The 56,217-nt window shown below is 59.2% G+C and carries 53 protein-coding genes and 5 pseudogenes (2 of these 58 running past the window's edge); 32 read left to right on the top strand and 26 right to left on the bottom strand.

From position 1 onward, the window contains the following. The 5 genes in view from AADW22_RS18000 to AADW22_RS17980 are tightly spaced (at most 60 nt apart) and all read left to right on the top strand, a layout consistent with a single transcriptional unit that may run on beyond the window. Window positions 1-969: the 3' portion of an acetyl-CoA acetyltransferase gene (locus tag AADW22_RS18000; protein WP_407474863.1), read on the top strand. The gene continues 204 nt to the left of window position 1, outside the view; 969 of the gene's 1,173 nt are visible here — the last part of the coding sequence; the start codon falls outside the window, past its left edge; the stop codon is at window positions 967-969. Between the two features lie 6 nt (window positions 970-975). Continuing rightward, entirely contained in the window at window positions 976-2,523 is a 1,548-nt protein-coding gene (locus AADW22_RS17995; RefSeq protein WP_407474862.1) for a class I adenylate-forming enzyme family protein, read from the top strand. 60 nt (window positions 2,524-2,583) lie between these two features. Beyond that, complete coding sequence (locus tag AADW22_RS17990) at window positions 2,584-3,669, top strand: C4-dicarboxylate TRAP transporter substrate-binding protein (protein ID WP_407474861.1); 1,086 nt, start codon at window positions 2,584-2,586, stop codon at window positions 3,667-3,669. 39 nt (window positions 3,670-3,708) lie between these two features. Then, window positions 3,709-4,230 carry a TRAP transporter small permease gene (locus AADW22_RS17985; protein WP_407474860.1) on the top strand — a complete coding sequence of 174 codons (522 nt, stop codon included), beginning with the start codon at window positions 3,709-3,711 and terminating at the stop codon, window positions 4,228-4,230. A 15-nt stretch (window positions 4,231-4,245) separates the two neighbouring features. Next, a complete protein-coding gene (locus AADW22_RS17980; RefSeq protein ID WP_407474859.1) occupies window positions 4,246-5,559 on the top strand; it encodes a TRAP transporter large permease in 1,314 nt (437 codons plus the stop codon). Window positions 5,560-5,603: 44 nt separating this feature from the next. On the opposite strand, the gene AADW22_RS17975 is transcribed toward AADW22_RS17980, so the two are convergent. Continuing rightward, window positions 5,604-7,220: a BCCT family transporter gene (locus tag AADW22_RS17975; protein WP_407474858.1), complete on the bottom strand. Its 1,617-nt coding sequence runs from the start codon at window positions 7,218-7,220 to the stop codon at window positions 5,604-5,606. A gap of 156 nt (window positions 7,221-7,376) precedes the next feature. On the opposite strand from AADW22_RS17975, the gene AADW22_RS17970 reads away from it, so the two are divergent. Continuing rightward, window positions 7,377-8,054, top strand: coding sequence for an SOS response-associated peptidase (locus tag AADW22_RS17970; protein WP_407474857.1), 678 nt, complete (start codon window positions 7,377-7,379; stop codon window positions 8,052-8,054). A gap of 6 nt (window positions 8,055-8,060) precedes the next feature. On the opposite strand, the gene AADW22_RS17965 is transcribed toward AADW22_RS17970, so the two are convergent. The 5 genes and pseudogenes from AADW22_RS17965 to AADW22_RS17945 all read right to left on the bottom strand — a co-directional run. Then, the gene (locus AADW22_RS17965) at window positions 8,061-8,852 is read right to left on the bottom strand and encodes a hypothetical protein (protein WP_407474856.1); all 792 of its coding nucleotides are present in this window, start codon (window positions 8,850-8,852) and stop codon (window positions 8,061-8,063) included. A 115-nt stretch (window positions 8,853-8,967) separates the two neighbouring features. Next, window positions 8,968-9,396: a hypothetical protein gene (locus tag AADW22_RS17960; RefSeq protein WP_407474855.1), complete on the bottom strand. Its 429-nt coding sequence runs from the start codon at window positions 9,394-9,396 to the stop codon at window positions 8,968-8,970. 125 nt (window positions 9,397-9,521) lie between these two features. Next, window positions 9,522-10,634, bottom strand: coding sequence for a DNA cytosine methyltransferase (locus AADW22_RS17955; protein ID WP_407474854.1), 1,113 nt, complete (start codon window positions 10,632-10,634; stop codon window positions 9,522-9,524). A 24-nt stretch (window positions 10,635-10,658) separates the two neighbouring features. Next, window positions 10,659-11,812 (bottom strand): annotated as a pseudogene (locus AADW22_RS17950) (IS3 family transposase). A gap of 76 nt (window positions 11,813-11,888) precedes the next feature. Further along, window positions 11,889-12,379 (bottom strand): annotated as a pseudogene (locus AADW22_RS17945) (IS5 family transposase); the annotation flags it as partial. Window positions 12,380-12,619: 240 nt separating this feature from the next. On the opposite strand from AADW22_RS17945, the gene AADW22_RS17940 reads away from it, so the two are divergent. The 7 genes from AADW22_RS17940 to AADW22_RS17910 all read left to right on the top strand — a co-directional run bounded on the left by AADW22_RS17940 (window position 12,620) and on the right by AADW22_RS17910 (window position 19,355). After that, on the top strand, window positions 12,620-13,498 hold the full coding sequence (locus AADW22_RS17940; RefSeq protein ID WP_184584276.1) for a LysR family transcriptional regulator: 879 nt from the start codon (window positions 12,620-12,622) through the stop codon (window positions 13,496-13,498). 184 nt (window positions 13,499-13,682) lie between these two features. Continuing rightward, window positions 13,683-14,351 (top strand): DUF4286 family protein, encoded by a 669-nt coding sequence (locus AADW22_RS17935; protein ID WP_037942140.1) that lies wholly within the window; start codon window positions 13,683-13,685, stop codon window positions 14,349-14,351. Between the two features lie 69 nt (window positions 14,352-14,420). Then, window positions 14,421-15,380, top strand: a complete 960-nt coding sequence (locus tag AADW22_RS17930; RefSeq protein WP_407474853.1) for a TRAP transporter substrate-binding protein — start codon at window positions 14,421-14,423, stop codon at window positions 15,378-15,380. A gap of 96 nt (window positions 15,381-15,476) precedes the next feature. Beyond that, window positions 15,477-15,986, top strand: coding sequence for a TRAP transporter small permease (locus AADW22_RS17925; RefSeq protein ID WP_051843852.1), 510 nt, complete (start codon window positions 15,477-15,479; stop codon window positions 15,984-15,986). A gap of 2 nt (window positions 15,987-15,988) precedes the next feature. Continuing rightward, window positions 15,989-17,287: a TRAP transporter large permease gene (locus AADW22_RS17920; protein ID WP_407474852.1), complete on the top strand. Its 1,299-nt coding sequence runs from the start codon at window positions 15,989-15,991 to the stop codon at window positions 17,285-17,287. Between the two features lie 11 nt (window positions 17,288-17,298). After that, window positions 17,299-18,504: an amidase family protein gene (locus AADW22_RS17915; protein WP_407474851.1), complete on the top strand. Its 1,206-nt coding sequence runs from the start codon at window positions 17,299-17,301 to the stop codon at window positions 18,502-18,504. Next, window positions 18,501-19,355 (top strand): hypothetical protein, encoded by an 855-nt coding sequence (locus tag AADW22_RS17910; RefSeq protein WP_407474850.1) that lies wholly within the window; start codon window positions 18,501-18,503, stop codon window positions 19,353-19,355. Before AADW22_RS17915 ends, AADW22_RS17910 begins: the two co-directional genes overlap by 4 nt. 228 nt (window positions 19,356-19,583) lie before the next feature. Here AADW22_RS17910 and AADW22_RS17905 read toward each other — a convergent pair whose 3' ends face one another. Together AADW22_RS17905 and AADW22_RS17900 are read right to left on the bottom strand one after the other, a co-directional pair. After that, window positions 19,584-21,554 carry a pyridoxamine 5'-phosphate oxidase family protein gene (locus AADW22_RS17905; RefSeq protein WP_407474849.1) on the bottom strand — a complete coding sequence of 657 codons (1,971 nt, stop codon included), beginning with the start codon at window positions 21,552-21,554 and terminating at the stop codon, window positions 19,584-19,586. A gap of 167 nt (window positions 21,555-21,721) precedes the next feature. Continuing rightward, window positions 21,722-22,345 carry a glutathione S-transferase family protein gene (locus AADW22_RS17900; RefSeq protein WP_288960747.1) on the bottom strand — a complete coding sequence of 208 codons (624 nt, stop codon included), beginning with the start codon at window positions 22,343-22,345 and terminating at the stop codon, window positions 21,722-21,724. Between the two features lie 108 nt (window positions 22,346-22,453). Here AADW22_RS17900 and AADW22_RS17895 point away from each other — a divergent pair, with 108 nt between their 5' ends. Next, complete coding sequence (locus tag AADW22_RS17895) at window positions 22,454-23,359, top strand: LysR family transcriptional regulator (protein WP_407474848.1); 906 nt, start codon at window positions 22,454-22,456, stop codon at window positions 23,357-23,359. Window positions 23,360-23,365: 6 nt separating this feature from the next. Here AADW22_RS17895 and AADW22_RS17890 read toward each other — a convergent pair whose 3' ends face one another. Continuing rightward, window positions 23,366-24,253 carry a LysR family transcriptional regulator gene (locus tag AADW22_RS17890; protein ID WP_407474847.1) on the bottom strand — a complete coding sequence of 296 codons (888 nt, stop codon included), beginning with the start codon at window positions 24,251-24,253 and terminating at the stop codon, window positions 23,366-23,368. Between the two features lie 145 nt (window positions 24,254-24,398). Here AADW22_RS17890 and AADW22_RS17885 point away from each other — a divergent pair, with 145 nt between their 5' ends. The 3 genes from AADW22_RS17885 to AADW22_RS17875 all read left to right on the top strand — a co-directional run bounded on the left by AADW22_RS17885 (window position 24,399) and on the right by AADW22_RS17875 (window position 25,705). Further along, a complete protein-coding gene (locus AADW22_RS17885) occupies window positions 24,399-24,785 on the top strand; it encodes a YybH family protein (protein ID WP_407474846.1) in 387 nt (128 codons plus the stop codon). A 73-nt stretch (window positions 24,786-24,858) separates the two neighbouring features. After that, window positions 24,859-25,293 (top strand): hypothetical protein, encoded by a 435-nt coding sequence (locus AADW22_RS17880; RefSeq protein WP_288960745.1) that lies wholly within the window; start codon window positions 24,859-24,861, stop codon window positions 25,291-25,293. 37 nt (window positions 25,294-25,330) lie between these two features. Continuing rightward, window positions 25,331-25,705, top strand: a complete 375-nt coding sequence (locus tag AADW22_RS17875; RefSeq protein ID WP_407474926.1) for a YybH family protein — start codon at window positions 25,331-25,333, stop codon at window positions 25,703-25,705. 309 nt (window positions 25,706-26,014) lie between these two features. Here AADW22_RS17875 and AADW22_RS17870 read toward each other — a convergent pair. Then, window positions 26,015-26,532: pseudogene (locus AADW22_RS17870) on the bottom strand (type II toxin-antitoxin system YhaV family toxin). After that, window positions 26,529-26,855 carry a type II toxin-antitoxin system PrlF family antitoxin gene (locus tag AADW22_RS17865; RefSeq protein WP_340245560.1) on the bottom strand — a complete coding sequence of 109 codons (327 nt, stop codon included), beginning with the start codon at window positions 26,853-26,855 and terminating at the stop codon, window positions 26,529-26,531. The pseudogene AADW22_RS17870 and the gene AADW22_RS17865 overlap by 4 nt, the downstream one beginning before the upstream one ends. Window positions 26,856-26,879: 24 nt before the next feature. Here AADW22_RS17865 and AADW22_RS17860 point away from each other — a divergent pair. The 4 genes and pseudogenes from AADW22_RS17860 to AADW22_RS17845 all read left to right on the top strand — a co-directional run. Then, window positions 26,880-27,210 (top strand): annotated as a pseudogene (locus AADW22_RS17860) (TRAP transporter large permease subunit); the annotation flags it as partial. Beyond that, on the top strand, window positions 27,200-27,463 hold the full coding sequence (locus tag AADW22_RS17855; RefSeq protein WP_407474845.1) for a hypothetical protein: 264 nt from the start codon (window positions 27,200-27,202) through the stop codon (window positions 27,461-27,463). The pseudogene AADW22_RS17860 and the gene AADW22_RS17855, both read left to right, overlap by 11 nt. 63 nt (window positions 27,464-27,526) lie before the next feature. Then, window positions 27,527-28,159 (top strand): annotated as a pseudogene (locus AADW22_RS17850) (transposase). Then, window positions 28,101-29,012, top strand: a complete 912-nt coding sequence (locus AADW22_RS17845) for a DUF4198 domain-containing protein (RefSeq protein WP_407474844.1) — start codon at window positions 28,101-28,103, stop codon at window positions 29,010-29,012. Before AADW22_RS17850 ends, AADW22_RS17845 begins: the two are co-directional and overlap by 59 nt. Window positions 29,013-29,045: 33 nt before the next feature. On the opposite strand, the gene gspD is transcribed toward AADW22_RS17845, so the two are convergent. From gspD to gspG, 5 genes are read right to left on the bottom strand one after another with little or no spacing between them, the layout of a single operon-like run. After that, window positions 29,046-30,941: a type II secretion system secretin GspD gene (gene gspD, locus AADW22_RS17840; RefSeq protein ID WP_005848548.1), complete on the bottom strand. Its 1,896-nt coding sequence runs from the start codon at window positions 30,939-30,941 to the stop codon at window positions 29,046-29,048. Window positions 30,942-30,988: 47 nt separating this feature from the next. After that, window positions 30,989-31,864 (bottom strand): type II secretion system protein N, encoded by an 876-nt coding sequence (locus AADW22_RS17835; protein WP_407474843.1) that lies wholly within the window; start codon window positions 31,862-31,864, stop codon window positions 30,989-30,991. Next, window positions 31,861-32,223: a type II secretion system minor pseudopilin GspI gene (gene gspI, locus AADW22_RS17830; protein ID WP_289081699.1), complete on the bottom strand. Its 363-nt coding sequence runs from the start codon at window positions 32,221-32,223 to the stop codon at window positions 31,861-31,863. The genes AADW22_RS17835 and gspI overlap by 4 nt, the downstream gene beginning before the upstream one ends. Further along, window positions 32,220-32,702: a prepilin-type N-terminal cleavage/methylation domain-containing protein gene (locus AADW22_RS17825; protein ID WP_180829660.1), complete on the bottom strand. Its 483-nt coding sequence runs from the start codon at window positions 32,700-32,702 to the stop codon at window positions 32,220-32,222. The genes gspI and AADW22_RS17825 overlap by 4 nt, the downstream gene beginning before the upstream one ends. Then, on the bottom strand, window positions 32,699-33,184 hold the full coding sequence (gspG, locus tag AADW22_RS17820) for a type II secretion system major pseudopilin GspG (RefSeq protein WP_340263369.1): 486 nt from the start codon (window positions 33,182-33,184) through the stop codon (window positions 32,699-32,701). Before gspG ends, AADW22_RS17825 begins: the two co-directional genes overlap by 4 nt. Window positions 33,185-33,365: 181 nt before the next feature. On the opposite strand from gspG, the gene gspL reads away from it, so the two are divergent. The 4 genes from gspL to gspF are packed head-to-tail and all read left to right on the top strand — an operon-like array spanning window position 33,366 to window position 37,610. Next, complete coding sequence (gene gspL / locus AADW22_RS17815) at window positions 33,366-34,412, top strand: type II secretion system protein GspL (protein ID WP_407474842.1); 1,047 nt, start codon at window positions 33,366-33,368, stop codon at window positions 34,410-34,412. Further along, window positions 34,409-34,864 carry a type II secretion system protein GspM gene (gspM, locus tag AADW22_RS17810; protein WP_407474841.1) on the top strand — a complete coding sequence of 152 codons (456 nt, stop codon included), beginning with the start codon at window positions 34,409-34,411 and terminating at the stop codon, window positions 34,862-34,864. Before gspL ends, gspM begins: the two co-directional genes overlap by 4 nt. Further along, window positions 34,861-36,393, top strand: a complete 1,533-nt coding sequence (locus AADW22_RS17805; RefSeq protein WP_407474840.1) for a GspE/PulE family protein — start codon at window positions 34,861-34,863, stop codon at window positions 36,391-36,393. The genes gspM and AADW22_RS17805 overlap by 4 nt, the downstream gene beginning before the upstream one ends. Next, on the top strand, window positions 36,393-37,610 hold the full coding sequence (gspF, locus tag AADW22_RS17800) for a type II secretion system inner membrane protein GspF (protein WP_180829670.1): 1,218 nt from the start codon (window positions 36,393-36,395) through the stop codon (window positions 37,608-37,610). The genes AADW22_RS17805 and gspF overlap by 1 nt, the downstream gene beginning before the upstream one ends. Here gspF and AADW22_RS17795 read toward each other — a convergent pair. After that, complete coding sequence (locus AADW22_RS17795) at window positions 37,607-38,266, bottom strand: type II secretion system protein N (protein WP_139283829.1); 660 nt, start codon at window positions 38,264-38,266, stop codon at window positions 37,607-37,609. The genes gspF and AADW22_RS17795 overlap by 4 nt on opposite strands. Between AADW22_RS17795 and AADW22_RS17790 the strand changes: the two genes are divergently transcribed. Genes AADW22_RS17790 through AADW22_RS17780 form a run of 3 tightly spaced genes read left to right on the top strand, consistent with a single transcriptional unit; the run spans window position 38,260 to window position 40,807 of the window. After that, on the top strand, window positions 38,260-39,402 hold the full coding sequence (locus tag AADW22_RS17790) for a penicillin-binding protein activator (RefSeq protein ID WP_288960083.1): 1,143 nt from the start codon (window positions 38,260-38,262) through the stop codon (window positions 39,400-39,402). The two genes, AADW22_RS17795 and AADW22_RS17790, sit on opposite strands and share 7 nt — an antisense overlap. Next, on the top strand, window positions 39,399-39,926 hold the full coding sequence (locus AADW22_RS17785; protein ID WP_407474839.1) for a type II secretion system protein GspJ: 528 nt from the start codon (window positions 39,399-39,401) through the stop codon (window positions 39,924-39,926). The genes AADW22_RS17790 and AADW22_RS17785 overlap by 4 nt, the downstream gene beginning before the upstream one ends. Further along, complete coding sequence (locus AADW22_RS17780) at window positions 39,923-40,807, top strand: type II secretion system protein GspK (RefSeq protein WP_342580059.1); 885 nt, start codon at window positions 39,923-39,925, stop codon at window positions 40,805-40,807. Before AADW22_RS17785 ends, AADW22_RS17780 begins: the two co-directional genes overlap by 4 nt. A gap of 304 nt (window positions 40,808-41,111) precedes the next feature. Here the strand turns inward: AADW22_RS17780 and AADW22_RS17775 are convergent, their stop codons facing one another. Continuing rightward, on the bottom strand, window positions 41,112-42,737 hold the full coding sequence (locus AADW22_RS17775) for a DUF4331 family protein (protein ID WP_340241694.1): 1,626 nt from the start codon (window positions 42,735-42,737) through the stop codon (window positions 41,112-41,114). 208 nt (window positions 42,738-42,945) lie between these two features. Here AADW22_RS17775 and AADW22_RS17770 point away from each other — a divergent pair, with 208 nt between their 5' ends. Then, window positions 42,946-43,401 (top strand): A24 family peptidase, encoded by a 456-nt coding sequence (locus AADW22_RS17770; RefSeq protein ID WP_289081689.1) that lies wholly within the window; start codon window positions 42,946-42,948, stop codon window positions 43,399-43,401. An 83-nt stretch (window positions 43,402-43,484) separates the two neighbouring features. Here AADW22_RS17770 and AADW22_RS17765 read toward each other — a convergent pair whose 3' ends face one another. Both AADW22_RS17765 and AADW22_RS17760 read right to left on the bottom strand, forming a co-directional pair. Then, a complete protein-coding gene (locus tag AADW22_RS17765; RefSeq protein WP_407474838.1) occupies window positions 43,485-46,664 on the bottom strand; it encodes an efflux RND transporter permease subunit in 3,180 nt (1,059 codons plus the stop codon). Next, complete coding sequence (locus AADW22_RS17760) at window positions 46,661-47,869, bottom strand: efflux RND transporter periplasmic adaptor subunit (protein WP_407474837.1); 1,209 nt, start codon at window positions 47,867-47,869, stop codon at window positions 46,661-46,663. Before AADW22_RS17760 ends, AADW22_RS17765 begins: the two co-directional genes overlap by 4 nt. A 336-nt stretch (window positions 47,870-48,205) precedes the next feature. Here AADW22_RS17760 and AADW22_RS17755 point away from each other — a divergent pair, with 336 nt between their 5' ends. Beyond that, entirely contained in the window at window positions 48,206-48,925 is a 720-nt protein-coding gene (locus tag AADW22_RS17755) for a TetR/AcrR family transcriptional regulator (protein WP_407474836.1), read from the top strand. Between the two features lie 40 nt (window positions 48,926-48,965). Here the strand turns inward: AADW22_RS17755 and AADW22_RS17750 are convergent, their stop codons facing one another. From AADW22_RS17750 to AADW22_RS17725, 6 genes are all read right to left on the bottom strand, one after another. Further along, window positions 48,966-50,273, bottom strand: coding sequence for a TRAP transporter large permease subunit (locus tag AADW22_RS17750; RefSeq protein ID WP_009824156.1), 1,308 nt, complete (start codon window positions 50,271-50,273; stop codon window positions 48,966-48,968). Next, complete coding sequence (locus tag AADW22_RS17745) at window positions 50,273-50,779, bottom strand: TRAP transporter small permease (protein ID WP_005848588.1); 507 nt, start codon at window positions 50,777-50,779, stop codon at window positions 50,273-50,275. The genes AADW22_RS17750 and AADW22_RS17745 overlap by 1 nt, the downstream gene beginning before the upstream one ends. A gap of 56 nt (window positions 50,780-50,835) precedes the next feature. Then, window positions 50,836-51,846, bottom strand: coding sequence for a TRAP transporter substrate-binding protein DctP (gene dctP / locus AADW22_RS17740; RefSeq protein ID WP_306285836.1), 1,011 nt, complete (start codon window positions 51,844-51,846; stop codon window positions 50,836-50,838). Window positions 51,847-51,924: 78 nt separating this feature from the next. Further along, window positions 51,925-52,515, bottom strand: a complete 591-nt coding sequence (gene leuD, locus AADW22_RS17735) for a 3-isopropylmalate dehydratase small subunit (RefSeq protein WP_407474835.1) — start codon at window positions 52,513-52,515, stop codon at window positions 51,925-51,927. Continuing rightward, on the bottom strand, window positions 52,512-53,909 hold the full coding sequence (leuC, locus tag AADW22_RS17730) for a 3-isopropylmalate dehydratase large subunit (protein ID WP_407474834.1): 1,398 nt from the start codon (window positions 53,907-53,909) through the stop codon (window positions 52,512-52,514). The genes leuD and leuC overlap by 4 nt, the downstream gene beginning before the upstream one ends. Then, on the bottom strand, window positions 53,906-54,721 hold the full coding sequence (locus AADW22_RS17725) for a GntR family transcriptional regulator (protein WP_005848595.1): 816 nt from the start codon (window positions 54,719-54,721) through the stop codon (window positions 53,906-53,908). The genes leuC and AADW22_RS17725 overlap by 4 nt, the downstream gene beginning before the upstream one ends. Window positions 54,722-54,862: 141 nt before the next feature. Here AADW22_RS17725 and AADW22_RS17720 point away from each other — a divergent pair, with 141 nt between their 5' ends. Next, complete coding sequence (locus AADW22_RS17720; RefSeq protein WP_407474833.1) at window positions 54,863-55,429, top strand: tautomerase family protein; 567 nt, start codon at window positions 54,863-54,865, stop codon at window positions 55,427-55,429. Then, on the top strand, window positions 55,426-56,217 hold the 5' end (the start) of the coding sequence (locus AADW22_RS17715; protein WP_407474832.1) for a hydantoinase B/oxoprolinase family protein. The gene runs 903 nt beyond the window's last position; only the first 792 of its 1,695 coding nucleotides appear in the window; its start codon is at window positions 55,426-55,428; its stop codon lies off the right edge, out of view. The genes AADW22_RS17720 and AADW22_RS17715 overlap by 4 nt, the downstream gene beginning before the upstream one ends.

The raw sequence follows: 56,217 nt of genomic DNA, 5'->3' as shown, positions 1-56,217 counted from the left end.
GCCTATCCGCAGCTGCGGTTCAAACCGGGGATGCGGGCCGAAAACGCCTGTGCCTCAGGCTCGGCCGCGATCCATGCGGGGATGAACATGATCCGCGCAGGGCAAGCGCGCACGGTGCTTGTCGTTGGCGCGGAGAAGATGACCAGCCGCAGTACCAAAGAGGTCACTCAGGCGCTGGCCGGTGCGGGATACCAGAATGATTCGGCAGAGGCTTCGCTGAGCTTCCCACAGGTCTTCGGCGTGGCCGCACGCGACTATGATGCGCGCTATGGCAGCCCGCTGGACGCGATGGCGAAAATCGCGGTGAAAAACCACGCCAACGCCATGTCCAACCCGCTGGCGCATATGCATAAAGAGTTCACCTTCGAACATTGCAGCACCGTGTCCGAGATGAACCCCGAGATCGCGCCGCCGCTGCGGTTGACCGATTGCTCGCTGGTGACCGATGGGGCCGCGGCCCTGATCCTCACCACTGACGAAAACGCGACGACCTTCCCCAAATCCGTGGCCATGCGTGCGGCGGAGCATGTGAATGATTTCCTGCCCATGTCGCGCCGTGATTTTCTGGCGTTCGAAGGCCCCGAACGCGCCTTTGCGCAGGCGTTCAAAGCGGCCAATATCACACTTGAGGATATCGATTTTGCCGAAGTCCACGACTGCTTTACCATCGCGGAACTGCTGACCTACGAAGCGATGGGGCTGGCCCCCAAAGGTCAGGGCGCACGGGCGTTGGAGGATGGCACCGTCTATCGCGGCGGCGCGCTGCCGGTAAACCTGTCGGGCGGGTTGAAGGCCAAGGGCCACCCCGTCGGCGCGACAGGCGTTTCCATGCATGCGTTGGCCTTCCGTCAGCTGACCAACCAAGCCGGCGATCTGCAAGTCCCCGGTGCCGAACTGGGGCTGTTGTTCAACATGGGCGGCTCTGCTGTGGCCAACTATGTCTCGGTGCTCGAAGCGCGCAAGGTCTGATTACATATGAATATTTCTGAATGGCTGCTTCAGGCCGCACGGGTGTCGCCCGATGCGCCGGCGATCCGCTGCGGGTTGGATCTGCACGCGACCTATGGGCAGTTTGCGGCGCGTAGCGCGGCCATGGCGACTTATCTCAAGGACACTTTAGGCATCCGCAAAGGCGACCGCGTGGCGCTGTTCATGCAGAACTGCCCTGAGTATCTGGAGATCCTGCACGCGGTTTTGTGGATGGGCGCAATTGTCGTGCCGATCAATTACAAGCTGCACCCGCGCGAAGCGGCGTGGATCATCGGCGATGCCAAGGCCCGCGTTGTCGTGACCCAAACCGGCACGGTGTTCGCAAGCGGGACCGAGCTTGCCGAGACCTGCAATGAAATCGGCATCCACGATCCCGCGCTGACCGCTGCGGCACAATCGAGCGCGGAAATCACGCCCCCCGTCGACACAGGCAAAGACGATGTGGCCTGGCTCTTCTATACCTCTGGCACCACGGGGCGGCCCAAGGGGGTGATGACCACCCACGGCAACCTCATCGCGATGTCACTGGCCTATGCGATGGATGTGGACAGCCCCACCGCCCGCGATAATTCGCTTTATGCAGCACCTATGTCGCATGGGGCGGGGCTCTATCACTTCCCGATCATCCGCGCCGGGGGCTGCCATGTCATCCCGCAGTCCGGCGGGTTCGATCCGGCCGAGATCGCAAAGCTAGCGCAGGCGCTGGATAACCTCGTGTTTTTCGCCGCCCCCACGATGATCAAACGCCAGATCGCCCATGCCCGTGCTACGGGCTATGACGGCACGGGCATCAAGACCATCATCTACGGTGGCGGTCCCATGTATCTCGCCGATATCGAAGAGGGGCTCGCCGTCTTCGGTGCGCGTTTCGTCCAGATTTATGGTCAGGGCGAATGCCCCATGACCATTACCGTCCTGCCCCGTGACCTTGTGGCCGACACGGCCCACCCCAACGCCGATGCGCGGCGCGGGTCGGTCGGGTTTGCGCAGGCGGGCGTACAGGTGCGGGTCGTTGACAGCGATATGCGCCCCCTGCCCGCGGGTGAGGTTGGCGAGGTCGTCGTCTCTGGCGACGCGCTGATGAAAGGGTATTGGGGCAATGAAAAGGCCACCGCAGATACCGTCGTCGACGGCTGGCTGCGCACGGGCGACTTGGGGTCGATGGATGCCGACGGCTTCCTGACGCTCACCGACCGGTCGAAAGATGTGATCATCTCGGGCGGGACAAATATCTATCCACGGGAGGTGGAGGAGACGCTTCTGGCCCATGAAAACGTGTCCGAAGTGTCGGTGATCGGTGTGCCCAGTCCGGAATGGGGCGAGGATGTCGTGGCCTTTGTCGTTGCTACGGGCCATGGCCCCTGCGACGCGCCGCAGCTTGATGCCTGGTGCAAAAGCCGCATGGCCTCGTTCAAGAAGCCGAAGACATACCACTTTGTTCAGGATCTACCCAAGAACAGCTACGGGAAAGTCCTGAAAACCAGCCTGCGCGAACGTATTGCGCAAGAGCTGGAGGGAGAGCATCAGGCCTAAGCCGCGATGCAGAACAACGCGCGTCAGCCTTTGGCGCGCAGATCGGGAGAGAGAAGAAACATGAAACGCAGAACATTCCTTAAAACCGGTGCCGCCGCCGCATCGGGTGTCTTTACGCTGGCCGCCCCCTCGCTTGCGCTGGCCGCAACATCGCTCAAGTTCGACAGCTACGTGTCGGATTCCGCAGGCCCCTCATGGATCGACCGCTGGTATCTGGACGAGCTGGAAAAACGCACCGAAGGCGAAGTCACCATCCGCCGCTACTGGTCCGGATCGCTGAACAAGGTGGGCGAACATCTGGGTGCCGTGCGCGACGGTACGTCCGAGATGACCTTGATCTCGCCCGGCTACTACCAGTCCGAACTACCCGTGACCCGCGGGTTGGAATGGTATTTCCGCATGAACCGCGCCGACGCGCTGCAAAAGGTCTGCCGCGATGTTTACGATCAATTCGACCCGCTGCGCGCTGAATGGGAGGATCGTCACCGCTCGAAGGTGCTTTACTGGACCAACTGGAACTACGCGCCGCTGATCCTGCGCGACCCGATTACCTCGCTGGAAGATATCAAGGGCAAACGCATCCGCGCCTACGGTGTCTCTGCCGATGTGGTCGAAGCGCTTGGCGGTACGGCCGTCGCCATGGCCGCGCCCGAAGTGTATCAAGCGCTGGAGCGTGGCATTCTTGACGGTGTCTACGGGTTCGATTTTGTGACCGCGATCGCCTATAAACTGCACGAGATTGCGCCGCAGTTCTACGACATTGGCGACGGCCCCCACGCCCCAGCCGCGACGATCATGAACAAGCAGGTGTATGACGGGCTTCCCGGCGACGTGCGCAAGATCTCGGACGAGATTGTCGATGACATCTATGGCGGCCAGTTCAGCGCGATCTACGAAGACGTGCTTGCGACCTATGTCAAAACCGCTGAAGCCGAAGGCGTCACGCTGAGCACCGTTTCTGACGAGCAAAAGGCAATGGCCAAGGATTTGGTCCAGCCCGCGCAGGTAAACTCCTGGCTTGAGGATACCGCGAAACCCGCAGGTATCGATGGCGAAGAAATGCAGTCCTTGATCGATGCCGCGATCAAGAAGTACGACGCTGAAGCAACGCTGAAACGCCCTTACGAGATCAGCCAGGCATCGTAATCGGCTGGGGGCGATCGCATTTTAGCGAAGGATTAAATCATGCAAACGATCAACAGTTTACTGAAAATCGTGTCCGATGTGCTCGGTGCGGTCGCCATGTTGTTTCTCGCGTTCCTTGTGTTCGGCACAACGCTCGACGTTTTGGTGCGTGCCATTACGGGGAGCCCGATCACCGGCGTTTTTGAGTTCACCGAACTTGCGCTGGTCATGGTCGTCTTTCTGGGTGCGGGATGGGCGCAACGGGACGATGCGCATATCCGCGTCACCGTTCTGACGGAAAAGCTTTCCCCCGCCACCCGCGCCCGTGTTGTCGCGCTGGCCTGGGCGGTCGGGGCGCTGGCATTGCTGATGCTGGCGATCCCCGCCACGCATGAGGCGATCTATTCCGTCTCTATCCGGGAATTCCGCTGGGGCTACGTCAAGATCCCGATCTGGTGGACAAAGGCCAGCTTGGCCGCGGGCCTGTGGTTCGCCTTTATCCAGATGGCGATTCAATCCCTTCAACTTTTTCTCTTCGGGGAGCCTGCTAAGACACAGCAGGCGTCGCCCGATCTTCACTGACGTCAGGAAGCCCCGATGGATCCGTCCTTTGCCCCCTATATCGCCGTCGCGCTGATCATCCTGCTGATGGCATTCGGCGCGCCGGTATTTGCCGCGCTGGCGCTGTCCGGCGCCGTCGGTATCGTCTTGGTCGAAGATTTCGCGTTTCTGATGACGCGGCTCAAGTCGATCTCATACTCCACCACCGCCGTCTATACGCTCACGATCATCCCGCTGTTCATCCTGATGGGCAGTTTCGCGCATCATGCGCAGGTGGGTAAAAAGCTGTTCGACGTTGCCAGCCGCTGGGTCGGGCATCTGCCCGGTGGTTTGGCCATGGCCGCGATCCTGACCAGTGCCGGTTTTGCGGCCACGTCGGGGTCAAGCGTCGCCACTGCCGCCACCGTGGGCTCCGTCGCGATCCCCGAGATGAAGAAGGCGGGGTATCAGGGCAGCCTCTCGGCCGGCGCAGTCGCGGCTGGGGGCGTGCTGGGTGTGCTTATCCCGCCAAGTGTCTTGCTGATCTTCTATGCCGCGCTGACCGAAACCTCGGCAGGCAAAATGCTGGTCGCCGGGTTCCTGCCGGGGCTGCTGACCGCTATCATGTTCATGGTCGGCATCTACTTCATCGCCCGTCGCGGCGATATGCGCCACGCGGTCACCCCACGCGCCAGCTGGGGCGAGGCAGTGCGCGAAACGGGCAAAGCATGGCAGGTCATGGTGCTGTTCATCGTCGTGATGGGCGGCATCTATCTGGGCCTCGTCACCCCGACAGAGGCGGGCGCCGTCGGTGCCTTTGTCGCCTTGATCATGCTGCTGATGCACCGCCCCAGCTGGCCCGGTATGCTGGGCCGTATTGTGGCGAGCTTCCGGTCCACCATAGACACCACGGTCATGATCCTCTTTACCATGATCGGCGCCGCCGTCTTCAGCTACTTCCTGACGCTGATCCAAGTGCCCAACCAATTGGCCGAGGCAGTCGTCGGCTCTGGTCTGCCGCCGTATCTCATCGTGGCGATGTTGCTTCTGGTCTTTGTGCCGTTGGGGATGTTCCTTGATGCATTCTCGATGATGGTTATCACCATCCCGATCATGTTCCCGACGATCCAATCACTCGGCTTTGATCCGATCTGGTTCGGCATTCTCGCCGTCAAGATGTGCGAGATCGGCCTCATCACGCCGCCGGTCGGGCTGAACTGCTATGTCATCGCCGGTATTGATCGCGAAACACCCCTGCCCCAGATCTTCCGCGGCGCGCTGTGGTTTGTCCTGCTCGAGGTCATCACGATCATGATCCTCTTCGCCTTTCCGATCATCACCACCATCCTGCCGAACTGGATGGGATCTTAAGGCTTCAGCCGGCGCGCCCTCAACAGACGCGCCGGTTGCCTATCTCATGCCCGCGGTTCGCTGCGCAGGCCCTTATAAATCGTGTAGCACATCACCAGCATCAGAATACTAAATGGCACGCCGGTGGCCGTGACCCCTGCCTGCAGCGCCGACAACCCGCCGCCGATCAGCAGGACGATGGCGATCAGCCCTTCCACCACACACCAGAAAATCCGCTGCGGCACCGGCGCGTCGATCTTGCCCCCTGCGGTGATCGTATCCACCACCAGCGAGCCGGAATCCGAGGACGTTACAAAGAACACCAGCGCCAGCACGATCGCGATGGTCGATGCGGTCTTGGTGAACGGCAGCTCGTTCAACATGCCAAAGAGGCTGAGTTCGGGCGAATAGCTGTCGATCACATTGGCTTTCACCAGCGACGTCTCGGGGGAGGTCAGGATCTGGTCGATGGCGATGCCGCCAAAGACGCCCATCCAGACAAAGATGATCAGCGACGGGATCAGCAGAACGCAGACGATAAACTCCCGCACCGTGCGCCCTTTGGAGACTCGCGCGATGAACATGCCGACGAAAGGCGCCCAGGACACCCACCAGGCCCAATAGAACGCCGTCCACCCCTCGCGGTAGGCATCATCCCCGCGGCCAAAGGGGTTTGATAGCGGGATCAGCTCTTGCGTATAGGCGATCAGGCCGGTCCAGAAACCGCCAAGGCCGATCAGGGTCGGGCCTGCAAAAAGCACGAAGAGGAAGAACAGGATCGCGACGCCCATGTTGACCTCGGAGAGCACCTTCACCCCGCCGTCCAACCCGCGCCAGACCGACACAAGGGCGACAGCCGTCACCAGAATGATGATGATCACCTGAACATTCGTCGAAATCTGAAGCCCGAAGGCAAAGTTGAAGCCCGCATTGGCCTGCTGCGCCCCAAGACCCAGCGATGTGGCCAAGCCGAACAACGTGGCAAAGACCGCCAGAATATCGATGATATGGCCGGACCAGCCCCAAACCCGTTCGCCTAAAATCGGGTAGAAACAGGACCGGATCGAAAACGGCAGACCCTTGTTATAGGTGAACAGCGCCAAGGCCAGCGCCATGATCGCATATACCGCCCAACCGTGTAGCCCCCAGTGATAGAAGGTCGCCGCCAGCCCCATGGCACGGGCAGCCTCCACATTCTCCGCAATGATCGACCCGTCCGCGGCAATGGGTGACGGCACCCCAAGCGGGCCGGAAACGTTCATATGATAGACAGGTTCCAGCACGCCAAAGAACAGCAGCCCGATCCCCATACCGGCGGCAAACAGCATCGCGAACCATGCAGGGTAGGAATATTCCGGCACCGCTTCCTCGCCCCCCAAACGTACCTTGGACATGGGCAGAAAGATCAGCACGATGCAAAAAATGACAAAGAAGTTCACGATAATCATGAACATCCAGTCGAGCTTGGTGGTGGCGAAATTACGCACCGCGAGGAAGACCGCCCCCGCTTGATCAGGAAAGATCATCGTCAGAAGCACAAAAACCACCGAAGTAATCCCCGAGATCACGAAAACGGGGTTATGAATGTCAAAGCCAATGGGGCCGAGGGTGCCGTCGATATTGTCCTGACCGACCTCGAAATCAGTCTCTATCTCGCCGTTTTCTGACGTGGGGTCGATCATGCTCTCTCCATTCCTATGGCTTATTGTTCGTCTCTAATGCGCGTAAACTTGCGTGTCCCTAAGGTTGAACTAGATCGCCTTGCGGGAATGTCCTGCATAATTTGTGGTATAGGTAGAACGCCCAAGCCTCTCACAGCCGGAAACGGAGCGCCGAAGATGTGCAACCTCTACGCGAATACCCTCGCCCCGACCCTCATGCGGCAACTGTTCAAAGTGCGCCCCGAAAACGACCAGCTGGGCAATGCAGAGCCGCTGACCGCGATCTTTCCCAAGGGCACGGCGCCTGTCGTGGCGCTGGACGGCGATGGCAACCGCGTGCTGCGCAATACGCATTGGGGTTTCGTGCTGCCGCAAACCTCCAAGAAAACCGGCAAGCCGATCCAGCCCAAGGCGGTGAACAATGCGCGGGATGATAAGCTGCGCAGCTCTCCCTTCTGGAAAACCAGTTTTACCGAACGCCGCTGCCTGATCCCTGCCTCCAGCTTTTGCGAGGCGAAGGGGCGCAACCCGGCGACCTATGTCTGGTTTGGCGTGACCGGCGACACCCCGCGCCCGCCCTTCGCCCTCGCCGGGATCTGGCGCAGCTTTGCGGGCTACTACGGCACAGCGTATCGCGAGCTCACCACATCCTCGATGATCACGACCACCCCGAATGAGCTGGTGAAGGACACCCACCCCGACCGGATGCCCGCGATCCTGGCCCCTGAGGACTACGAGGCTTGGCTGACCGCACCGGCGGAGGACGCTTTCGACCTTATTAGACCCTATCCCGCGGGGAAAATGGTGATCCACCAGCAGGGCGAAGATCTGAAATCCGATCACGGCGGGGTGTAGGGCGACCTACCCTTCTTCGGGGCGCAGGGTGTAGCCCTTGGCCCACTCCTCGAATGTCTCGTCGAACTGATCCTGCGGCACATGCTCCAACCCCGGCAGCTCGCGCAGCAGAATATCGAGGTTGCGCCGATCCTGCGCCGACATCTCCGGATGCTCTCTCAGCTGCGCCAGCTTTTGCGGCAGGCGCCGTTCTTCGCGCACGGTACTGAAATAGAGCGCATAGGGAATGGCTTTGATCTGTGCCACCAACGTGGCGAGTTGCGGCAGCAGGATCTGGCTGAACTGCGCTGTACCCGGTGGATGCACATCCGACAGAGCCAGAATGGCCCGCCCGGTGGAAACCGCTTGGGTCGTTGAGTAGACGAAAGAGACCGACAGGGTCAGCACCACCATCCCCGACACACCGATCAGCGTCGCCACCACACCCCAAAGACCGCCGCTGCTCTCATAAGTGCCGCCGCCCAAGGTCGACAGCAAATGCCCGGCATAGATCGCTTTCTCAAGCACACCCGCCAGTGCGCCCGAGCTCTGCGCCACCACCGATCCCGCCTGCCCCGACAGGATCAGCGTCCAGCTGAGGCACATCAAGATGATCCACGCCGCCCCGATGCTGACCACCACAAGCGGGCCGCAGACACGATGCACCCAATTCTGTTTCGGCAAACAACGGATAAGGCAAAATGTCCCCCGCGCCACCCTTGGCGCGAGCGGACCATTGGCCCCCACCCCCAGCGTCGACATGACGACATCTGCCGTCACCACCAGCAATAAACAGATGCCAAGGATCGCTGATATCATCGCCATGCTCCTTGATCTTCAGGCCGGGCGGCCCCATAGGAAATGGCAGCCCGATCCGCATCAGGCTGCCACAAGTTGTTTCAAAGTGCGCAGGTTTTACGCCTGCTCACCAAAATCACGCCGCCGCGCGGTCAGGCGTTAGCCCGCCCAGCTTTTCGCTCAGCGCCTCATACTGCTGCGTCAGGAACTGCAATTCCGCATCCCCCGCGGCATAGGGCTCGATCGCGCGGTCATAGGCATCCAGCACATCCGCCTCGTGTTTGCGCACCTGCGCCTCGATCCCATCAGGCCCCTCGATCCCGGCCGAGGTCCAATCCAGCGCGGAATAGAGCCGCTTTGGCTCTTCCAACGCGCTCGTGTCAATGCCTGCGTCCGAAAGATATTTCTCAACCTGAGCGATATTCTCCTTACGCATAGCGGTAATCTCGCTCACCAGATCCTTACCCGCGCCATCGTCGAGGTCATCCAACGCTGTTTCATAAGCCGCCTGCGTCCCGCTCAGCACCCGCCAAAGCTCACTCATCGCGTCATTCTTGCTCTGCATACTCACACCTTTAGCTATGATTAATGGGAAGCTTCACCGGTGTCGGAAAGACCGGTAAGTCGTTGATATCGTGATTATTATTTCCGAAGAGTTAACACGCGCTGCAGGCTTTGGTTCCGGTGAGTTTAGCTGAACTGGGGGATTTTTGCCTGTGAAGCGAAAGGCGAAGAAACAGTCCCATGTTTCCAAGGACTTTCACCTGTAACTACCGGCTCCAGCAACCATTTCGCGAGATAGCGCACCACCGGCACCGCAACTCCGTCGCCGGTCAGCTGATACGCCTCCAACGCCTTTTCGGGCAGCACATAGCTGTCACGCAACCCCATAAGCCGCGCCGTTTCACGCGGCGACATCACGCGCGATCGGATCGCCTCGGGCAACAATACAAGCAGATGCTGAAGAGAGGACCCACCACCCGGCGTGCGCAGACACCCCGCCAGATCGTCAAAGCGCACCTCGGCCCGCTGAAACTTCTGCCCCTGCTCAACCCGCGTGCGTTTGTATATCGTGCCGATCACCATGCCGCCCTGCGCTTTGGCCAAGGCCACCTTTTGCAGATGCGTCTCGTTCATCATCAGCAGCAGCCTGTTGGTCTTCAGCGGCGTATCCCAATTGTCAGCTGGCAATCCCGTTTCAATCACATCAGCAAGCTGCAAAACCCGCGGCGCAGGGGTCGGCATCGCCCACCACCGCCAGTGTTTCTGCAGCCGCTGCGGCAAGCGTTGGTATGCCGTCACAATCGCCGGAGGATGCCACGGGCTCTGCGGGCCCGAAGCGACCACGGCATCAGGCGGCGTCACCCCCCTGTGGACCGCAATGATAAACAAACGCGGACGCGACTGCGGCAGAAAATCCGCAGCATCCATCACCACGGCCCCCAGATCATAGCCCAGCTCCGCGACCGCCCGGCAAAGAGCTATAAAGTCCGCCCCGCCGTTTGCGCTCAGCGTCCCCAACACATTCTCCAACACGATCAAGGGCGGCACCCGCCCCTGAACCTTGAGGTCATGCAGCACCCCGATCAAAGACCAGAAGCTCCCCGATCGTTGCCCCGCAAGCCCCGCCCCCGTTCCGGCGACCGACAGATCCTGGCAGGGGAAAGACCCCCATACCAGATCCGGTACATCGGGAAGATCGGCAGAGGCCAGCGCCGCAATATCCGCCAAAACAAGCGCGTCCCCACCCCAGTTACGCCGATAGATACGCGCTTTCTGGGGAGAGACTGAGCTACTCCCCATTTGTTGGACAGGATCTGGCGTAATTTAAGCTACTCTTTGCACCTGCTGATCGGGTTGTGTTTCTTCGTTTTGCTGCCAGTAGATCACAGCGGATGGTTTGCCGCCAAGGGCAGAATGTGGGCGCTAGTGATTGTAGAAGTCAATCCACCTCCCGACGCCCGCTTTTGCGTCTGAGCCGGTTTCCCAGGCATGCAGGTAGACACATCCATATTTCAGGGACCGCCAAAGCCGTTCGACGAAGATATTGTCGAGGAAGCGGTCCTTCCCATCCATTGAGATGCGGACATTTGATCGTCGTAGCCGGTCTGTCCAAACAAATGATGTGAGCTGACTGCCTTGATCCGTATTCATAATCTCTGGCGGGCCGAACTTGTGGATCGCTTCGTTCAACGCATCGACACAAAAACCAGCCTCCAGCGTGTTGGAGATGCGCCAAGCCAATACCTTGCGTGTGTGCCAGTCCATGATCGCGACCAAGTAAAGGAATCCACGACGCATTGGCAGATAGGTGATGTCAGCGCACCAGACCTGATTGGGCCAACCCACGCGAAGGCCGCGCAACAGGTAGGGATAAATCTTGTGTCCCTTCGCTGCCTTGCTGGTGTTGGGCTTCTGGTAAATCGGCATGAGGCCCATCAACCGCATCAGGCGTCTGATCCGCTTCTCGTTGACCACGTGATCATCATTACGCAGGTGCCACGACATTTGTCGAACACCGTAAAACGGCGTTTCCAGAAACTGCTTGTCGATCACGCGCATCAGGTCGAGGTTCATCTCGGTCTCGCCCTTCGGTTCATAGTAAAAGGACGACCGCGAGATCGACAGCAAGGTATATTGTTTGCCAACAGAAAGACCTAGCAGGTTCGGTTCAATCATCCCGCGCTTCACTTGCCGGTCCAGGGATTGAGCTTTCTTGCCAAAAAATCATTGGCGACGGCCAACTCCCCGATCTTGGCGTGGAGGTCTTTGACCTGCTCTTCATCGACTTCTGGTGCCTTCCGGCCATCGCGCTCAAATACGCCTGACGCGCCTTCAAGCAGAGCACGTTTCCATTGATGGATCATCGTCGGGCGGACCCCAAACCGACTGGCCAACGCGCTGACCGACTCTTCGCCTTTCAGCGCTTCCGACGCCACCTTGGCCTTGAACTCTGGATGATGTTGCTTCCGTTTCGACATTCCTGATCTCCTTCGTGTTGAAGATCAGCAGACAGAAAATTGCAGCTTGCGTCAGTGTCCAAAGTTCGGGGGGTAGCTCAGCCTCAGGCAAACCATTCATCAAGGCGGCTGCACCAGTATAATCACTAACTTGTCCTGCTGTGATGAAGAAACGGATTGGTCGTCCGCTGGTGTCTGTGATTTCGTGCAACTTGGTATCCATACCGCCCTTGGTCTGCCCGATCAGGCGTCCTCGCCCCCTTTTTTACCGCAGGCTGCAGGCCGTACGATGTGCCTTGAGGTAGGTGCGTCGATTGAGATGGTTTTGTTGTCTGGGGCCTGCTCGGTCAGCCCCATCATGATCCGCGTGAATACGCCCATATCACTCCAGCGCTTCCAGCGGTTGTACAACGTCTTGGGCGGACCATACGCAGCAGGCGCATCGCACCAGCGTAAACCATTGCGATTGATGAAAATAATGCCACTCAAAACACGACGATCATCCACCCGAGCGCGACCTCGGCTCTTTCAAAAGTACGGCCGAAGCCGCTGCATTTGCGCCTCCGTCAGCCAATAAAGATTGCTCATCATATCCCCCTAAAACTGGGGACCGTGGATCATGACAGCGCCAGAAGCTCAGTCAGTTAATGGGTCCTGACCCTAAGTCCCGCACACCGGACATCTACAAATGCTGTAGCGAAGGGCCGCTCACCGTCCAATTGTTGGTCACCACCTGATTGGTCCAGCGTTCTTTGACGACAGGTGACTTCACCGTCGGGCTGAATTACCCTCTTCCTTCGCGACCGAAACAAGAAATAGAGGCTCTTCGTGAACACGCGCTTTTTAGAGACATTCGTCACAGTCGCCAACTTGGGCAGTTTCCGAGCGGCGGCCGAGCAATTGAATGTGAGCCAAGCGACGGTCTCCAGCCGGATTTCGTCGCTGGAGACGGACCTCCAGGTCGACCTGTTTGACCGTGAGTTTCACGCCACCCGGATCACGGTGGCCGGGGCCATGATTCTTGAAACAGCGCAAGAGATGCTCGCGACGGAGCGCAATCTGCGCGCCACCTTGTCCGATCCGACCACCGCCGTGGGGCGGGTGCGTCTGGGGCTGGTATCTTCGGTCGTTCATACTTGGCTTTGCGATCTGATCGAAGAGGTGGCGCGCTGCTATCCCCGGCTAGAGCTTGAACTGACGGTTGAGCCAACGCCGAACATCGCGGCCGCCTTTGAACGCGGTGCTTTGGATATGTTGCTGACAACAGATGACCGCCATGATCAAACCTGTGTCTGCGCCGACTTACCGCCGCTGGCCATGGGCTGGTTCGGGCCAGAGGGGATGCGCGACGAAAAACTCTCCCTCGCTGATGTTGTCACCAGCCCGCTGATCACCTTCACCCGCAATTCGCGCCCCCATGCCAATGTACTCGCGCTTTTCAGCGATCGCGGCCTGCGGCCTTCGATCGTACATTGTATCACATCAATGGCCGCGATTGCCCGTTTGACACAGCGCGGACTTGGGATTGCGACCATGCCACTGGCCTGTGATTTGGCCGGGCCAGGTATTTACGAGCTTGATGTCGATGCGGAACTGCCGCCGCTGCCGCTGTATTGCATTTGGCGGCGCAGTTCCGATGTGGCCACTTACAAGGCAATCGCCGATCTTGCGCGGGACTGTGCAGAGCGTCATCAGCGCCAAACCTGACGCGGTGTGAACCGGCCTGATCGGAAAACCCTATCACCCCCCCCTGAATAATCCCGTTTGTCGTTGGGCCCCATCTCGGCAAGGGTGCCCCAACAACAATCGACAGAGCTTGACCGCACCTCGACGGAGGCGGGCCGCGCCCCGCCACGTGACGGGAAAGCTATGTCCAAGATCAGGACGCAGAATGAGCAATATCCGTACAACCGATCAGGCACAGCTTTTCGTCTGGAGCGATATCGACCCAGATCATGAAGCAGATTTCAACCAGTGGTATGACAGAGAGCATATGGAGGAGCGCGTTCGTATTCCGGGCTTCACCGGTGCGCGGCGCTATCGTGCGGTATCCGGCTCGGCTCGGCGCTACCTCGCGCTTTACCGCGCCAGCAGCCTTGCCGATTTCACCTCCGACGCCTACCGCAAAGCCTTTACCAAACAGACCCAGTGGTCGATCACCAACTTCGGTCGGATGTCCAACACCCGCCGCCGGGTGATGCAGGTCGCGCAAGAGGGCGGCTTTGGCTGGGGCGGCGCACTGGTGCTGATCGAACTGGTGCCGAATGCAATGGATACCGACGCCGTCAGCACCGTGCTTGGCAAGTTGATGGCCGAGGAAGGCGTGCTGCGCGTGCATCACATGATCCCCGACGAGACCCTTTCGACCCCGCTGCCGTCCGAAACCATCGAAGGGCGCGTTCTGGCCCCTTGCATCGCGATAGATGTGACGTCAGAGCCTATCGCCGAAGCGACCCTGCGCCAACTGACCGAGCAATTGGGCGGCGCGGTGCGCGAGGCCGAAACCTTCCGCCTGATGTGGTCATTGGATGCGCAGGACCTGCCCGCATTAGAAGACTGAGTGAACCACCCTGCCCTGCCAAAACGGCAGGGCAAGAACAACAAACCACCCCAACAGGAGATACCTCACATGAAACACCTTCTCATCGGAACTGCGATCGCAGCCCTGACAGCCGGTCTGGTCCATGCCGAAACGTGGAAAATGTCAGCGGACGCACCAGACGGCAACTATCTGACCCAGAACATCCGCGCCTTTGCCGATGACGTGGCCCGCCTGTCGGATGGCGCGCTGGAAATCGACGTTGTGTCGAACTCGGTCCTGCTCAAGCGCCCCGAACTGAAGCGCGGCGTGCAGCGCGGCATCGTTCCCATCGGCGAGGTCCTGATCTCGGCCCTTGGCAACGAAGACGCCGTTTACTCTGCCGATGCCGTGCCGCTTTTGGCGACCACATTCGACGAGGCCCGCGCGCTTTGGGAAGCCTCCCGCCCCATCTACGAAGAAAAACTGGCCGAAGATGGACTGGTTCTGCTGTTCGCCGCCCCTTGGCCACCGCAAGGCGTCTACATGAACCAAGAGGTGACCGACGGCTCCTCTTTCGACGGGGTGAAATTCCGCGCCTACAACCCATCGACCGCGCGTCTGGCCGAGCTTTTGGGTGCCGTTCCCGCTACCATCGCCACCTCCGAAATCAGCCAAGCCTTCTCGACCGGGGTCATCAACGGTATGATCACCTCGCCGTCGACGGGTGTGGACAGCCAAGCCTGGGATTTCGTGTCGCATTACTATGACGTTCAGGCCTTCCTGCCCAAGAACATGGTGATCGTGAACAAAGGGGCCTACGACGGTCTGTCTGACGAGGTGAAAACCGCACTGCAAGAAGCGGCTGAACTGGCAGAAACCCGTGGCTTTGAAATGGCCGAAGTGGCCACTACCGAAGCGACAAATACAATGGCTGACAATGGCATGAACGTGCTGCCGACCCCCGAAGGACTGGCCGCCGACTTCGAGACGATTGCCGCGACCATGCGTGCAGAATGGCTGGAACAGGCAGGTGAAGACGGTCAAAAGATCGTCGATGCGTTGAACTGATCCAAGCAGGCTCGGGCTGTCAAGCGCCCGGGCCTTTGTGCAAACAGCTAGGGGTGTCCCTACCCCGCCCGCCCCACCAATCCGGAGCCCCCCGCCATGTTGCTAACCCGCCATTTATTCAACTTTTGCGGAGTCTTGGCCGCGCTGTCCCTTCTGGGGATCGCGGCCCTGATCCTGTCGCAAATCGGCCTTCGCCTGATGGGAAGTCAAATCCCGTCGGCGGATGATTTCGCGGCATGGGGGCTGAGCGCGTCGATTTTCCTTGCGCTGCCGGCGACCCTGATACGGGGCGATCATATCCGCGTCACCTCGCTACGCCAGCTGATGCCGGATCGTCTGGGACATATCGCTGACATTCTGGCCGCTGCCTTTGCCACCGCGATGATGGGCTGGGTCGCTTGGGCGATCTTTGGCTATGTCCACGAAAGCTGGACCTACAACGAAGTCAGCCAAGGTGTGGTGGCCGTTCCGCTTTGGTGGCCTCAATCTGCGATGGTTTTGGGGTCGGTGCTCTTTGCGCTAGCCTTTGCCGAGCGCACGCTGCGCCTCATCCTCGGCCTACCGGTCGAGAGCGACGATACAAACGAACAAGGTCGGGGCGAATAACCATGGATATTTTTCTGCAATCCGCCGTTCTGGTCGTGTCCCTGCTCGTCCTTTTGGGCTTGGGCATCTGGGTTGGCGTGGCACTGATGGCGTCGGGCGTCGTGATCTTCATGATGTTCACCTCGACGCCGGTCGATGCGATCCTCGGCACCACCATGTGGGCGCATTCCGCCAGCTGGACACTAACGGCGCTGCCGCTGTTCATCTGGATGGGCGAAATTCTCTACCGCACCCGTCTGGCCGAAGACCTGTTTTCCGGTCTCGCCCCTTGGGTCGGGCGGCTGCCCGGTGGGTTGGCGCATGTCAACGTTGCGGGCTGCGGGATCTTTGCCGCTGTGTCGGGATCATCGGCAGCCACCACCGCCACCGTTGGCCGCATTTCCCTGCCCGAGCTGAAATCGCGCGGCTATGCCGACCGTCTTGCCATCGGCTCTTTGGCTGGATCGGGCACGCTTGGCCTGTTGATTCCGCCGTCGATCGTGATGATCGTCTACGGCGTCGCGGCCCAAGTGTCCGTGAACCGTCTGTTCATTGCGGGCGTGGTGCCGGGGCTGATGCTCATGGCGTTGTTCTCGGGCTATATCGCCATCTGGGCAAAAATGAACCCCGATGGCGTGCCCGCCCCCGAACCTCGCCTACCGATCGCTGAGCGCCTGCACCGCCTGCGCATGTTGCTCCCGGTGGTCGGTTTGATCATCGGGGTCATCGGGTCGATCTATGCCGGGGTCGCCACCGCGACCGAAGCCGCCGCCATCGGTGTGGCCGGGGCGCTCATCATCGCGGCCTTTGGCCGGTCGCTGAACCGCGACAGTTTCATCGCCTCGCTTTTTGGGGCCACACGCACCTCTGCCATGATCGGCCTGATCCTGCTTGGCGCGGCCTTTCTCACTTCGGCCATGAGCTTCTCCGGCTTGCCCGGGCAACTGGCCGAAATCATCTCTGACAGTGGGTTGGGCGCACCGGGGTTGATTGCTGTGCTGACGGTGTTCTTCGTGCTGCTTGGCTGTTTCCTAGACGGAATCTCCATCGTGGTGCTCACGACCTCGGTTGTGATGCCCGCCGTGGCTGCCGTTGGGATCGATCCGGTATGGTTCGGGATCTATCTGATCATCGTAGTCGAAATGGCGCAGATCACGCCGCCGCTGGGGTTCAACCTGTTCGTGATCCAGAACCTGACAGGCAAGTCGATCTTCGAGATCACTCGTATGATCGTCCCCTACTTCTTGATCCTTGTGCTGGCCGTAATCTTGCTGACGGCTTTCCCCGGCATCGCGACATGGCTTGTAGAGCAAACGATTTAAAGGCTGATTTGATGACACAGACCCCTCAATCTCTCCTCGACGCGGCCCGCGCGCGCGCTTTGGCGCCCGATTTCACCCGCACCTTCGATGATCCGGTCGAAGGCGAAGGCCCGCTATCAGGGCTGAACGTAGCAGTCAAAGACCTGTTCGACGTGCGGGGCCAAGTCACCCGTGCAGGATCGCTGGTCCGTAAAGACGCGTCACCCGCCATCAAGGACGCTGTGGCGGTCGCGCGGCTGCGCGGTGCAGGTGCGGGGCTCGTTGGTCACGCAAATATGACGGAATTCGCCTATTCCGGTCTTGGCCTGAACCCACATTACGGCACCCCCCTCACCCCGTTGAAAGAAGGCTGTATCGCGGGTGGATCGACCTCGGGCGGTGCCTCTGCCGTCGCGCGAGGTGTGGCTGACATCGCGCTTGGGACAGACACCGGCGGCTCCGCACGTATTCCGGCGGCCTTTTGCGGGTTATTCGGGTTCAAAGCGACAGCGCAAACGATCTCTCGCGAGGGGGCGGTGCCGCTGTCGCATTCGCTGGATAGTGTCGGGGTGCTAACCCGAGACGTTGGCCTGCTGCGGCCGGTGTTGAACGTGCTACGAGACCGACCGCTTCCCGCGTCCTCTGCACCGCGTGCAGTCATCGTGCCAGAGAACTTCGGCATGGACGGGTTGGATGCCGAAGTCATCGACGCCTTTGAAGCCGCGCTCGAGGTGCTTCGGGCATCTGGCGTCAGCGTACGACGACAGACCCTCGATTTTTTCGAGGACTACCGCGCCCTACCCGTTTGGCAATTCTCGGCAGTCGAGTCCCGCGCCCACCACGGGGCCTATTTTGATCAGACACGTACCGAGCTTGATCCGCGCGTCGCCTCGCGTATGGCCCGGGCGGACGGCGTCACCGGCATCGAATTCGCCCGCACGATAGCCGCGCGGGAAGCACTGATCGCGCGGGCAGACCGGCTCTTTGGCGACACGCCCGTGGCCTTGCCAAGCGTGGCCATCATGCCGCCGAAGCTGGATGATCTGAACGACGACGCGACCTATGACCGGATCAACCTGCTGGCGCTGCGCAACACCAGCCTTGCGAATGTGATCGACGGCTGTTCGGTCAGCATACCCATCACTGGTCACCCCGGCACGGGGCTGATGCTGACCGCTCCGGCAGGCCGGGATGCGATGCTCATCACCATGGCCGAAACATTGCAGAGCGCATTGTGAGCGAAACGACGAAACGCCCTTGCGCCTATGTGGCCTTGGGCACGCAACGCTACCGCGTGCGCCATGTCAGCGATCCAATGCTGTCGGGCCTTTCCGATGTCGCGGTCTTGGGCGACAGGATCGTTGTTCTCAGGCGGCAAGCGCCCGAGCTGGTCATACTCGGGCCAAACGGTGCAATGAGTGGCGAGGGCACCGATCTGCCGCAGTTCGTATGCGGCCACGGGCTGCGCGCCATCTCTGCGAACCAATTGGCCGCCACGGACATGGATGGCCACAAGATCGTGCTACTTGATGAAACGATGCACGAGATCACGCGGATGGACTGCGCGGAGCGGCCGGGCCTGGGGCGCCCCTTCAACCATCCCTGCGACTGCACCCAAGGTCCCGACGGCCGCTATTATGTAGCTGACGGATACGGGAACAGCGCGGTTCACATTTTTGACCCGGAACTGCGCCACCTCAAGACCTTTGGACACCCCGGTGCTGAACCGGGCGCGTTCTCGACCCCGCACAGCCTGTTGTTCGACGGCCAAGGCAGGCTCTGTGTAGCGGACCGTGAGAACAACCGCGTTCAGCTTTTTGATGGGGATGGCACTTGGCTGGGTCAGATTGAGGGATTGCACAAGCCGATGGCGCTAGCTCTAACGCCAGATGGCCTATTGCTGGTCAGTGACCAGACCCCGCGTCTGTCCGCTTATACTCCGAGTGGTGAGTTGGTCGGTCGCTGTCGCACCTTTTCAACCTTTGGTCACGGATTGGCTGTTCAGCGCGATGGGACCATCATCATCGCAGAAATGAACCCAGACCGTGTCACCTTGCTGATCCCGGTGCCCGACGTGGATACATTCTGACCTACCACTGGAATGCAAACGACAGTTGACTAAAGTATCTAAGATTTCGCGGTGAGCTGCGCACGGTGTCGCTCGGCGCGCATGCAGCATGGGAAATGCTGCGTCGGTGTAAAATCTAGTGCTGCCGCGTGGTGGATAGACCAGCCATGCGTACATAGCGCCGCAAAAATTTGGTTCAAAGTTCAGTGACTGCGGGCAAAATCGTCGTTGGCTTTATGAACTTTGTACTCAGAAGATGAAGGACTCGCGATGACGTCGCCCTTCTTCGACGTTTAGTGTGATGAGGGTTGCTTCGCTCCACCTCATTAACGCATCGGGTCCGCACATATAGACCTCTCGCTTGTCGAGTGCGGGGATGGATTGGATATCTTCAATCTGCGCGCGCCGTTCTTTGATCTGCAGCGCATCCTCAGAAAACGCCAGACACAGATCCTCCCGTGCAGATTTTGCGACCAATGTATCATCGCCAATGCTTTGAAACGCCACAATGCGCAGTTTCACATTGGCTGGGCCAGGACCAATTTGCCGGACAAAATGCTTCAGAACTTTGATGTCATCACCACGACCAGAAAACAGGAGGACGATGTCGGTCGTTGTTTGCGGGTGAGCGTTCGCCAGTTGGACGATACCGTCCCACATCGCCATAAATGGTGTAATGCCGACACCGCCCGCGATCCAGAGCATCTTGGATGAAACACTTGGAGGAGCATTCTGAGTACCCGGCGTAAAGCACGTAAAGCCTGCACCAGAACCTTTGAACTCAACCGGCAGCCTTTGTTCGATAAGTTTGTAAGCATTGGCGTGAAGAACATTGGATATCAAGCCGCCCGGTTTCCTTTTGACGGTGACGCTCACCTTATTGGTGGCAGCAAACTCGTTGCGGCCAGGGTCGAAAACGGGCGTATTCGAAATCGTCCAAGTTCGCACGTAGTCTTCGTTGACCAGCTGCGGATTGGCTTCGTTCATATGCCTGTATCCCGAGTCCAAAAGGTTTGAGAAGTCGAAGACACCGAACCCGCCGGGCAAGGGCGTACTGACAGGCTGTGACAGTTCGAAATTGAAAGTCTTGATGCTTTCAGAAAGCGTTTCTGTCGATGCGAGTGTGGCTGTGATGGGGGTTTCGGTTTCGTGAGCAACCAGTACATGCCCCATTTCTTGCATCTCCCGACGCAGGAGCTTGACCGGCGGGTTATACGGCGAGAACTGCTCTTGAGATGTTAACTTGAGGTTTAGACCGTCTTTGACAAAGACGGCACCTGTCACTTTGATACGCGTGAGCAGGCTCACGCGTGGAATAAGTGCTTCTGCATCGTCATCAAGCAAGTTTTCGGCATTCCCCGTAATGTAAAGGACATTGCCTGTCGTGAAATCTGGGAAAACGAGTCCGACTTGTGGGTCCATCTCGATATTTCCCAAAGATTGATAGAAGCGATTGCCAGAATGGTCGGGCAAAACCAGATACGTCGTGATGTCGTCACCATTAGCGTCTTCGTAGATGCGGGTAAAACCCGGTGCGCCGCCGCGGTGATTGACGCCCATGTCGGTCTTGATGCCAGAACTGGCCTCATCTGCACTGTGCTTTGTCGCCAAAAACACCGTGCTGGCTTGGTCCACAACGGCTTTGGCGGCATCCGGCAAAGCGGCGGTGTGGGTTTCAAACCTCTCATACACAAGGCCTGCACTGCGTTTTTCATACGCCAACTCACGCACGGTAATATATTTGGGGCAGTTTCCCAGATGTTGGTCGGACGCCAAGTGCAGGCGAATTTTTCCGCTCTCTTCAACAGATGCCGCACTAATTTGCCCGGCGATTTTGTTGCGCCGGCGATTGCTGAAATCGACCCCTACGCCGGCAAAGAGTTTCTGCGCATGGCCCGAGGTCGGATCTTGCATCAATGCCCGCGCGAAGGGATCGTATGGGTTGCTTTCGGCAACAACCTCCATTGTGTTTTGATCGGAAATTTTGATGTCTACCGACGGGTCACTCTCCGATCGTGTGACCAGAAGGCTCACCCAAGGCCGCCCGTCGTGATCCAGTGTCGCGAGCGGCAAATAAGGCAGTTCAGCAAAGAAATCCGCGTGCTGCTGTGGCATGTCAGGGGCGATGTACTGGGGAATGGATGAGATCAATTCCTTGGGCGTATTGCGCCGCTCCTGAAGCCGCAGCTCGCCTTTATGGGATTTGTGAAACTGGGCCATTTCGTGTTCCAATCGTTCGTCTGAAAAGCGGTCGTGTTGCGGTGTTTGCGCTGATGCCTTTCTTTAGGACTGAAAGGCGTCAGCGGTTATTGGTGTTACGACGTCAGGATTATAGTCCCAGAGCGCTTAAACCCGGATGGCGCGGGGCTTCAGATGTCATGCCCCCCCTATTCAGCCGCAAGGCCAACAGCGGTTGCTGGCATGGCCTGAAACCCCGGCAGGGCTTCGAAACGGGCGAGCCATGCGCGGACATTCGGGTAGGGGTCAAGCGAGACGTTCCCCTCGGGCGCATGGGCGGTATAGGAATAATTCGCAACATCGGCGATTGTCGGGCGATCGCCAACCAACCAATCGCGACCTTCCAGCCCATGTTCCAGTTTTTGCATTGCCTTGGTCGCTGTTGCATCGGCGAATTCTACGTCCAAGGGCGCGCCGAAAACGGTGATCAGTCGTGCGGCACAGGACCCAAAGGCAACTTCGCCTGCCGCAAGTGTCAGCCAGCGTTGAACATTGGCCTCTTCGATCGGCGTGCCTGGCATCCAGTCCGGCGCATATGTCCGTGCGAGGTAGACGAGGATTGCGTTGGAGTCCGATACGATTACATCGCCATCTTGCAAGACCGGGACCTGCCCGTTCGGGTTCATGGCCAGAAACTCAGGCGATTTATGTTCACCACCTGCCAGATCTACGGGAACTTCCTCATGTGCGATCCCTGCGAGTTTCGCAAACACCAAGGCTCGGTGGGCGTGACCTGATTTTGCGAAATGGTGAATGCGAACGGCGTTTGACATCGATGTCTCCAGTCATTTTTCAAGATATGTACAAGCTCTACCAGTTGCGCATTCCGGCGATAATTGTCTAAATTGGCGTATATTTAAGCCCTGATAAGGCGCAATGAGATGGATAAAATCGACCGGATGCGGGCCTTTGCGCTTGTCGCCAAGAACGCCTCTTTCACGATTGCCGCGCAGCGTATGGGGCGATCTGCCCGATTGGTCAGCAAATATGTCGCTGATCTGGAAAACGCGCTCGGGGTGCAGCTACTCAATCGCACGACGCGGAGTGTCTCTTTGACGGACGCTGGTGCAACATATCTTGCGCTATGTGAGCCGCTTCTTGATGGCTTTGACGAGTTGGAGGAGAGGGTCAGACACGATCAGACCTCGCTCAGGGGGGCGATACATATTTCGGCCCCCACCGGATTCGGAGCTTTGCGGCTGACGCCGTCGCTGGCAAAGTTCGGGGCGAAACACCCCAATGTGGACCTTAATTTGCAATTCTCTGACCGGCGCGTGTCGATCATTGAGGAGGGCTTTGACCTCGCCATCAGGATTGGCCCGATGCGCGACAGCTCGCTCAAAGTACGGCAACTGGGCCCGATGCCGTTGGTCGTGTGTGCGTCGCCCGCCTATCTGGAACGCACCGGAACGCCGGATCATCCGCGGGCGCTGGCCACGCATGAGTGTATTCTTGACGGGAACATGACCGAGCCGACCATCTGGAGGTTTGATATCAATGGCCAGGAACAGGCTGTTCCGGTCCGCGGGCGTTTTCGCATGAACGCGCCCGCAGCTGCAGCTCGGCTTGCCGCAACAGGCGCTGCAATTGCCCGTTGCCCCGCCTACACGGTAGCGGATGCCTTCAGATCCGGTGATCTGGTGGAGCTTTTCGCCGAGCATCGGGTTTCGCCCTATGCCGTTGCTGCGCTCTTCCCGCAGAACAGGCGCCTTACAACGCGGGTGCGGGCGCTTATTGACCATCTCGCGGATGATCCGGAGCTTTGTTCCGATAGCGCCAGGACCTGACTTGCGCTACGCCTTTGCCATATCGACGAAGGCTCTGAGCCGGCGCGTCATGTTCCGCTTGCTGCGGTAATTCAAGGAATAGCGCGGAAGCTGCCCCACATGGCCGCTTAGAACTTCGGTCAGGCCGCCTTTTTCCAGATGAGGCAGGGCTATTTCCCTGTACAGATACGCAAGACCAAGCCCTTGCTGTGCATAGGTCAGAAGCGACCGCATATCGTTCGCCACCATGCGCGGTTTCGGCTGCATCGTGTACATGCCCTCCGGCCCGTCGAACCCCCACGGGGCCAGATGAGCGCCCGAGCCAAAGGCATAGCAGATTGCATCATGCTTCAGGATATCGCGCGGATGCGCAGGCGTCCCCTTCCCCGCAAGGTACTCGGCCGAACCGACGATGGTCATTTCCAGCTCTGGTCCAACAGCGACAGCATGTGTATCTGGTCCAAGCAACGTGTTTGAACGGATCGCGGCGTCGATGCCTGACGTCAGAAGATCGACCTTTTTGTCATCATAGATGACTTCAACATCGACCGTCGGAAATGCAGTCGCGAAACGTGCGACCAGATCATCCAGAAAGAAGGGGCCAGCGCTGTAGGGGGCCGAAAGCCTTAAGGTGCCTGCGACCTCGTCCTTCTGCGCGTGGATGTCATCCAGCGCACCTTCCAGTTCCACAATGGCGGGCAGGCTTTTATCATAGAGCTGTTCGCCTGCGCGTGTCAGCACAACGGAGCGTGATGACCGTTCAAAAAGGCGCACACCCAGACGGTCCTCGAACCGTTGGATGGCCTCGCTCACCGAGGCGGGGGCTTGCTGAAGGTGCTCGGCCGCTGCACGGAAGCCCCCGCGGCGCGCGACTTCGACAAAAACACGAATGTCACCAAAGCTGCTACGGGTCATTGTTCGCTTTTCCGATCACTTCGTCAGGTTAAAGTGGGGTTATCCTTACGATACCAGCCGCCTACATTCTCAGCAACATGGAAATGAAAACGCAAAGATCAGGTCGATGACCGGGCCTTCAATCAACAGACCAAGGAGCAAGACAATGACAGTACTTGAAGAAATCCAAGCCGCCATCGCTGAGTGGAACACTGGCCTCGATAATGGTGACATCGAACGGATGGTGGCGTCATGTCATCCTGATGTGATGACGGTGAACGAACGCCAGCCTGTCACAACCGGCACGCAGGCGATCCGCGACAAGTACAACCCGCGTATCGCCGCCACAGAAATCACCTCTGGTTATGATATCGAAGACCTACAGGAATACGGCGACACTGTCATCGTATCGGGCCGTTTCTACGGAACGATGAAGATGCGCGACACAGGCGAGGTCAAGACGCCCGAAGGCCGCTTGGTGCTTGGCTATAAGCGCGACAAAACCGGCGCGTGGAAGATGTTCCTCGACATGGACAACAACGGCCCGGCCTAGGCCGTTACTGCCGCGCCTGTTCTGGCGCGGCCTTCCCCCATTTCAGGAAAGACCAAGAACCAAGGAGTTCGAGATGACCACACTTCAGATTGTCACAAAGGAAATCGTCGATTTGCACGACTTCTTTACCGAGTGGTTCAATGGAACCGTAGAGCGCGACCAACTGGAGCCACGGTTCCTGTCGCGTTTGGATGAGAATGTCGTCTTCATCCCGCCCGAAGGACACATCATGACGGGCGACATGCTCAAAGGCGGATTCGACCGTGGATATGGCGCAAACAAGGGCTTCCGCACCCAAATCCGTGACGTCACCATCCGGCATGAATTCGGTGATCTGGTGATGGCAACATATACCGAGTGGCAGACAGGTGCCGCGATGTCAGCCGAAAAGAACAACGCGCGTCTGTCCAGCGTACTGATGAAAATCACCGATCCGGTGACCTGGCTGCACATTCAAGAAACATGGCTTCGTGATGATCTACGTGAAGCTGGCTCCTACGACTTCTAGTCAACCCTAATCCGAAAGCAATGACAAGACACAACGTATCGCCCACCAGCCCCGCGAAATCGCGGATTGCGTCAGCGCCTATCTGCAAGAGGGTGATCTGGATGGGATCACCTCGATGTTCCATCCCGATTGCCAGATCTTCTTTCCACCCGACCAGCCGCCCTTGACGGGGTTGGACGGTGCGCGCAAAGCCTTTGAGGGGTTCTTGGACATCCGGCCTCAGGTCAAAAGCGAGGTGTTCAGCGAGGTCATTAATGGCGATATCGCCATGCTACGCGCAAATTGGAGCGTGATTGCGCCGGACGGCACGGTGATGGCCGAAGGTCAATCCACCGAAGTCGCCAAAAAGCTGGCAAACGGCGGTTGGGGCTATCTGATCGACTGCCCTAACGGCCCTCCAAGCCTCACGTGATTGTATGAGCATTTAGAGCGTCCAAGGCTACTGGACGCTCTCGTGATCGTTGGGTGCGACTGCAAAACAGATGGGGATACGGGCAAAGGTCAAAGTGAGGTCCGCACGTTACCAGTTCGTACACGATGCAGCGAACGGCAGGTGTACGGATACGCTGGGACTTCTGAGAATCTCGTCGTACCAGCCAAATGACGCACCAATGTCGCCCATTTCACTTGGCTCAAGGGTGACGGGAGATTAAAAGGCAGAACGACCCCTTACTGGCAGCCTTAGCGGGGGGATTCTGCCCTCTCCGGCATTCGACCCCACTTACCGATCTGGCACCGCTTCAAGAGACGTTTCGAACCGCTTGTCCGCCGCCGCAGCTTCTTTCAAGAGCACGTCGAAATTGTCAGGTGGATTGCCATCTTCCAACATCCCTTTGAACGTCGCATAGGTATCCGTCTTGCTGCCATAAGCGCGCAGGGTCTTGTCTTCGTTCACCCATGCCACCACGATGACCTTCGCATCGCTGTTGAAGCGGTAGAACAATCGATACTGCTGGAAAAATTTCGCCCTGAACCAGTGCTTGCGGGGATCGCCGGGTGTGCCGCCTTGCCGCAAGGCGGCGGCACCCGGATCTGCCGGTAGGGCCTCGGTGAGCAGCTTGAAGATGGCGGCCAGCCGTTTCGTCGAGTTTTTCTTGCGCCAGGTCTTTGGATCGCGTGACTTCCGCGCCTCGACCGCCAGGGTCAGCCCTTCGAGCTGGTCCAGAAAGAGCGGATGCGCATAAATGGACCATCCGTTTACGACAAGGGGCGCTTGGCGGGCGCGCTATCGCCGGTCATTCATCCTCGAGCGATAGCGGCGCATCGAGATCGACGTCAACGTCTCCGACCAGTGCTGCAAGACGGCCATGCAAGGCCCCATCGAACGCCCGAATACGGTCCGGATGCGCCTTGATATCGGCCTCGACATAATCGAGAAAGGCTCCGAGCACGGGATAGTCCTCGTCGCTGCGGACGCGCTCGATATAGACCCTGCCACTCGGCTCGGTGCAGTAGCGAATCTGGTCGCCTTTCCCCAGCTTGAGCTGTTTGCGCACACTGGCCGGCACAGTCGTCTGATACCGATCCGTAAGTTTCGAGACATCTTTTGCGAGCGCTGTCATGGCAGTCTCCTTAAAAGAAGGGGGGGTCGGCTGAAGGGCGGTGCCGCCAAGGTTTTGGTGTTGTCGTCAGCCCTGTTCGGCTCCATCTCGGGCTCTGCTTCGGCGAATGTCGCCTCCACCGGCGCGCTCACCCTGCCCGCGATGACGAAGCTTGGCTATCCCGCGCCTTGCCGCCGCGGTCGAGGCCGTAGCCTCCTCCGGCGGGCAGATCATGCCACCCCTGATGGGTGCCGGTGTCTTTGTCGTGGTCGAGCTTACCAGCGTTCTCTATACCGGCATTATGGCCGCCGCAGCCCTGCCGGCGCTGCTGTATTTCGTCGCGGTCTGGATGGGCATCAACACCTATGATCGGCGAGAACTGGTTGAAGGTCGCGCTGACAGCAATGGCACTTGGCATCAGGCTTTATATCATTCCATTGGGCATGGTCGCCAATCCAGACATGCTGCGGCTCTCGGACGCTCCACTGGCCGCTCTCTTGGCGGCGGTGCGCGTGGCCTTGGGTCTGACGTTACTCTCGTCCGGTCTGATCGGAGCGCGCCGACCCATACCGACGATCGCGCTCTGCGCGGCCGGGCTGGCGGTTGTATTCTCAGGCCTATGGTTTTGACCAATTTAGTGTAGTTGCTGCTGGCTTTGACAGATACAGGCATTGCCAATTTGTTCAGCTTGCATGATCCGGCTATTTCAACGTCATGAAACCCCAATCAGTGTCCTGCGCCTGAGGGGCTTCAAGTTCCCTCGCGCAATCATTGCATACGCTGTTTGGTCTTACCATCGCGTCGCAATGAGCACGGCCGACGTTGAAGACCTGGTGGCCGAACGCGGTGTGATTGTAAGCCGGGAAGCAGTCCGGTTGTGGGTTACTCGCTTTGGTCCACAATTCGCATATTGCGGCCGGCGCGTTCGTCCTCGACATTCTCGTGCAAACACGACGAAACACGAAAGCAGCCAAGCGGTTTCTCCAAATGTTGATCACTCAGTTCGGTGAGCCGAGGGTCATGATCACCGACAAGCTGTGCAGCTGTGTCAAGCCGATCAAAACATTGGCACCGGAGGCTGACCACCGCGCCCACGAGGGATTGGACAACACCATCGACGGATCACACAGGCCGACCCGCAATCGAGAGAAGATATTCGGCCGGTTTAAGTCACATCGGCAGACTCAGAGGTTGCTATCCGCTCACGATCAGACCAACCTGATTTTCCGTCCCGCCGATTTCAACGCGCCGCAAACTCATATCGCCATGCCCGAGATGACGCGTTCAGCCTTTGGGCAGAATACACCATCGAAGTGGTGGCGTGATTTACAGACCAGCAACACCCTACGACACACGGCCAACAACTTGGCACTGCCGAAACAGCAAACGGGTATGATCATGTCTCTATACACGAAATCTTTGACCATATGGCTTCTGGCCACCCATTCTGCCTTGGCGCATGAATTTTGGATTGAACCTCGGGCCTACACTTTCCCGTCACAGGCAACGATTGAGGCGGATTTATTGGTCGGATCTGAGTTTGTCGGGCAGGATTATATTTTCATTCCGAAGGGATACAGCTCGGCCCTGTTTTCCAGAGGTGACGTTGAAACAGAGCTGGCGTTTACCGGACAAGATAACCCGTCGTTGAGCCTCCAGTCGGGCGAAAACGGGCTGCACGCTATTGTACTTGTTTCAAATGCAAGCACCCTGAAGCATGACACGCTGGCCGACTTTCGTGAATTTGCTGAAACCGTAGGGCGTGGTGCCGAAGTATTTAGCACTCGGCCGGGTCAGCCCATCAGAGAAGCCTATTTCCGTTATGCCAAAGCCTTGGTGGGGGTGGGCGACAAAAGGGGGCAGGATCGTGCATATGGCGCAATTTACGAGTGGGTAGCGCTGGATAATCCTTATGTTACTTCGGACGGGCCGGTCCGCTTTCAGCTGCTCTTGAATGGCGAAGCAAACGCCAATCAACCGGTTCAGGTATTTGCGCGGCCTGTTGGGTCCGAAGCCGAGACAGGACCGCAGCATATGAAGACGGATGCGAATGGCATATTGACGCTTTCGGATTACATTCGTGGAGAGATCATGATCAACAGCGTAAAATTGCTGCCGGTAAAGCATAATGATTTTGATTGGGTGAGCTATTGGGCGTCGCTGACTTTTGAACGGTAGCAGCGTCTTGGGGGCGCGTGCCACTGGCTTGGATCAATACAAACCCTGAATTTCCAAAGGCAACTGCTGTACTTCTTGTTTTTTAAGGATCGTTCTAGGCTGCTGTGTGGCGTCGGCTGCTTTCAGGCGGTTGAACCGGCGCGAAGAAGCCTCGGTGATATCTTCACGGCTGCGCAGGATCGTGGGCCTTAGAAAGACAAAAAGTGTACGCTGGGTATTGCGGGCATTACGCGATTTGAAAAGCTCTCCGACCACCGGTAGATCGCCAAGACCGGGCACCTTGCTGCTGCCATTGATGCGGTCGTCGGTTATCAGCCCACCAAGCACAACTGTTCCGCGGTTGTCGGCCATTACGGTTGTATTAATCACCCGCCGGTTGGTCACTAGATCCGCTGCACCTTCAACATTGGCATTTGTTAGGCTCGATATTTCCTGTTCGATGACCAGCTGCACCACACCGCCGGCCGTGATCCGGGGCACGACATTCATCGTGATGCCGACATCGCGTCGTTCAATCGTGGTAAAGGGGGTCGCCGTATTCCCATCGGTGGCGAAGCTACCCGTCCGGAAGGGAACGTTCTGGCCAACCACAATGGTCGCGGGTTCATTGTCCAGCGTCGTGACAGATGGCGTCGACAAAAGCCGCGCGCTCGTAGACTGCGACAGGGCCTGCACCAAAATACCAAAGTCATTGCCACCGGCACCAAGCGTCAGTCCCGTAGACAAGGCCGACCCGGCGGGGACACCAACAGCAGCAAGCACGGACCCCAGCGATACGCCCCCCCCATTAGAGAAGTTCGAGGCGGCGATTGCTCCGTTCGGCACATTCGGCCCAAGCCCCAGCTGGACCCCAAGCCGCTCTGCGACCTCGCCGGACACTTCGACAATAGCTGCCTCGATCATGACCTGCGGGCGACGCACATCAAGGGCATGAACGAGTTGCCCGACTTCTTGAACCTGCGCCGCAGTGCCGCGAACAACGATAGAATTCGTTTCGACAGAGGCGGTGATATTGACAGCATCCGGGGCGACGACGCGGTTTAGCGGCACAAATTGTCCGTCCGACGTGGCTTCGGCTGACTGTGCGCCCACATCAGCGGCAACTGCGTTGGTAATGTCAGTGGCATCCCCCACCGTACCTTTGATGATGTCTGCAATGATCTGTGCGTCGCCATACTGGAGGTTGAAAACTGTGGTAGCGACGGCCTCGCGGGGGTCTTTCCGTGGCGCAACGTCCATGGCGATGGCAAGGCTGCGAATTTCTGCAATGTCTTCGGGCGTGCCACGGACAAGCAGTAGATTGGACCCTGCATCAACGGACAGGCGCGCGCCTGTGCCCGCTTGACCAAGTACCTCTAGGATAGCACTGCCGACGGTGACCGCATCGGCACTGCGAAAGCGCAGCACCTCAGAGCGGACAAGGGCATCTCCGTCAAAGCTGCGCGCGATGGCCATGATCCGGTCCACATTGGCGCGGGTATCGGTAATGACCACGCCATTAGGATCTTCGACGGCTTCGATATATCCCGATTCCGCGACAAGCGGGCGCAGGACGCGCACGGCTTCGGCAGAGGGCAGCCGGTTCAGGCGCAACATCTCGGTTACGAAGTCTTGACTGCCAGCGATGACTTCTTCGCCAAGATTAGGTCCGCTCGCAGTGCGCGCTTCGGCCTCGGGGATCACTTGCCAGATTGATCCGGCCTGAACGGCAACAAATCCGCGTACCCGCAGAATGGATTGGAACAACGACCAGACGCCTTCTTTGTCCAGCGCCTCGGCAGAGACGACAGTCACCTCTCCCACCAACCCCGGATCAAGCACCAAGGTGCGGCCGGTTATTTCGGAAATCTGTTCAACGAGCAAAGAGATGTCTGCGTCTCGCAGATTGATGACAAAGGTTTCCTGAGCGCGCACAGGGGCGGGCAGCATCAGTAAAACTGCGAGGGCAAAGGCTGCTATATGGCGAAGCGAAAGGTTCACTGCAGCGGAAATGACATAACGATCGTTCGGCCATTCCTTTCGACTTCGATACGGGCCAAGCCAGACGCCGCGATCACGTCATACAGTTCGCGATCCTGATCGACATTGCCGACGCTTTCACCATTTACACTTGTCACGATGTCACCTGCTCTCAGACCGGCGCGGTTTACGCCTACGTCGTGCTTTTCAGCGATGGTATATCCTTTTTCCCCTGGCACCAAGCCAATCGTATCCAGAACCTCAGCGGGGTTGGCGATGATGCGGTCGCGCCACATGTCGATGTAATCCTGTGTTGTCACGGGCTGAGCGCGTGCAGCTGCATCCACCTGTTCACTGATGGAACTGCCCTGCCCAGAGGTCATAAGCGCCAGCAGCCGTTCCGCGCCTGTCGGGACTTGCGGACCATCGGCGACCAGATCCGCACCGGCAAAATAAAGACGGCTCTCGGTGTCTTTTGTCAGCACGGTGACATGGTTTTGTGAAATAGAGGTGAGCGTCGTACCGGGGACGACCTCATCGCCGATGCGATAGTTGCCTTCAGTCGTGTCCGATCGCAGCAATGCAAGCGAGCGGGTCGGATCATCGCGGACGATGACCCCGAGCAAAATCAGGGTCTGCGGAATTGCGGCCGTCTGAGCATCTGCCACCGCGACTTCCGCAGCGCCGAACGGCGCAAGAGCCAACGCAGGCGCAAGGTCGGGCAGTGCCTCGGGCTCTTGTGCGGGGGGGCGAAGCTTCGCAATAGGGGGGATAACGCGATCATGGCCCAGCACACGCCAAGTCGCTTCGGCACCCGCCGCGGCCACGCTGGAAACGGCCGTCAGGATCACGCCCAATCGAATCCATTTCGCCACATGGTCAAAGCGCGTCATGATGGGCCTCCTGATGCGACATATCCATCCAGAATATACAAAACCCGATCCGTCCCTGAAAGGGCGCTGCCGACAGAGACGGCCTGCACGTCGGGGTCGCTGGTCGGGCGGCGCGTCACATCGAGATCGAATTCAATGCCGTATACCTCAAGCGGCTCCGCGCCGATTGCCACCCCTGCCCGGACTTCTGAAAAGCGGTATTCGGCGGCCCACCGTGCCGCGACCCGATCCGAGAGATCGGCGATGCGTTTACTGTGCCCCTGCGTGGCCGACAGCAGCGATACGGCGCCCAAGGCAAGGACGGCCATCGCCACCAGCGCTTCGATCAACGTGAACCCTGCATCGTCGTGACGTGTCATTCTACCTCCTGAAGATGCGCCGCGCTGACGCCGTCGAACCGAACATACTCCGCCGCGCCGTCACCCGCACGCAGTTCAAGCGACAAGGGGCTGTCCCCCGTCGGGCGCGACTCCGTGGAAACGACGATCGCGCCAGCGCTGCCAACGATCCGCGTGCGACCGCCCAGCAGATGGGGTTCTTTCAGGACCGGTAAAGGATGCGGCACCCAGATTTCCCCATTATAGACATCGAACCTATAGCCCTCCGCGCCCCAGACGAAGCCCATTGGCACCCCCGTCAGGATCACATCGTCCGCTGCCCGATTTAGCCTGGCGACAAGAAGGTCGGCCTCTTGCTTGGCAATATCACCACGTGACCCGCTGCCGATGTTAAGCCCGACAATCCCGGCCATTATTCCCACCAACACCAGTACCACAAGCACCTCAACAAGCGTCACGCCCGCGTCTTGGTGTCGGTCAGGGGCGGCCGTGGTTTTCACCTGCTGGCCTGCAGCTGCCCATGTGCCAGATCTGCCGCGACCCCTTCGCCGCCGGGTGCCCCATCTGCCCCAAGCGACATCAGATCGAACCCGCCATTCGCACCCGGAGAGACGTAGATGTAATCATTCCCCCAAGGATCGACCGGCACAGCGGTCAGATACCCACCCGCGACCCAGTTGCGGGGTTCGGGCGGCGCGGTGGGACGCACGGCCAAGGCCTGCAATCCCTGTGCGGTCGTGGGATAGGTGCGGTTGTCCAAGCGGTAAAGTTCGAGCGCCGAGCCGACTGCGCGGATGTCGGACTGCGCAACGGTCACCCGTGCTTCGTCCGGGCGCCCGATAACGTTGGGCACGATGATCGCCGCCACCAAGGCGATAATGACCAGCACCACCATCATCTCGATCAGAGTTACGCCCGCTTCACCGTCGCGGCGGCTGCGGTCGGACGCGGGGCGGCCCCCCAGCTTTTTCCAGTGACGCATGAAACTGTTTCCCTATCTGTTACGTGGCTTTCCGTATACTATGGCAACAACGGGACGATTGAAAAGGTAATTTTTCGTGATAAGTCAAGGCATTACGCCAGATTTAAACGCCTCGGAGCGCCCTGTACGGCTGCCCGCGTCTGACGCTTTAAAAGTGCCTTTGACCACGAGAAATTCGGCCATGGTTGCACGGGCCGAACTTTATTGCCCGCAGGTTGATGGGCTGGCCGCCCGTCCGGTCAGTGCAGAACACGTCAGTAGTTTTATCGTTCATGTACCCAGATCCAATGCGCGGCAACGGCAGGCGTTGATCACCTTTGCTGTCGAAGAGCGGATTGCCGCACCGCTGCAGTCCGTCCAGATCATCCAAGGCCCGCTTGCCGATGCGTCGCCCGGGGATCACCTGGCGTTTGTCCTGTCCAATGACGTGATGACGCAGGTGACACAGGAAGACGCGCCGCACCTCCCCGAATATCTATTAATCCCCCGTCCACCGTCCGACAATGGTCCCGCGTGGTCCGTCTGGAAAGAAGGCAATCGTGCGGTTGTGCGCTGTTCCGACGGGACGGGTTTTGCCGCTAATGTGAATATGCTGCCGCTTTTATGGCAGCGCGCTGGCCGGCCGTCGCTGCGCGCGCTTGGTGAGCCGTTGGGAGCGGATCTTCCGGCCGAAAATCTGTCAGCCACACCACCCCCACCGGACCCGATAGACGTGGCCTTCAGCTTTGCTCAGCCGCGCAAGGCTGCAGCACGGGGGTTGGCTGCGTGGAAGTGGGCTGCCGTCGCTGTGGGGGCTGCGTTAGCACTGCATATGGTCATCGCGGCTTTGAACCTGCGCGCCCTCTCTCAGATCGCACAGACAGAACGCCGCGCTGCAGAGCTGGCCATATCGGACATCCTGCCCGGCATGACCCTAACCCAAGAGGTTGGCCCCGTTCTCGCACGCCTGACACCCGCGCAGGTGGTTGCAACGGAAAGCAGCTTTTTGCCCCTGCTCAGCGATGTCTCACGCGTGCTGACGGACGCGCCGGTTGGTTTCAGGCGCATGGCATGGGGCGCGTCAGAGAATACATTGGTGGTGCTCATGCAGAGCCCTGGCCTGGACGACCTGCAAGGCATCGAGCAGACGCTAGAGGCATCGGGCTTTGCCGTGCGCAGCGGTGCCGCCACGGCGGGCGATGGCGGTGCAGAGGTCGAAATGCGGATCGCGCGGGGGGATGGCGGATGAAAGCTTTTGCCGCGCTCAGCCCGCGTGAAAAGCGTCTGGTGAGCATTGTGCTACCGCTCGCCATCGTGGTTGTGGGCTATCAATTCCTATGGGCTCCTCTGCAACGGGCGCAGGCCGAAGCGCGCGCAGACATTCAAGCATTTCGCCTTGTTCAGGACACAGCTGCGCTGGCGTCCGTCGACACGATCGTGTCATTGCAACCGCTCAACGAGACGCCCCTTGCCACGCGGATCACCACCTCGGCATCCGCGGCAAACCTGACCCTGCGGCGCATTGAGCCTGAAAACGACAGCATCCGGGTCACTTTGGACGATACGCCCTTTGCGACCATATTGCTGTGGCTCTCTGATCTGGAAGAGCAGCACGACGTGAGGGTAGAGGCGCTCGAGGTGGATCGGCGCCCGGCACCGGGCCGTGTTTCGGCGCGTTTGCTTTTAGGATCGTTGCAATGACCCATGCCAGCACCCAGACCCGCCTTTCCTATGGTTTCGCGCAAAGCCAAGGGGTCATTCTATTACCTGCTTCTGAAGAGAGTGCGGAGCCACGCTGTCAATACCGCCATGATGCCTCTTTCGAAGCCCTGATCGAAGCACAGCGCGTGTCTGGCACCGCTGTGACATTCGAGGAAATATCGGCTGCCGAGTTTGAAGCGGCTCTTGGTACGATCTACCGCGATTCCGCTTCCGAGGCGGCGCAGGTGGCCGCGGATGCAGACGATGATCTGGCCTCATTGGCGGACACCGCCGCTTCGATCGACGATCTGCTGGCCCAAAATGACGATGCGCCCGTGGTGCGGCTGATCAATGCCCTACTGCTAGAGGCGGTCAAGGAAGGCGCGTCTGACGTGCATATCGAAACCGAAGAGCGGCGACTTTTGGTGCGCTTTCGGGTCGACGGCATTCTACGCGAGGTAATCAGCCCGAAACGCGCACTCGCGCCGCTGCTTGTCAGCCGGATCAAGGTGATGGGCAAACTCGACATCGCTGAAAAACGCCTTCCGCAGGACGGGCGTGTTTCGTTGCGGGTCGGAGGGTATGACCTGGACGTGCGCATCTCGACGATCCCCTCTCAATTTGGCGAGCGTGTGGTGCTGCGACTTTTGGACCGGGGGCAGACATTGCGCGGGATCGACCATCTTGGCCTGTCGGATCGCGATAATACGGTGCTGAAACGGATCCTGTCCTTGCCCGATGGGATGGTGCTGGTGACTGGCCCGACCGGTTCGGGCAAGACCACGACGCTATATGCTGGTCTGGATATGCTGAATGATCGGCAGCGCAACATCATGACCGTCGAGGACCCGATCGAATATACGATGGACGGCGTTGGACAGATGCAGGTCAACGCCAAGACCGATCTCAGCTTTGCCAGAGGGTTGCGCGCCATTCTACGGCAAGATCCGGATGTGATTATGGTCGGCGAGATCCGGGACCGCGAGACGGCACAGATCGCCGTGGAATCCGCCATGACCGGGCATCTGGTGATCTCGACCTTGCACACCAACACGGCCATCGGTGCCGTGTCTCGACTGGTCGAAATGGGTGTCGAACGATTTTTGCTGGCCCCTATGCTGCGCGGGCTGATCGCACAGCGGCTGGTGCGGCGCAATTGCACCGACTGTCTGGGCGACCACGAGGTCACGCAGGCGGAAAGCGATCTTTTGGGGCAAAAGATAAAGCCCGGAGAGATTGTGAAAAAGGGGCTTGGCTGCGATACCTGTCAAGCCAGCGGCTTTCGCGGACGTCTGCCGCTGTATGAAATTATCGAGGTCGACGGCGCGCTTGAACGCAAAATGCACGAAGGGCAATCCGAAGCCGAGCTGATCGCCGCGGCGCGGGATCGCGGCCCGAGCATTCTGGACGACGGCATCGCCAAGATGCGTTTGGGGCTCACCACTGCACAGGAAGTCGCGCGCGCCATCCACGACGGTGCCCCACCGCAACCCAGCATATCGCTTGCCGCATCACAAGAGGATGAATAATGCCAGCCTATGCCTATGAAGCGATGACGCCCGCAGGCAAGTCGACCAAGGGGATCATAGAGGCCGCAAGTGCCGCCGCCGCGCGCAGCAGTCTGCGCCAGCGCAACCTCGCGCCGCTGTCGGTTGAACCAACCGTCGCAAAAAAGGGGAAAGCGACAAAGGGGGCGGGCTTTGGCAGGGCCAAGATTTCGCGCCGCGCGCTGACCCTACTGACCCGACAGCTTGCCACGCTGATCGGTTCGGGGATCGGTGTGGAGCAAGCGCTCAAGACAGTGGCAGACCAGCAGAATAAGCCCGCTGTTACATCACTGTTGTTGAACCTGCGCGCCTCAGTGCTCGACGGGCGCAGCTTTGCGCAGGCGCTTGGCGAGTATCCTCAGGTGTTCGGCGACTTTTACCGTGCGTCGGTCGCTGCGGGGGAAACCTCGGGGCAGCTTGGCCAAGTGATGGAACATCTGTCCGGCTTCGTGGAAACCCGCGCAAAGAACCGGCAGACGGTGCAGCTTGCGTTGCTGTATCCCGCGATCCTTGCCGTCGTTTCGCTTGCGGTAATCGTAGCACTGTTGACCTTTGTGGTGCCTGACATCGTGCGCGTTTTCACCTCTCGCGGGGCGGAGCTGCCGTTCCTGACCCGTTCGTTGATTACGGTAAGTGATTTTATCAATGCGTGGGGTATTGCAATGCTCGGCGTGCTCGCTGTCGTTATCCTTGGCGGGGCCAGCCTGCTGCGGCAACCGGCGATGCGGCTGCGTTGGCATCGATTTCTATCGCGTTCGGTGCTGACGCGGGGGTTCTCTCTCAAGACGAACTCGGTGCAGTTCGCGGGTACCTTGGCAACCTTGACCGTCAGCCGCGTGCCGCTTGTAGATGCCTTGACCGCTGCTACGCAGACCGTGCCAAATTTGCACGTCCGCGAAAAAGTCGCCCAAGCCACGGCACGCGTACGCGAAGGGACGGCGCTTTCACGGGCGCTGGACGATGCCAAAGTCTTCCCCCCGATGCTGATCGCGATGATCGCAAGTGGCGAAGCGGGGGGCGTGCTGGGGACAACGCTGACCCGCGCAGCCGACGATCAGGAGCGTGATCTGAATGCATTGGTAGCCGCATTGGTGGCACTGGTCGAACCGGCCGTACTGCTGATCATGGGTGGGATCGTGATGCTTTTGGTGCTCTCGATCCTGCTGCCGATCGTTAACCTCAACAATCTGGTGAATTAGAATGGCATTTCTATGATCATCGGCCCGCTCGTCGGCATGCCCGGCACAAGCACGGCGCCTTCGGGCTCAATGCGCGCGATCAGCCGCCGTTCCCCTGTCACCGTGACCTTGGCCAGCGTGCTGTCACGGTCTGTCAATATTGCTATGGCGTCGCGGCCTTGGGTTGTCAGGTCCAACGTCATCTGTGGCACTGTTGTGTCGCGCCCCAATAGATCTTTGCACCGCCCTTCGCTGATCAGAACCGCGCCCGCAGCTGCAGCGGCACCCTTGCGCCAGCTCAGCCGTTGCACATCAACGACGGCCTGCGACGTGCAGTTTTTCAATGCGGCCCCGGGGATCAGGTCGACCAAACCGGGCCCGATACGCCCCACAATGTCCGTCGCGCTCATGGATGCTGGGGTAAAGATCGCAACGCCGGTCAATTGGGTGTCGGGCCCTTGCAAGGTCCAGTCCGCGACCCCGCGAGCAGCGAACAACGGCCAGCCGCGCAGGTCCCAATCCAGCGAATATCCACCGTCCAACACAGCACGCCCTTCCCACAGGCCGCCATACAGGTCAGTAATCGGAGCAGGGATGACGGCAATACGGCGCAAGGCCGATGCCGGGAGGGTGACAATCAATGTCGTCACGTAAACGAGGAATGCAAAAGATGCCAAAAGCACAGCCGATAGAATCCATCGAAACCGTGGCTTCCGGTGCCTTTTCCCCTCTGTCGCGGCGGCGGGTATTGTTGGGTCTTGGTGGGTCATCGGCGCTCATTGGTTTATCGGGCTGCGGCGGGTTGTCTTTGACAGGTGACACTGAACTGCCGCCTGAAAATGCGGTAGGACAGGCCGTTTTGCTGGCCCCGCTTACCGGCCCGCGTGCGTCATTAGGACAGATCATGCTGGCAGCCGCAAGCCTTGGCGGCAACGCGACCGGGCCAGGAGCCGAGGTCGAGGTGGTCGATGCTGGCGATAGCCCCGAAACAGCCGTTGCTGCCGCGCAAAAAGCGATGGACGGCGGGGCGAAGATGTTACTTGGTCCGCTTTTCTCAGGCCAGAGCCGCGCAGTCGCCGAAGCTGTCGGGCGCGGTACGCCCGTTGTTTCACTGTCGAACGACAGCTCTATCGCCGGAGATAACCTGTTTGTGTTCGGCATCACACCGCAGCAATCAGCGAAATCGATCCTCGGCTTCGCGGCAACCCGCGGCAAGCGCAACGTTGTTACTGTTGTTCCTCCGGGGCCATTTGGTGCCTTGTCCGCGCAGGCAGCGCAATCCGTCGTCGCGGCGACAGGGGGTACCGCTCCGCCAGCGATTGTTGCCGCATCCGCCGCTGGCCTGATCGACAAGATCCGGGCCGCGAACGGCGGTGCGCTGCCAGATGCGGTTTATCTGCCCGTTGTGGGTGGTCCCTTTGAAGAACAGGCCGCGGCGATCAAGAGCGCTGGCGTGCAGCTGCTTGGCTCGGAACAATGGGCCTCGATCACGCCTTACCGGATCGACGCATTGCGGGATGGTTGGTTTGCCGCACCCGACCCTGTTCGGTTCGAAGCCTTTGCTACGGCCTTTACCGCGTTCAGTGAAACCGAGGCGGGTGTGCTTGGCGGGTTGGCCTTTGATGCCGTCGAAATGGCGCGCATTCTTGGTCGCATCGGCCAGCAGAACCGCAAAGGGTTGCTGCGCGACGCCGGTTTCGACGGGGTCGTCGGCCCCTACCGTTTCCAAAAGGACGGACAATGCGCACGCGGGCTGGCTATCCTGAGCGTGACAACCGGTGCGAATAACCTGATCGGCTCTACCGGCGCATGACCCTTATCCGCGACCAAGAGGCTGGCGTGACCCTGATCGAGATGCTGGTCGCTCTTAGTCTTTTCGCTTTGGTGGGTATTGCCTCGTTTACCACGCTGGACACGATCTTGCGCGTCCGCGAACGCACCGATGGCCGGCTCGAGCATCTGGCACAATTGGATCGGGCGTTGCTGGTCTTCGGGCGCGATATCGTGCAGGCGGACCCCGGTACGGTGACGCTTCGGGATGGGGTCCTGTCCACTCTCGGGCATGATGGCCAGACCAGACGCCAGTATCTGCACGATGCAAATACGCTTAGCCGCGAGATAGGCCCCCAAAACGCGGATGATCTGTTGCGGCAATCCTTGATACTGGATGTCAGCGCGCTGACGTTTCGCGTGCTTGATAGGGATCGTAACTGGCATTCAACGTGGCCCCTCCCCGACAGCGAGAGCGAAGCGCTGGCCGTGGATATGCGCGTGGAGATTGATGGAATTGGCAGTCTGAGGCGGCTTTCGTCTTTGACCCGCCCTGCGCCCCGATGAGCCGCGCCGGTATACGATATCCGGACGCCGGCGTCGTGTTGATCAACGTGTTGGTGGCGCTCGCGTTGGGGTCTGCGATCGTTGTCTTGATGTTCACCTCGCAAGAATCCCTGATGGAACGCACCCAGCGAGCAGCCGCAGCGACTCAGGCCGAGGCGCTGGCCTTGGGCGCGGAGACCTCGATTATCGTGGCGCTACGTCGGGATATGGACGTCGCACCCGAGACGGACCATATGGCCGAACCATGGGCGTTGGCAGCACAAGAAGAAGTGCAACTAGAGACGGGTAGCTTTGCGATCAGCGTGTCAGATGCCCAAGCGCGGTTTGATTTGAACGGGCTTGCAGCGGGGCGTCTCTCGCAACAGCAAATCCTTGCGCGGCTGGTCAAATCTCTGGACCTGCCCGACAGCGTGGCCTTGGACATCAACGACCGAATTTCCCGCCGCGGCCCCATACGCGCGTTGTCCGAGGTCGAGCTTTTGGACGCGCCGACGCGTGCGATACTGGCCCCCCACGTCAGCCTGCTACCGCAACCCGGCGATGTGAACATCAACACCGCAAGTGAAGCGGTCATCGCGGCAGTGCTGGGATCGCCAACCGCCGCAAGACAACTGGTCAAGCGGCGCGAACAAAACGGTTTCCTCACGCGCGGGGACGTGACCGACGCCGGCATTGTCGCGCTGAACGGCATTGGTTTCACGTCAGACGTCTATGATGTGGAAAGCCGCGCAGAAGTGGATGGCACGACGGTTATCCTGACGTCCCGGCTGCTGCGCGAAGACAAGCTGGGGCGAAAAGACACCTATGCGATCGAGCGCAGCTTTTCAAAGCATCTGGGATCGCAGGGGAGCTTGCCTGCCCCAAAGCCCTTCCGTCCCTAAGGGTAAAATGCGAAACGCGGCCACTCTATGGAGCGGCCGCGCCTCTTTCTTATTCTCACACCCCCGAAAAGGAACCAATCAACCTAGGGGTTGAAAGGTTCGCTCGTCGGGAACCGTGGCAATGTGACCCCCGCGAGGGAGATCGGCTGGGCATTGCGATCCTGGTTGAAGGCGCGCACAAAATCGGCCCCCAATTTGGAAATGCCGTTTAGTCCGCCGCTGCTACCACAAGCGACTAGAACGCCGGCCACAACCACAAGAACTGAGATACTCTTCAACATCGGAATTCTCCTATTCTATGGGTTTAGTTGTTCGGCGAGCCAGCAATCGGTGTGTTCAAGTAGGGGAACACGGTTTGCAACTCGGTGGCGCGCAAAGGTGCCCCATCGGTCAACGGCACTAGGCCCGCAGGCGCGGTATCGTTGGGATCGCCTTTGCCACAAAGACCCAGATTTACATTGTCTTCGGCACTTGGGTCTCCGCTAAGCTCTTGCCCGAGAGGCACGTCATGGCACAACCGGCCCATCATCACGCGCAGCGCAAGATCGACAGTGTCATCCGCCGGACGGCGACCATTGGGAAAGCCCGCGAGGTCTTCAGCCAAAAGGCCAAAGGTATGCTGCTCGGATGCGGGTGTCGCCGGGAACGCTGTATTCAAGCGCAGCATTTCAGACAGGTCTGTCTTCGCATCGAAACCAGCAGGCTGGTTTACGCCCTGAAAACCGCTGAGGAACGCGGTAACAAGGTCGTTCCGGGGGAAGTTCGACGGAGCGATATTGCCCGATGCACCCAACGCATCGCGGAACAGGATGTCCAGTAGCGCTGGCAGGGTCGGATTGGTCACATAGACAGCCAGTGCCTCGTCAATTGTAGGCTCTGCTGCGTTAAACAGATCCTTGTCGGAAAGGCCGATGACCACCTCGTTAACCAGCGGGTTGGACAAGCGCGACTGCTGTACCCAAGCGCCGCCATAAATCGAGGTCTTCTCGTAGGTGGGCGACGGGTCTTCCAATTCGCCTTGTGGCAGGCTGGCAGTCGTCCATGCCCCGATGACCGGCTCATCCCCTTGGGTCAGACAGGAGATTGGAATTTCCAAAGCCAGCGTTGTGACATTGGCTTTACCAATCAGGTCGTCATTGGCGCGGTCCTGCACGATCCCGTTCGCGTTGAAATTGGGATCGTTATACTGGGACCACATCGGGTTATCTGGTCCCTGCACTGGAACTAGGTTCACCAGATCAAAGATTTCGCCAAGGTTCACCGCGAAGGCCTCTGCGCGCTGGCCAGCAAAGACCCGGCCCGTTCCGCAGCCCGGAATTTTTACATCGTCATAGATATAGGCGTTCGCGTATTCGGCATAGTCAGGCAGGGTCTTGTTGCCAACGTTGTCGAGCGGCTTGGTAAAGGTCGTGCCGCCGCCATGCGAAAGAGACGTTCTTTTGCCGCTGCGACGGTCCCCCGTGATCATGGTCACGCTATAGCTTTCGGTTTCACCCAGAGCAGCAGTCGGGCTGCTGGCTGTGATCTGGCCTGCAGCGCGCAGCGGAATGCCCACTTTCTCGCCGCCGATGTCCAACTGGATACCAGTGCCGTCTTTCAGATTATTGTCGAATTGGAACTGAAAGGTGATCTCTTCTTCGGCATCGGCGTCATTGCTGACATGGATCTCGTAGATCGCATCAGGGTCCATGGTGAAATAGTTGGGTCCACCATAGGGGGCCTGCAAAGGTTGGTAATTTGCAATGAGGGTCACGTAGTCGCCGCGGTTTGCCTCGTAGCTTTTGAACATGTAGAAATCTGTCGCGTCGATCTTTGGCTGCTCGGTAATGCCCGGCGCCTCACGGTGCGATGATGCAGTTGCAATGCTTGCTGTCAGGCAAAGCGCTGTAGCGCAGCTTCCCTGCAACAAGGTACGAATGGTAAATGTCATTTTTCACTCCCAAGTTGGCTTATTTTATGTGCCGAGACCAATGGCCATCGGATCGCCCTGCGAGTGCTGAAAAATTTCTATTCACTACCCGCATTGAATGAGACACGTGCTGCCGCCGAGAAAGTTTCACAGTTTATGATAGAATGTTGCACTTAGACGGAACCTAGGCCCACTGGCGTTTTTGATGCTTGCCGTGTTTTATACGTGAATGCCTCTGTTCATCTTATCCTCGATCATTCTGATTCCGATTTTGGGTCAGCTTGTTCGTATTGATCTGCGCCAACACCGCCTGCCGGATCGCTATACGCTTCCGCTGATCTGCGTTGGACTGGCAACGAATGCCCTCGCGCAGCGTGCCCTCCCGACAGAGGCGATCTGGGGCGCTATCATTGGATATGTGGTATTCTGGCTGATCGGAGCGGTCTATTTCCGCAGCCGCGGGCAAGAAGGGTTGGGCTTGGGCGATGCAAAGCTGCTGTCGGCAGCGGGTGCATGGGTTGGGGTTTTCGCCTTGCCTTGGGTCGTGCTCCTGTCGGCTCTGGGTGCTCTTGGGTACGCAGTGCTCTCGGGCCACGGGCGCCAAGAGCGCCTCGCGTTTGGTCCATGGATTGCCGGGGCCCTTCTTCTTATTTGGTTGGGAAAAGGGCTTTTTTCAGAGATATAGAAATGCGTATTACCCCTGTGTACGGCATTTTACGCTGCCATCTCGCGGACTTTCCAATCGAAGGACGTCAACCATATGCCCGGTCAGCGTTGAGGGTCTGCACGTTTACGTCTGAATAAGCTCGACAACCATGCTCTCCTCGGTCGTTCCGCTGGCGTCGCCTCGTCCCCTTGCAGGCTTCGCTTTTGTCCAAACATCAGCATGGCAGGTGTCAGGATGAGGGTCAGAAGTGTCGCGACGACCAGCCCCCCTACAATCGCGCTCGACAGTTCGGTCCAGTATTGGGTCGATGGCGCGCCAAAGACGATTTCGCGCGTGAAGAAATTCAGGTTGGCCCCCAGCACCATCGGCATCAGGCCAAGCGCCGTGGTAATCGATGTCAGAAGAACAGGCCGCAAACGTTGTGCGCCTGTGCGCAAGGCGGCCTCGCGCGGGTGCATGCCAGTGGATCGTAGATCATTGTAGGTATCAATCAGAACAATGTTGTTGTTCACCACGATGCCCGCCAACGCGATAATCCCGATGCCCCCCATCACAACGCCAAAGGGGCGCCCCGTGACGATCAAGCCAAGCAGAACACCCGCGACCGAGAAGATGATCGCGCTCATCACGACGAAGGCTTGGTAGAAGCTGTTGAACTGAAGAACCAGGATCACCAGCATCAAGACAATCGCGGACACGAAGGCACCAACAAGGAACACCATCGCTTCGGTCTGGTCCTGCGCCTCGCCGGCGAAGCTATAGCTGACCCCGTCGGGCAAATCCGCGGCGTCCAGGGCTTGTTGCAACGCCGTCACCTGATCGTTGACCAACAAACCGGGTGCGACATTTGCCTCTATCGTCACGACGCGCTTTTCATCGACACGTGTGATCGTGCCCGTCCGTTCAACCGGCTCGAAGGTGACAAAGTTGGAGATCGGCACCAATCCGGCAGAGGTGGGAACGCGCAGGTTTCCAAGCTCTGACAATGACCGTTCCTCGGCCGGGAAACGGACGCGTATATCCAGCTCTCCGTCCGCGTCCTCGGGCCGGTAATCCGCGACGGCGATCCCTTGGGTCAGCAGCTGAACGGCCTGCCCCAAAAGACTGACATCAGCGCCATATCGCGCGGCTTCCGCCCGGTTCACGCGGATGGACACCTCTACCCCCGGCAGCGGCAGCGTGTCGGTCACATCTGTGAAGCCGCCGATCTGCTCCATGATGGACAAGACCTGCGCGACAGCATCACCCTGCACCGCCGGATTGCGTGCCGCGATCTGAAGGTTGATCGGCTTGCCAGCGGTGGGACCGCCGCTTTCGGTCTGGACCTGAACATCAATGCCCGCAATGTCCGCGACATCACGCCGGATATCGGTGCCGATGGCTTCTGCCGCGCGCCGCCTGTCCCATTCGGTGAGCTCAAGCTGTATCGTACCGATGGTTTCTTCGCTGCCCTGCCCTGCGCTCATCGTAGATCGGGCATAGACAGTGGCCACTTCATCGTAGCCCATCAATCGCTGCTCGACTCTGCGCACCAACGCGTCACGCTCGTAGATAGAGAAGTTGTCACGAGCGAGCACCTGCACCTGCATGAACTCAGGCTCTACCGAGGGGAAAAACGACAGGCCGGTGCCGAACTGCCCGTATAGACCAAAGCTGCCAAGCAGCATGGCAAGCGCCAGCAACGCCGTCGCACCGGGTCTGAGGATTGCCCACTCCAACAGACGCACATAGGCCCCCGTCAGTCCGCCAATGCGCCGTGGGTCACCTTTTTCAGCTTCGCTTAGCGCACGTTTGGCCGCGGCATTTTGCGGCTGGCGTTTCCCGATGAGGCCACCCAGTACAGGGATGAAGATGAGCGCCATGAAAAGGGACGCGAAAAGGGTCAGGATCACGGTAATGGGCAGGAACTTCATGAACTCGCCGACCATGCCGGTCCAGAACAGCAGCGGAAAAAACACGCTTAAGGTCGTGGCGGTTGAGGCGATGATCGGCCAGGCCATGCGCTTTGCGGCATAGGCATAGGCTGTTTGCGCATCATCCCCCTCTTGCAGACGACGGTCCGCCAGCTCGACCGTTACGATGGCCCCGTCAACCAGCATCCCGACAACCAAAATCAGCGAAAAGAGAACCACGATATTCATCGTGAACCCCATCGCCCAAAGGGCCGTTACCCCCACCAGAAACGCCCCCGGAATGGCAAGACCGACAAGGATAGCCGACCGAAGGCCAAGGGCAGCCACGATGACGATCATCACAAGCAAAACCGCTGCAATGACGTTTGCCTCCAGGTCGCTCAGCAAAGTCTCTACCTGCTCGGATTGATCTTGCAGGTAGGTTACCTCGATGCTTTCGGGCCAATCATTGCGCAGCTCTTCCAGCGCCGCACGCGTGGCCGCGACTGTTTCGATGATATTCGCTCCGGACCGCTTTTTCACCTCAAGCGCAAGTGCCGGTTGCCCGTCGATGCGCGCATAGCCCGTCGGATCTTGGAAGGTGCGGCGGACGGTCGCGACATCTTCGAAAGTCACCACCGTATTGCCGCGCACCTTTACCGGAATTTCCATGACGTCTTGCAGGTCCTCGATCAGGCCCGGCACCTTGAGCACGATGCGCCCGCCCCCCGTCTCGATGGCCCCCGCGGCAATCAAACGGTTGTTCCGCTGAAGCTGGCCGATCAGCTCATCAAAGCTCAGGTTGTAGGTTTGGAAAACGGTCGGGTCGATCAGTACCTCAAGGAATTCGTCCCGCGCGCCGCCAATCTCGACCTCCAGAACGCCGGAAAGCCCTTCGATGGCTTCTTGCGCGTCATCGGCAATGGCGTTCAGCGTTCGCTCTGGCACCGGCCCCGAAATGAGCGCGGTGATAATCGGGAAGAGCGCGGTGTTGATCTCTGTCACCGTGAGGTCATAGGCGTCTTCGGGCAAATCGCCCTCGACCCTGTCTGCGGCTTCCCGAACCTTGCGCAGCGCTTCGTCGATGTCTCCGCCGGGGGTGAATTCAAGCTGGACGTTTGCATAGCCTTCGGATGCGTTGCTTTGGATCTTCTCAAGCCCGGCAATCGCGGCGAATTCGGATTCCATCGGCTCGATCAGCAGGCGTTCGGCATCCGACGGGCTGATCCCTTCAAGGCCCGTGGAGACGTAAACAAGCGGTAAAGGCACCTCGGGGTTGGCTTCTTTGGGGATGGCGACATAGGCGACCGCGCCTACGCTCAAGAGCATCAGAAGCACCATCAGAACGACCCGGCCGCGCGAGAATGCGGCGTCAATAATCGTATTCATTCGCGCTGCCCTTCGTCGCTTGCCGCGTCACTATCGGGAATGGGAAGCGCGGGCTGCCCATCTTGAGGGGTGCTGTTTTCCTCACCGTCATCCGCCTTGGTCTGCAACGACGGTGCCACCTCTTCGCCTTCGTTCACGAACCCCTGACCGACAGTGATGATCCGCGCTGCGTCCGACAGGCCGCTTACATACAGGCCATCGATCTCTGCCCGCACGATGCGAATGGGGGTGAACACAACCATATCATTCTCATCAACGGTTTTGACGCCCAAGCGCCCCTCAGGGCTCAGCGATATCGTCGAGGGCTGCACGAAATGCGCGCTTGTCGAACCGGTCGGGATCCGAATTTCGGCGGAAATACCGGCGGGAATGGCACCGTCTTCGTTCGGCACGGTGATCTTGGTGAGGAACGTGCGGGTTTCGGCATTTGCAGCCGTGCTGACAAAGCTCACCGTGCCTTCACGCTCTTCTCCGGTGATGAAATTCACCGTCGCCGTCTGGCCGCTTTTGATCTGACCAAGCGCCTGTTGTGGCACCTGCAACGCAACTGTCAGCGGCCGATTGTCAACGATGCGCCCGACTTCGGCACCCGCCTGAATAAACTCACCCGCATCAAGTGACAGCTCTTCGACACGTCCGGTAAACGGGGCCGTGATAACAAGTGCCTCTATCGCCTCTTGCGCTGCGGTCACGGATGCCTCGGCGGCGGCAAGCGTGGCGCGTGCTTGGCTGACCCGATCGGCAGTCGCCACCCCTCTGTTCAATAGCTCAGTCGCGTTTTTGAACTCTCGGTCCGCACGGGCGAATTCTTCGCGGGCCCGCGCAAGATCCGCCTGCGCTCCCGTCGCAGAAAGCCGAGCAATCACCGCGCCGCCCTCGACCTCTTCCCCCTCCATCACCAAGACATCCACGACGTCGCCTGACGCCTCGGCGCGGATCGACGTATCGCGGTCAGGTTGCGCCTGCCCTTCCGCCTGAAAGGATATCGTGACCTGTTGAGGCGTCGACTTTTCAACCGCTACGGCAACCGGCTTGACGGGGGCAGTTTCAGCTTGCCCTGCGTCTTCGTCACCCAAGGGCAGGATATACCCGCTGCCCATCCAGCCGACGATGGCGACAACCAAAGCCGCGGCAATCCACGCCGACCGCGACGCGCCTTTATCGTCCTCGAAAGACAATTGCTCTTTGTTTTCGCTGTCGCTCATTTCCAGTTGGCCTTCACTCTCACACACAGGGTTCCTTTTCAGACATGCATACCATGTAGGCCGCCGTTCAAAGAGGTCGCATCATATGACGCTTTTTAACAACAGACCAGAAGTCTGTAAGCAGGAAATAGACGGTGCGCATGAAACGTCAATGTGACGTCGGGGCATCCAGTGATCCTCCCGCTGAAACGAAGCGCAATCGCGATGGATCAAATGCGCTTTGCTGAACACGTACGACCTCATTCAGCATTTAGATGCTCATGGGACTTGAACGATGAATGACACGGGCTTAGGTGTTTACCGACCAAAGATCTGTATGACTATGGAGACGTCGCATTGTCAAAGACCGTTACAAAAAGAGACAGCCGTGTGCGTATGGCGCCAGCGGTAAGGCGAGACCTTATCCTTGATGCGGCCCAAGCGCTGTTTATGGAGCGGGGCTGGGATGCCGTGACAATCGCGGATGTTCAGGAAGTGGCGGGCATTTCACGCGGCGGCTTTTACCACCACTTTGCTGCAAAAGAAGACCTCTTGACCGGCCTTATTGCGCGCATGACTGAACAAGCGATGCAGACCACTGAAGCCGCGATGAGCCAGAACAACGGCGATGCATTGGTCCAGTTGAACGGTTTGCTGGATGGCGCGGCGCAATGGACGGCCGACAACGTCAACGAACTGCGCGGTTTCGTGCGAATTTTCTCACGGCCCGGCAACGAGATCCCCTACCGCCGGATCTGTGACGCAGAGGCGGCGGTCGTGATGCCGGTCCTTAAAGCCATCATTGAATCCGGTATTGCCGAGGGAACATTCAACCCCGTTGACGCAGGGCTGACCGCCGAGCTGATGCTAAGCCTTTCGCAGGGCCGTCGGGAGGTTCTCATCGAGGTATTTGACCTGGCGAGCGCGAACGATCTGGACGCGGCAGTTGACGCACTTGACAGGCGTCTTCGATCTGAAGGTGAAATCTGCGACCGATTGCTCGGACTACCCGTAGGTAGCGTCGCCCTGTCAAACCGCACCGAATACCGCCGAATGCTGGCCGGCTTGGTCCAGTAGCGGCGGATGATATGCGCGAGTTTGCAACGCGACGCTCCGACTACATCCCAGGCAGCCATAGCGCCAGTTGCGGGAACAGGATCAACAAGAACACCAGCAGCACCGAGCATCCCATATAGGGGAAGGCAGATCCGTAGATCTCGCGCATGGTTGTGCCTTTGGGGGCGACGCCCTTCATCACGAAAAGCAGTAGCCCGAAGGGCGGTGTGGTAAAGCTGATCTCGAGCGCCAGCAGGATCACCAGACCGAACCACACCGGATCAAATCCCAGCGTTGTGGCGAGCGGGAAAAAGATCGGTACGGTCAGCAACATCATAGATATCTGCTCCATGAACATACCCAGCAGCAGCAGGACGCCGAACATCACCAGCAGCATCGCCACAGGGGCCAGATCAAACGACGTCGCCCACCGGATCAACCCGCTGGAAGCACCGGAAAACGCCAGCAACTGGCTGAAGGTGGCCGACCCAAAGACGATGAGATAGGCCATCAGGGTCACCCGCATCGCGCCGATCACCGATTTCTTCATCGCGTCCCATGTGAGGCAACGGAAGGCCACGGCCAAGATCAACACACCAAGCGCCCCGAATGCCGCGGCCTCGGACGGGGTGATCAGCCCGCCCACCATGCCAATCACGATCACGACCATGACAGACAACATGGGCACCACATCGCCGAAGAACAGGCGCATCTTTTGGCCAAAGCGCAGGTCTTCAACCTCGTAAGCGGGGGCGGCGTCGGGATCGATACGGGTCTGAATATAGATTGTCGCGATATAGAGGCTGGCAAGGATGAGCCCCGGGATGATGCCCGCGATCAACAATGCGCCCACATCGATCCGCGCTAACGTTGCCAACAACACGGCCAGCGCCGAGGGCGGGATGATAATCGCCAGACCACCCGTGCCAAGGATCGGACCGATGGACATATGCTTTTTATACCCGCGTTCCGTCATCTCGGGCACCATCAGGCTGCCCAGCAACGCGGTGGAGCCCATGGACGACCCAGACAGCGTTGAAAATGCCGTGCCGCCCAGAACCGTGACATAGGACAGCCGCCCCGGCAGCTTGCCCAGCAAACGGTCAATGGCATTGAACATGCGCTTGCCCAAACCGGTGTAGAAGAAGATTTCGCCCATCAGCAAGAATAACGGGATCGGCACCAGCGCATAGTTGGTCAGCCCGCCGAACCCATTGTTCAGCAGCAGCGTAACCCCTTTGGCTCCGCCCATAAAGAACCACGCCCCAACGATATTGGCTGCGAGAAAAGCCAGGGCGACCGGCATCCCGATGGCCATCAGCACCAGAATAGAGCCCAGCAAAAGGGCCAGCGATTCAAACCATTCCATTATTCATGTACCCCTGCTTCGCCGGAGTGCATCAGGTCATCGCCAAAAACAAATCGGGAAAATTCAATCGCCATCAGGCCAAAGCTGACCGGAAAGGCCAGCGTCAGTATCCATTTCGGAAAGTAATATGCACGCACATCCAGATCATTGCGCGCGATGTTGTTAAGGCACAGCTCTGCCCCTTTCCACGCCAGTATCAAGGACACGACAACACAAAGCACCGCGACCAGCCGGCTGACAAAGCGCCGTGCCGCTTCGGGCAGCGCCGCGGTCACCAGTTCGATATGCACATGCCCCTTCTCGCGTACCAGCCAAGGTGCGCCAAGCATGGTCATATACAGGATCGCGTATTCAGAAGAGGTAAAGAGCCACGCAAAAGGCTGCATCCCGCTGTTGCGCATCACCACTGACAGAATGACCGAAATCATCAGCCACACCAGCATGGCACCGGCAATCCCCGCCATCGCGTAAAGGAAACCTCTGTAAATTTGTCCGACACGCGCCATGGCTGCCCCTTTTGAACGAAAGCAGGCGCGCCCCATCAGAGCGCGCCTGATGTGGCTTACTGATTTTTCTCCGCGTCGTAGAACAGCTCGATCAGTTTGTCGTAGTTCCCGTCGCCTTGGGGACTTTCGGCCATCAGGCCCTTCATCCGGTTCCACGTATTCTCTGTCGCCGCTCCCAGATATTTTTGCGCCGCTTCGCCTTCCAGCGTCACAACGGTCATGCCTGCCTCTTCGAGCTTGGCAAAGTCTTCATCACGCACCGCGCCCAGCTTCTCGGCCGAGGCTTTCTCGTGCTCGATCGCCACGTCTTGCAGGATTTTGCGCGCCTCGTCCGAGAGGGAGTTCCACTTGTCGAGGTTCACAATCGTGCCAAGATCGGTCGAGAAGAAGCACGGTTCGATCCGGTAGTTCAGGAACTCGTTCCACTTCAGGTCAATCAGGCCGATCTGTGTCCAGCCTGTTGCATCGACCACGCCGCGTTCCAGCGCAGAATAAACCTCGGTTGTGGGCAGATCGATCACCTGCGCGCCCAGATAGTCGGTGAAGAAGGCGTTATAAACCGCGTTGCCGCGCAGCTTGAGCCCCGACACATCCAGGTTCCCCTCTGCGTCAAGGCTGGGCTCATTACGGGTCCACAGGTTGTAGCATACACCGGAATCGAACCAGCCAAGGTATTTGACGCCCATCTTCTCTTGGTGGATCTGGTCGATCAGGTCCAACCCGCCATTGGCGCGGGTTTCGACCGCGGTCAGGTTGGATGTGACCAGCGCGTCTTTTTCAGGCAAAGCCCCTGCGTAAAAGCTGCCCGGCGTATAGACCATATCGACCACACCCGACCGGACGGCGTCGGGCTGCTGGAACATGCCAATGGCTTCGGGGCCACCGCGCACTTCAATCTGCACAACGCCTTCACCGGCGGTGTTCACCTTGTCGACGAATTCAAGGAACGACTTGGTATAGATCAGGGATTCAGGAAAAGCGTGCACTGCGGTCAGCGTCTCTTGTGCAAAAGCCGCCGTGGTCAGCGCCGTCGAGGCGAGGATACCGCCAAGGATTGTCTGTTTCATCGTATATACTCCCGGTTGGTGGGGCTGTTGGACCCCGTTATGTTGCCGTCCTGTCCCTCTTGCGGGGATCAGCACGTCTTAGGATGCGGGCACTGCCCACGGGTGCGCGGCAAACCGTGCCGTGCGAAAATCTTTGATGCGGTCGTTATGCTGGGCGGTCAGGTCGATATCATCCCAACCGTTCACCAGTTTCTCCTGCCAGACGGGATCCAGTTCGAAGGTCAGGGTATGCCCCGCGATCACCGCTGCACATTTTTCCAAATCCACTGTCGCGCTGACAGCATCGGTGCCGATCGCGTCCAGCAGGGCGTCAATCTCTGCTTCGCTCACACGGGCGGGCAGCAGTCCATTGTTGACGGCATTGCTTTGAAAGATGTCGCCAAAGCTCGGGGCAAAGACGGCCCTGATCCCGAAATCAACCAGCGCATAGACCGCCGCCTCGCGGCTTGAGCCGCTGCCGAAGTTGCGCCGCGTGATCAACACATCTGCCCCCGCATGGCGATCAAGCACATGATCCGCCGCATCCTGACGCAAGTCATGCAACAGGAATTTGCCATAGCCGTCAGCCCGCGGTGCCGACATAAAGCGCGCCGGAATAAGCTGATCGGTGTCGACGTTTTCCTGCGGTAACGCGACGGCGGTGCCATTGATCTGTGTCCAGCCGGTCATGTGCGTCCCTCCAGCAGCGGGCGCACATCGGCGAGATGTCCGGTCACTGCGGCGGCGGCGACCATCGCGGGGCTCATCAGATGGGTCCGCGCCCCGCGTCCCTGACGGCCCTTGAAGTTACGATTGGTCGAAGACGCGCAGCGTTTGCCCGCCTCGACCCGATCGCCATTCATGCCGACACACATCGAGCAGCCCGATGCGGCCCATTCAAGCCCCGCTTGGGCAAACACGTCGGCCAGCCCTTCGGCTTCGGCCTGTTTCTTGACCTGCGCCGATCCGGGCGACACCAACCCCGGCACGACGGCCTTGCGCCCCGCCAATACTTTGGCGGCAAGGCGCAGGTCTTCGATCCGGCCATTGGTGCACGATCCGATAAACACCTGATCCACTGTAATCTGGTCCAGCGCCATTCCCGGTTCCAGCGCCATATACTCCAGCGCCGCGCGCGCCTGCGCCTGTTTGCTGCCCGACAGCCGTGCCGGATCAGGTACATGTCCGGTGATGGGCAGCGCCTCTTCGGGGGAGGTGCCCCAGGTCACGGTTGGCGCGATATCGCTGGCGTTGACTTCAACCTCGCGGTCGAAACGGGCATCTTTGTCGGTCGCAAGATGGGACCAGTCCCGCAGGGCCGTGTCCCAATCCGCGCCTTTCGGGGCAAAGTTGCGCCCTTTGATATAATCGAATGTCACCTGATCCGGCGCCACCAGCCCCAACCGCGCACCCCCTTCGATGCTAAGATTGCACAGCGTCAGGCGCCCCTCCATGCTTAACGCGCGGACAGCGGGGCCGGCATATTCAATCGCGTGGCCGCGTGCGCCATCGGCCCCCAGCTCTGCGATCCAGTGCAGCGCCAGATCTTTGGCTGTGACACCGGCCCCCAGTTCGCCGTCCACGGTGATCCGCATCGTTTTGGGGCGTTGTTGCCAGATTGTCTGCGTCGCCAGAATATGCGCCACCTCTGTCGCACCGACGCCAAAGGCCAGCGCACCAAAGGCCCCATGAGTAGAGGTATGGCTATCGCCGCAATTGATCAGCAGCCCCGGCAAGGTCAGCCCCTGTTCGGGACCGATCACATGCACAATGCCCTGCCCCGGATCGCGCAGATCGAAGAGCCGGATGCCCTGCGCCTTGGCGTTGCGCCCCAATGTGTCGATCATCCGCCGGATATCCGCCGCCATCTCGCCGGCGCGGGTGGGGGCATAGTGGTCGACGACACCGAAGGTCAGATCAGGGGCGGCGACCTTCATGCCGCGGCTCTCCAGTTTCACAAATGCGTGGTGCGATCCTTCGTGCACCAGATGTCGATCAACCCATAGCAGTGACGTGCCGTCATCGCGCCGCATCACCTCATGTGCGGCCCAAAGCTTGCCAAAGAGGGTCTGCGGCGCGGTCATTCTGCGGCCCCCTTCCGGCCTGGTTTCACCACCGGCTCCCAATGGCGCGCCTCGCCTGCGCCGACACGGCTCAACGCCATTTCAAGGCGGAACATATCGGGGCGGTAGAGCGCAGAGAGGTATTCAACCCCGCGTCCATCCTCGTCCTTGACCACACGGTCCAGCGACAGCAGCGGCGCGCCGACACTGACCCCGAGCGCATCCGCCACATCGGGCGACGCGAGGGTCGCGCTTACCGTTTGATGGGCTGAAGCAACCTTGACGCCAGACCGCTCCAGCAAGCGGAAAAGCGGCGTCGTCGCCAGCTCTGCCTCTGTATAGTTATGTGCGATATCTTCAGGCACCCAAGTGGTCAGGTGGGAAAACGGCTCCCCTTCCACCAACCTCAGACGCACCGCAACTTGCACACGCGCTTGCGCATCCAGCCCCATCGCGGTGGCCACACTGCCCGGCGCGGCGCCATAGCTAAAAGACAAAAGCCGCGCGGTGGTGTTCTGCCCCATCTCGACCAACTGCGGCATCAATGTATTGAAATCCGCGGCAAGTGCCGGCTGCACCTTGGGCGCGCAAACAGTCGTCCCTGACCCAGCACGGCGCGAGATCAGCCCGTCCCCTTCCAGCGCGTCCAGCGCACGGCGCACGGTCACCCGCGACACATCCAGCGTTACCGCCAGCTTTTGCTCGCCGGGCAAAACCGCACCGGCAGCGTAGACGCCGCGCATGATCTCTTCGTGCAGATGCAGGTAAACGCGCCGCGCCTTACCCCCTTCGGGAAGCCCCCTGCCCTTCGAAGATGTGCTTTGAAGTGTCATTTGAATCCTTCCAATCCCTTCCAACCCTACAAAGAGTTTTCTCAAAAGCAAGAAATCTATCTGACAAAAATCAAATTATTTGATCTATGCACATTTAATTATCTGTATTACAAAAAATACAGATCTGACGCAGGAGGCTTTATGCCGATCATCGAGATTCATGTGCTGCAAGGGTATGACGCAGCCCAGAAAACAAGGCTGTGCAAGGCGCTGACCAATGCCGCGCGCACGGTGATTCCCGCGACACCGGATGCGGTGACAGTGATGATCAAGGAAATGCCCGCCACCGATTACATGCGGGGCGGCCAGCTCCGGTCGCCCGCTCCCGCCCTGCCGGATGCCCCGTCAATGGTGGCGCGGTACCTGCGCGCGATGGAGCAGCGCGACATCGTTCCCGCCCGCACGCTTTTAGGCGACGGGTTCACCATGCACTTCCCCGGTGCCGCGCCTATGACAGAGCTTGATGATCTGCTGGAGTGGGCCGCGCCGCGCTATCGCTTCGTCAAGAAAACCATCGCCTCGATCGACCTTGCACCCGGCGACGGACCGGCCACGGTCGTCTATTGCCACGGCACGCTGTCAGGCGAATGGCCCGACGGGACCGCATTTTCCGATATTCGCTTTATCGACCGCTTCGAAGTCACCGACGGCTTCATCACCCGCCAAGACGTCTGGAATGACATCGCAGAAATAAAGGCCCAACCATGACCCAAGACATCGACCCGATTACATTGGCCGTTCTGGCCGGACGGATGGAACAGATTGCCGACGAAATGGACGCAACCCTGTTCCGCGCCGCCTTTAACCCGATCATCGCCGAAGCACATGATGCCTCGCACGGGCTGTATCATGCGGTGTCGGGCGACACGCTGGTGCAGGGCAAGTCCGGGCTGCCGATCTTTGTCGGGGTGATGTCATTTGCCGTGAAGGCGGTGATCGACAAAGCGGCCGAGAATGGCGATCTGGAAGACGGCGACATCTATATCTTCAACGATGCCCATCTGGGCGGCACGCACCTGTCCGACATGCGGTTGGTGCGCCCCTATTTTCACGACGGCAAACTGTTTTGCTATCTCGCCTCGGTCGGGCATTGGCATGATGTGGGCGGCGCGGTGCCGGGCAACTACAACCCCGCCGCCACCGACGCCTTCCAAGAAGCCTTCGTGCTGCCCCCTGTGCGTCTTGCCAAAGCGGGCAAGGTCCAGACCGATATTATCGACATCCTGATGCGCAACACCCGCCTGCCGCAATCGGCCCAAGGCGATCTGAACGGCCAGCTCGGCGCGCTTGATCTGGGCAAGAAACGTCTGGACGAGCTGCTGGCGGAATACGGTGCCGACACTGTGCGCGCGGCATTGGATGCGCTGCAGGACCGCGCCGAAACCCTGATGCGGACAGAGCTGACAGACCTGCCAGATGGACGCTGGGAGGCAGAGGATTTTCTGGATAACGACGGCATCACCGATACGCCGCTGCCGATCAAGGTCGCGCTCGAG

This window comes from Sulfitobacter sp. PM12 (assembly GCF_045586035.1).
GTDB classification, from domain to species: Bacteria; Pseudomonadota; Alphaproteobacteria; order Rhodobacterales; family Rhodobacteraceae; genus Sulfitobacter; species Sulfitobacter pontiacus.
Note: the sequence above shows the minus strand (reverse complement) of the source record. Positions and strands in the feature narration are given on the sequence as shown.

What these genes read in the sequence shown, in the direction of transcription:
- AADW22_RS17995 (WP_407474862.1), top strand. Translation starts at nt 976, where the DNA reads ATGAATATTTCTGAATGGCTGCTTCAGGCCGCACGGGTGTCGCCCGAT.
- AADW22_RS17990 (WP_407474861.1), top strand. Translation starts at nt 2,584, where the DNA reads ATGAAACGCAGAACATTCCTTAAAACCGGTGCCGCCGCCGCATCGGGT.
- AADW22_RS17985 (WP_407474860.1), top strand. Translation starts at nt 3,709, where the DNA reads ATGCAAACGATCAACAGTTTACTGAAAATCGTGTCCGATGTGCTCGGT.
- AADW22_RS17980 (WP_407474859.1), top strand. Translation starts at nt 4,246, where the DNA reads ATGGATCCGTCCTTTGCCCCCTATATCGCCGTCGCGCTGATCATCCTG.
- AADW22_RS17975 (WP_407474858.1), bottom strand. Translation starts at nt 7,220, where the DNA reads ATGATCGACCCCACGTCAGAAAACGGCGAGATAGAGACTGATTTCGAG.
- AADW22_RS17970 (WP_407474857.1), top strand. Translation starts at nt 7,377, where the DNA reads ATGTGCAACCTCTACGCGAATACCCTCGCCCCGACCCTCATGCGGCAA.
- AADW22_RS17965 (WP_407474856.1), bottom strand. Translation starts at nt 8,852, where the DNA reads ATGATATCAGCGATCCTTGGCATCTGTTTATTGCTGGTGGTGACGGCA.
- AADW22_RS17960 (WP_407474855.1), bottom strand. Translation starts at nt 9,396, where the DNA reads ATGCAGAGCAAGAATGACGCGATGAGTGAGCTTTGGCGGGTGCTGAGC.
- AADW22_RS17955 (WP_407474854.1), bottom strand. Translation starts at nt 10,634, where the DNA reads ATGGGGAGTAGCTCAGTCTCTCCCCAGAAAGCGCGTATCTATCGGCGT.
- AADW22_RS17935 (WP_037942140.1), top strand. Translation starts at nt 13,683, where the DNA reads ATGAGCAATATCCGTACAACCGATCAGGCACAGCTTTTCGTCTGGAGC.
- AADW22_RS17930 (WP_407474853.1), top strand. Translation starts at nt 14,421, where the DNA reads ATGAAACACCTTCTCATCGGAACTGCGATCGCAGCCCTGACAGCCGGT.
- AADW22_RS17925 (WP_051843852.1), top strand. Translation starts at nt 15,477, where the DNA reads ATGTTGCTAACCCGCCATTTATTCAACTTTTGCGGAGTCTTGGCCGCG.
- AADW22_RS17920 (WP_407474852.1), top strand. Translation starts at nt 15,989, where the DNA reads ATGGATATTTTTCTGCAATCCGCCGTTCTGGTCGTGTCCCTGCTCGTC.
- AADW22_RS17915 (WP_407474851.1), top strand. Translation starts at nt 17,299, where the DNA reads ATGACACAGACCCCTCAATCTCTCCTCGACGCGGCCCGCGCGCGCGCT.
- AADW22_RS17905 (WP_407474849.1), bottom strand. Translation starts at nt 21,554, where the DNA reads ATGGCCCAGTTTCACAAATCCCATAAAGGCGAGCTGCGGCTTCAGGAG.
- AADW22_RS17900 (WP_288960747.1), bottom strand. Translation starts at nt 22,345, where the DNA reads ATGTCAAACGCCGTTCGCATTCACCATTTCGCAAAATCAGGTCACGCC.
- AADW22_RS17895 (WP_407474848.1), top strand. Translation starts at nt 22,454, where the DNA reads ATGGATAAAATCGACCGGATGCGGGCCTTTGCGCTTGTCGCCAAGAAC.
- AADW22_RS17890 (WP_407474847.1), bottom strand. Translation starts at nt 24,253, where the DNA reads ATGACCCGTAGCAGCTTTGGTGACATTCGTGTTTTTGTCGAAGTCGCG.
- AADW22_RS17885 (WP_407474846.1), top strand. Translation starts at nt 24,399, where the DNA reads ATGACAGTACTTGAAGAAATCCAAGCCGCCATCGCTGAGTGGAACACT.
- AADW22_RS17880 (WP_288960745.1), top strand. Translation starts at nt 24,859, where the DNA reads ATGACCACACTTCAGATTGTCACAAAGGAAATCGTCGATTTGCACGAC.
- AADW22_RS17865 (WP_340245560.1), bottom strand. Translation starts at nt 26,855, where the DNA reads ATGACAGCGCTCGCAAAAGATGTCTCGAAACTTACGGATCGGTATCAG.
- AADW22_RS17855 (WP_407474845.1), top strand. Translation starts at nt 27,200, where the DNA reads ATGATCGGCGAGAACTGGTTGAAGGTCGCGCTGACAGCAATGGCACTT.
- AADW22_RS17845 (WP_407474844.1), top strand. Translation starts at nt 28,101, where the DNA reads ATGCCCGAGATGACGCGTTCAGCCTTTGGGCAGAATACACCATCGAAG.
- gspD (WP_005848548.1), bottom strand. Translation starts at nt 30,941, where the DNA reads ATGCTGCCCGCCCCTGTGCGCGCTCAGGAAACCTTTGTCATCAATCTG.
- AADW22_RS17835 (WP_407474843.1), bottom strand. Translation starts at nt 31,864, where the DNA reads ATGACGCGCTTTGACCATGTGGCGAAATGGATTCGATTGGGCGTGATC.
- gspI (WP_289081699.1), bottom strand. Translation starts at nt 32,223, where the DNA reads ATGACACGTCACGACGATGCAGGGTTCACGTTGATCGAAGCGCTGGTG.
- gspG (WP_340263369.1), bottom strand. Translation starts at nt 33,184, where the DNA reads ATGCGTCACTGGAAAAAGCTGGGGGGCCGCCCCGCGTCCGACCGCAGC.
- gspL (WP_407474842.1), top strand. Translation starts at nt 33,366, where the DNA reads ATGGTTGCACGGGCCGAACTTTATTGCCCGCAGGTTGATGGGCTGGCC.
- gspM (WP_407474841.1), top strand. Translation starts at nt 34,409, where the DNA reads ATGAAAGCTTTTGCCGCGCTCAGCCCGCGTGAAAAGCGTCTGGTGAGC.
- AADW22_RS17805 (WP_407474840.1), top strand. Translation starts at nt 34,861, where the DNA reads ATGACCCATGCCAGCACCCAGACCCGCCTTTCCTATGGTTTCGCGCAA.
- gspF (WP_180829670.1), top strand. Translation starts at nt 36,393, where the DNA reads ATGCCAGCCTATGCCTATGAAGCGATGACGCCCGCAGGCAAGTCGACC.
- AADW22_RS17790 (WP_288960083.1), top strand. Translation starts at nt 38,260, where the DNA reads ATGCCAAAAGCACAGCCGATAGAATCCATCGAAACCGTGGCTTCCGGT.
- AADW22_RS17785 (WP_407474839.1), top strand. Translation starts at nt 39,399, where the DNA reads ATGACCCTTATCCGCGACCAAGAGGCTGGCGTGACCCTGATCGAGATG.
- AADW22_RS17780 (WP_342580059.1), top strand. Translation starts at nt 39,923, where the DNA reads ATGAGCCGCGCCGGTATACGATATCCGGACGCCGGCGTCGTGTTGATC.
- AADW22_RS17775 (WP_340241694.1), bottom strand. Translation starts at nt 42,737, where the DNA reads ATGACATTTACCATTCGTACCTTGTTGCAGGGAAGCTGCGCTACAGCG.
- AADW22_RS17770 (WP_289081689.1), top strand. Translation starts at nt 42,946, where the DNA reads ATGCCTCTGTTCATCTTATCCTCGATCATTCTGATTCCGATTTTGGGT.
- AADW22_RS17765 (WP_407474838.1), bottom strand. Translation starts at nt 46,664, where the DNA reads ATGAATACGATTATTGACGCCGCATTCTCGCGCGGCCGGGTCGTTCTG.
- AADW22_RS17760 (WP_407474837.1), bottom strand. Translation starts at nt 47,869, where the DNA reads ATGAGCGACAGCGAAAACAAAGAGCAATTGTCTTTCGAGGACGATAAA.
- AADW22_RS17750 (WP_009824156.1), bottom strand. Translation starts at nt 50,273, where the DNA reads ATGGAATGGTTTGAATCGCTGGCCCTTTTGCTGGGCTCTATTCTGGTG.
- AADW22_RS17745 (WP_005848588.1), bottom strand. Translation starts at nt 50,779, where the DNA reads ATGGCGCGTGTCGGACAAATTTACAGAGGTTTCCTTTACGCGATGGCG.
- dctP (WP_306285836.1), bottom strand. Translation starts at nt 51,846, where the DNA reads ATGAAACAGACAATCCTTGGCGGTATCCTCGCCTCGACGGCGCTGACC.
- leuD (WP_407474835.1), bottom strand. Translation starts at nt 52,515, where the DNA reads ATGACCGGCTGGACACAGATCAATGGCACCGCCGTCGCGTTACCGCAG.
- leuC (WP_407474834.1), bottom strand. Translation starts at nt 53,909, where the DNA reads ATGACCGCGCCGCAGACCCTCTTTGGCAAGCTTTGGGCCGCACATGAG.
- AADW22_RS17725 (WP_005848595.1), bottom strand. Translation starts at nt 54,721, where the DNA reads ATGACACTTCAAAGCACATCTTCGAAGGGCAGGGGGCTTCCCGAAGGG.
- AADW22_RS17720 (WP_407474833.1), top strand. Translation starts at nt 54,863, where the DNA reads ATGCCGATCATCGAGATTCATGTGCTGCAAGGGTATGACGCAGCCCAG.